We start from the raw sequence: 56,944 nt of genomic DNA on the forward strand, positions 1-56,944 counted from the left end.
CAGGCTGGCGGTCAGTCCCGGCAGCATCTGGCGGATGCTGTCGGTGGTGGCGATCACGTTGGCGCCCGGCTGGCGCTGAACGTTGATAATGATCGCCTGTTGCCGATTCGCCCAGGCGCCCAGATAGGTATTTTCCGCCGCCTGCTCCACGCTGGCGACGTCGCGCAGGCGCACCGGGGCGTCATTACGCCAGGCGACGATCAACTGGCGGTAATCCTCGACGGATTTCATCTGATCGTTGGCGGACAGGGTCACCGAGCGGGTCGGGCCGTCGAGGCTCCCCTTGGCGGAGTTGACGTTGGCGGCGGTAATGGCGCTGCGGATCGTTTCGCCGGTGAGCTGGTATGCCGCCAGCGCCGGCGCGTTCAGCTTTACCCGCACCGCCGGGCGCTGCCCGCCGGCCAGCGACACCAGGCCGACGCCCGCTACCTGCGAGATTTTCTGCGCGATGCGGTTATCCGCCAGATCCTGCACCTGGGTCATCGGCATGGCGCTGGAGGTGACCGCCAGCGTCATAATCGGCGGGTCGGCCGGGTTAACCTTGCTGTAGGTCGGCGGGTAGGGCAGGTCGGAAGGCAGCAGATTGGTCGCCGCGTTGATCGCCGCCTGTACGTCCTGTTCGGCAATATCCAGCGCCAGCTCCAGCTGAAATTGCAGCGTAATCACCGAGGCGCCGCCGGAGCTCTGGGCCGCCATCTGCTTCAGCCCGGACATCTGCCCGAACTGGCGTTCCAGCGGCGCGGTAATGGCCGAGGTGACCACTTCGGGGCTGGCGCCGGGATAGAGCGTCACCACCTGAATGGTGGGGTAGTCCACCTCCGGCAGGGCGGAAACCGGCAGGGCGCGGTAGCCGATAATACCCGCCAGCAGGATGGCGACCATCAACAGTGTGGTCGCCACCGGACGCAGGATAAAAAGCCGCGACGGTCCGCCGCCGCTGGCCGGCACGCTATCCTGCCGCATCAGGGTTTCTCTCCGCTGATTAACGGCGTTTTATCCGTGGCGTCGGAGGAGAGCACCTCGACTTTGGCGCCTTCGGTCAGACGGTCGATGCCGTCGGTCACCACCAGCACGTCGGCGCTCAGACCGGCGGTAATCACCATTTGCTGGCCGTATTGAATACCGGTGGTGACCAGACGTTTACTCACCTCGTTTTTATCATTCAGTATCCAGACAAAGCGCCCTTCATTGCCCATTTGTACCGCGGCGGCGGGGGCGAGGATGGCGTTTTGCAGCGTATCCACCTTCATGCGGATATTGACGAACTGATTGGGGAACAGGGCGTCGTCGCTGTTTTCGAAACGGGCTTTGAGCTTGAGGGTGCCGGTGGTTACGTCGATCTGGTTATCCATGCTCAGCAGGCTGCCCTGTGACAGCTTCTGCTGATTGGCGCGATCCCAGGCTTCCACGATCGGCGCCTGCGCCGATTTGCGCGCCTTGACAATGGTGGCGATCTCGCCTTCCGGCACGGTAAATACCACATCGATGGGCTGCGTCTGGGTGATAACCACCAGACCGTTGGTATCGCCGCTGGTGATGTAGTTTCCCACGTCCACCTGCTTTAACCCCACCCGCCCGCCGATGGGGGCGATGATTTTGCTGTAAGCCAGCTGTAGCTCGGCGCTGGCCACCGCGCCTTCATCCGCTGTGACGCCGCCCTCCGACTGCCGCACCAGCCCTTGTTGCGCATCCAGCTCCTGACGGGAGATCAGGTTGGTTTTCACCAACTGCTGATAGCGGGCCAGATCCTGCCTGGCGTTGGCGAGTATCGCCCGGTCTTTTGCCAACTGCCCCTGAGCCTGGGTTAGCTCTACCTGAAACGGCCGCGGATCGATCTCCGCCAGCAGATCGCCTGCGTTGACCTGCTGCCCTTCCTGAAAGTGCAGGGCCATCAGTTCGCCGTCAACCCGGCTGCGGATGGTGACGGTATTGGAGGCGGTAACGGTGCCGAGCGCGGAAAGATAGTAGGGAACCGAGGCGGAACCGGTCCGGGCGGCCTGCACCGGGGGCAGCACGTTCATGGCGGCCCGGCGGCCGGCGCCGTTTCCCTGGCGCGCCGCGGGCGCGGCACGATCGCCGCTCTGGCCGGCGGTGGTTTGCGGCTGGGTGAAATGACGCCAGAGCAGCAGAGCGGCAACAACGACGGCAACAAATATCAACAGGTGTAAGAGGCGTTTGGCATTCATGGTAATCGGTTAGTCTCTCCGTATGGCGCGGACAACGCGCGGGTCCCTGCAACAGTGCGTGGTATAAAATTATGCGTTTTATCATACTAGTTTAACCACCCCATGCCGGAGAAATAATGAAGGAAATATGGAAGATGTGTCAGGGATTGTCGGCGCGGGGCGGAAATACCACAGCCGAGAGGCGTAAATCAGGCCGCGGCCAAAGCCTCTGACGGCGGCGCGTGTCGGTTATCAGCAGTAGAAATGCCGCCTTGTCCAGGCAGGGTGGGAGCAAGGCGGCATTGGCAAGGCGTTGTTATTTATGCCGTTTGTTCCGTTCGACCGGCGTGCAGAGGTTGCGGCGCCCTTTCCCGGGATAGCGCCTCGATGCAGCGGTTGACCACGCCGTCGAGCGAGGCGGCGATATCGAAGGGCATCACGTCGCTCTCCTGCTTATCGGGGGACTCCAGGGTGGCGAACTGACTTTTCAGCAGGCTTTGCGGCATGAAGTGACCCGCGCGCTGTTGCATCCGTTCTAACACCAACGGGTAGTCGCCGTTCAGCCACAGGAAGGTCATATGGTTATTCCCCTCTCTCAGCCGGTCGCGGTAGCGTTTTTTCAACGCGGAACAGACCAGAAAGCCGGTTTCGTTTTTTTGCTGCAGGCTATAGGCCACGTCGCTCAGGCGTTCGAGCCAGGGCAGTCGATCGTCGTCGTTCAGCGGGCGGCCGGAGGCCATTTTTTCAATGTTCGCCCGCGGATGCATGTCATCCCCATCGATGAATTTGGCGTTGAGGCGGCCGGCCAGCGCCACCCGACGCTTTATCATTAATAATGATTTCCGCGCCGAATTCGGATAACCCTTTAGCCAGCAGAAAACCGATGCCTTGCGCTGAACCCGTAATAAGCACTTTCTTTTTGGAGAGTGAAAATAGATCTTTCATAAACAATTCCTGATGGCTGCCTGAATGATTTTTTACGCAATTAGAGGAAAAATTAGCCGCGCTGCAAGCAAACGTAGCGGAAAATATCACATGGTTAAAATTTAATTTTATGATATTTAAAATGATTTATTTTACAGGTTCGGTATTGCCGCTTATTGGGTTACCGGCAGCATCATGCCGGTCTGCTTCAAAATGTTGCAGAGAAAAGCGATTTTTACCTTGAGGGCGCAGTATTGCAACAATCGTCGCGATGGAAATGTCGCCTGGATTACGTTACCGGTAACATGATTTGTTAACATCATTTACGGTAGGTAAGATGGCTGGAGAAAGTTAATAGCGCGGCGGTTTTTTTATTAAATTTCCATCAACAGAGGCTTCTGTTTTTTAATTAACAGGGGAGGAGGTTCTCTTATTTTGAAAAGAGCGCAAGTCGGCGGCTTACGCCGCTACGGCCCCTCGCCACGCTCTCCCTAATAACAGGCTTTGTCAATGGTCTGAACCGGGAACGAAGGTTCCCGGTTTATTATCGGGTTACAGCACCAGCCCGGCAATGGAGGCGGAAAGGATGCTTACCAATGTGGAACCGTAAACCAGCTTCAGTCCGAAGCGGGAAACCACGTTGCCCTGATGCTCATTCAGGCCTTTGATGGCCCCGGCAATGATGCCGATAGACGAGAAGTTGGCAAAAGAAACCAGAAAGACGGAAAGGATCCCGACGCTGCGCGGCGAAAGCTCCGCGGCGATCTTTTGCAGTTCCAGCATGGCGACAAATTCGTTGGAGACCAGTTTGGTCGCCATAATGCTGCCGACCCGCAGCGCTTCATGGGAGGGGATACCCATAATCCAGGCGAACGGGTAGAAAGCGTAGCCGAGCATCTCCTGAAAACTTATGCCGAATATCGCGCTGAAGATGGCGTTGATGGCGGCAATCAGGGCGATAAAACCAATCAGCATGGCCGCCACGATAACCGCAACCTTGAAGCCCGCCAGAATATACTCGCCCAGCATCTCAAAAAAACTCTGGCCTTCATGCAGATTGCCCAGCTGCAACTCCGGTTCTGCGTCAACTTTGTACGGATTGATCAGAGACAGTACGATAAAGGTGCTGAACATGTTCAGTATCAGCGCGGCAACCACAAATTTGGCGTCCAGCATGGACATATATGCGCCGACGATCGACATGGACACGGTGGACATCGCCGTCGCCGCCATGGTGTACATGCGCTTTTCGGACATTTTGCCCAGGATATCCTTGTAGGCGATAAAGTTTTCCGACTGCCCGAGGATCAGCGAACTGACGGCGTTAAACGACTCCAGTTTGCCCATGCCGTTGACTTTGGACAGTACGGTGCCGATCAGGCGGATGATGATCGGCAATAGCCTGATGTATTGCAGAATCCCGATCAGCGCGGAAATAAACACGATGGGGCAAAGCACTTTGAAGAAGAAGGAAATCAGGTTTTTCTCGCTGTTGACCATATCGCCAAAGACGAAATCGGTTCCCTGGCCCGCAAAACCAAGTAATTTATCAAAGACGGCGGCAAACCCCGTTACCACGCCTAAGCCGATATTCGAGTAGAGGAAAAAATAGGCAAGCAGGATTTCAATAACCAGCAGTTGAATAATAAACCGAATGCGGATGCTTTTACGGTCGCGGCAGATGAGTAACGCCAGAGTTGCAACAACAACCAACGCTAATGCGAATTGCGCAATATGTGACAGGGACATGTATGCTCCAAATATGAGGCAGGCCAAATTTTCCAGGTCATTTTATGTAACGGCTGCGCCAAAAATGAGATGGAGAATGCAAAAACGCAATTCTATATTAGAACGATGGCTAAACTAAATGGCGCGCCTTGTTATCTCTGCACTTTTAACCATTCATTATTCTGATACCTTCTTACAACGGCGATATTTTCATCAGCGCGTAGCGATGGATGCATAACTATGTCCGCAGCCTGGCGGAGTAATTCCACCGAGTCGGATTCGTTCCGTACGGCGAATAGCGGTAAAATTCGCATCTAGGGACGAACATTTGATATATTCGTCCCTAGATGCGAATTTCGGGTTCTATCATTGCCTGAGGGCGATAAAAAATGGCGACAAAAATCAGTGTGATTACCGGCGATCTGGTCAATTCTCAGCGGGGGGACACCGCGGCCTATCTTGAGCGACTGGATAACCTGCTGCACGATTTGCAGCAGGCTAAGTGGTTACATAGCTTCGAAATCTTCCGGGGCGATTCTTTTCAGGCCGTCGCTAAATCAGAACAGGGTTTATTGTTGGCGGTGTATATCCGCATCGCGTTGAAAGCCTCCGGGATCGCCTACTGGGACGCCAGGGTAGCCGTTGGTCTGGGTAGCCACAAGGCTCGGGGAACAGGCTACGGCAGCGCTTTTCTCAATTCCGGCCAGGCGTTGGACACGATAGGCAAAAATTGCAGACTGGCTCTGAAAAATGACAATGATAAAACAAACGCGGTTGTCAGCGATTTACTGCCGATGTTAGATCATGTCATAGGTCGTCTATCGCCGAGCGAGGCAAAAATCGTCCAGGCGCGGATGTTTGCCGCGACCAACGTCGAGGTGGCGAAAACGCTGCAAAAGGCGACATCAACGGTATCCGCCGCGCTCAAACGGGCCGCCTATGAGGAAATCATAAGATTTATCTCCGCCATCAACAGGATAACCTAGCTATGGATTTAACCTTCGCTCCGCTGTTGACCTGGATGCTGATAGCGCATCTGGTTGTTGATTTCTCTTTGCAACCGCTCAGTTGGGTGAAGCATAAAGCCAGATACCGCGCCGGTTCGAAATTTTTGTTACTCCACGCCATTCTGCATGCGGCGGCGGCGGCCTTGGTCGTCGCCGGATTTGGTTTACTGTACGGCAGCTTGCCCTCTTTCTATGCGTTGCTCGCATTACTGGTGATAGGCATCAGCCATTATCTGATCGACCTGATGAAAGTCACCGTAATGAGCCGGTTAAACCTGGCCGGCAGTTTCCTGATAGATCAGGGTCTGCATCTGTCGGCGATCCTGCTCCTGTGGTTAGCGTTGATTCCCGATGCCCGGCCGCTGCTCTCTTTCTTGTGTCAACAACTGGCCGGCGTGCAGTTTAGTCTGATTGTTGCCGCCTATCTGGTGATTTACCTGCCGATGAGTATCCTGATCGACCAACTGCTGGCGCGTTGGTCACCCCAGATGCCCCCTTCCGCCAGGGCGAATAAAGATTCACTGTTGAGAGCGGGGAAACAAATCGGCTATTTGGAAAGAACGCTAATCCTGACCTTTGTGCTAATCGGGCAGATACCGGCGATTGGTTTTTTACTGGCGGCAAAATCCATTTTTCGTTTCGGCGATCTGCGCCAAAGCGACGATAAGATGCGTACCGAGTATGTGATGCTTGGCACGCTGTTTTCCTTCACCCTGACCATCATGCTCGGTCTGCTGGTCAGGCGGCTGCTGTAACCGGCGGGCGCAACCCTGTAAACGGACGCCGGCCCGACTCGTTGGGCCGGCGGATTAAAGAGCAAAGCGTCATTTCTTCCGGGACGGCGGGCTGACGGAGTGACGGCGAACCAGCGTCGGGCTGAACAGGGTTGTCGTCTCTTGCAGGGTTCTCCCCTGGTGCAGGGCGACGGCCAGTTCGGCCGCCTGTATCGCCATGGCTGAAACCGGGTAATGCACCGTGGTCAGGCGGGGACGGAGATAACGGGCGATCAGCACATCGTCGAACCCCACGACGGACATATCCTGAGGAACGTTGATGCCGTTATCGCTAAGCACCGACAGCGCGCCCGCCGCCATAGAGTCGTTGTAACACACTACGGCCGTTATATTGCCGCCGCGGCTCAGCAGTTCGGTCATGGCGGATTCGCCGCCCGTTTCATCCGGGGAGGCGCGGGCGATGCGCCGCTCATCCACCGGCAGGCCGTGTTCATTCAGCGCGTCGGTGTAGCCCTGTAAGCGGTCGAATGCGTCGGAAATCGGGTGATTCGAACAAAGAAAACCGATCTTTTGATGTCCTTCCTGCAGCAGATGGCGGGTAGCCAACCAGGCGCCGTGGCGGTCGTCCAGCGCCACACAGCGGGTTTCATAACCCGGCAGCGTACGGTTGATCAGCACCATATCGGGGATGTGGCTCATCAAGGACGCCAGTTCCCCATCGGCAATCATTTTGGCGTGGACCACCAGCCCGGCGCAGCGGTGGCGAATCAGCTGTTCAATCGCTTTTTTCTCTTGCTCGGCGTTATGGTAACCATTGCCGATAAGTAAAAAATTTCCTGTCGCCTGGGCGATTTGCTCCACCGATTTCACCATCGCGCCGAAGAAAGGATCGGAGACATCGGCAACCACCAGACCCAGCGTTTCGGCGCTTTGATGCGCCAGGGCTCTGGCGTTGGCGTTAGGATGATACTTCAATTCGGCCATCGCCTTATGCACGGCTTGACGCGAAGCGCTGCTGGCCTTGGGCGAATCGTTGATAACGCGTGAAACCGTGGCCACCGATACCCCTGACAAACGAGCGACGTCCTTTATTGTAGCCATGGCGGATTCCTGAAATCGGCATTACCGAGGGGCATAGGTTTTCCCGGTTAACGCAGTGGTTAGCAAAAAACTATAAGTTTATAAAACTACAGGCTTATAAAACTACAGGTTTTTTCAGATGTTAGCTTATTCATTCTTTTACCGTCGGTATCCAGAGAACGCTTATGTGATCGGCATCACTATCAAGAGTAACTTCCCGCTTTCCAAATGTCATCCTGCGGTTTAAATTTAGGGTAATCGATTACACTAAATTTGTGCTAATACATTTTATATTAATTTATTATGTTTATTATTAATGGATTGTATAAAAAATTCGCCGTGTAATGTGTTACACCCGGTGCGGGTTTTGCCATTGACTGCCAGATGCCGCCGGGAAATATCGCCACGGCGAGGGGCATCCGTCCTGTTTTGAGGAGCGATCGTTATGCCATTTGAACCAACCGAGCACCCGCATCGCCGTTTCAACCCGCTGAAAGGGGAGTGGGTTCTGGTTTCCCCGCACCGCGCCAGGCGTCCATGGCAGGGGCAGCAGGATGAACCCGAGCGCCGGGCGCTGCCGCCGCACGATCCGACCTGCTATCTGTGCGCCGGAAATAAGCGGGTTACCGGAGAGGTGAACCCGCCGTATCAGGGAACCTTTGTGTTCACCAACGACTTTTCGGCGCTGATGGAGGATACCCCGGCGCTATCGCCCGGCGAAGATCCGCTGTTTCGGATGCAGAGCGCCCGAGGCGTCAGCCGGGTAATCTGTTTCTCGCCGGATCACGGCAAAAGCCTGCCTGAGTTGCCCCTGTCGGCGCTGAAAAAGGTTATCGATACCTGGAGCGAGCAGACGGCGGAGTTGGGACAGCGCTACCCCTGGGTTCAGGTTTTTGAAAACAAAGGCGCGATGATGGGGTGCTCCAACCCGCACCCGCACGGACAGGTATGGGCCAACGATTTTTTACCCAATGAAGTCCGGCATGAGGATCGGCAACAGCGCGCTTATTTTGAGCATTACGCTACGCCTCTGCTGCTGGATTATGCGCGGCGCGAGCAGGCGGACGGCAGCCGGCTGGTGGTGGAAACCGAACATTGGCTGGCGGTGGTGCCTTACTGGGCATCCTGGCCGTTTGAAACCCTGTTGCTGCCGAAGTTTGCCGTCAGGCGGATGCCGCAGTTGAGCGATGCTCAGCGTGAGGATTTGGCCCTGGCGCTGAAAAAACTGACCAGTCGTTACGACAATCTGTTTCAGTGCTCGTTTCCCTATTCCATGGGGTGGCACGGCGCGCCCTTTAACGGCGAAGAGAATAATAGCCACTGGCAGCTGCACGCCCATTTTTATCCGCCGCTATTACGTTCCGCCAGCGTGCGCAAGTTTATGGTCGGTTACGAAATGCTGGCGGAAGCCCAACGCGACCTGACGGCGGAACAGGCCGCCGAACGCCTGCGGGCTGTCAGCGATATCCATTTTCTTGAGCAAAATTGAGGACCGGGTATGAGCCGTATTGATGCTTTGCGCCACTTCGTCGATGCAACCTTTCAACGCCTGTTCGGTTACGCGCCGCAGGCGCATATTCAGGCGCCGGGACGGGTGAACCTGATTGGCGAGCATACCGACTACAATGATGGTTTTGTCTTACCCTGCGCCATTGATTACCAGACGGTGATCGGCGCGGCCGCCCGGCAAGACCGTCTCGTGCGGGTGGTGGCGGTAAACTGCGATAGCCAGCAGGATGAATTTGATCTGACGCAGGAGATAGCGCCGCATGCCGAGTATGCCTGGGCAAACTATGTGCGCGGCACGGTAAAGTTTTTGCAGGCGCGCGGCTTGCCGATTAGCGGTATGGATATGGTGATTGCGGGCAATGTGCCGTCCGGCGCGGGACTAAGCTCGTCGGCCTCGCTTGAGGTCGCCGTCGGACAAACGTTCAAGACGCTGAACCGTCTGGATATCAGCCAACTGGACGTGGCGCTCGTCGGCCAGCAGGCGGAGAACGATTTTGTCGGCTGTAGCTGCGGCATTATGGATCAGTTTATTTCGGCGCAGGGGCGGTCGGGGCATGCGTTACTGATCGACTGCCGGTCGCTGGAAGGGCGGGCGGTTAGTATGCTGGAAGGGTTCGATATCCTGATTGTCAATTCCAACGTGCGTCGCGGACTGGTGGACAGCGAATACAATACCCGCCGTCGGCAGTGCGAGGCGGCGGCGCGCCATTTTGGCGTCAGGGCGCTGCGCGATCTGTCGCCGGAGCAGTTTGCGGCGGGCGCGGCGGGGCTGGATCCGCCGGCGGTAAAACGCGCCCGCCACGTCATTAGCGAAAACAGCCGTACGCTGCAAGCGGCCGATGCCCTGGCCAGGCAGGATGCCAAACGCCTGTTTGCCCTGATGGCCGAGTCTCATGTTTCGATGCGCGACGATTTCGAGATCACCGTTCCCCAGATTGATACGCTGGTGGATTTGATTCAGAACCACGTCGGTGAGCAGGGCGGAGCCAGAATGACCGGGGGCGGTTTCGGCGGCTGCGTGGTGTCGCTGGTACCGGCGGCGATGACCGCCGACATTTGCCGGATGCTGGAGCGCGAATACCCGGCACGCAGCGGATTGCCGGCTTCAATCTATCTCTGCCGTCCGTCCGACGGCGCCGGCCGGCTGAGCTGAGCCGCTTTTGGCGTCAGGTGACGCGGGCTGCATCACGGCAGCAAAAACAGCGTTGCCAGCCCGAGGAAAATAAAAAATCCGCCGGTATCGGTGATGGCGGTAATCATCACGCTGGAGCCAATGGCGGGGTCGCGCCCGAGCTGCACCATCACCAGGGGGATCAGTACCCCCATCAGCGCCGCCAGCAGCAGGTTCAGCAGGATCGCCAGCATCATGACGCCGCCCATTTCGGGGTTGCCGTACAGCGCGAAGGTGATAAGCCCCATCACGCCGCCCCATATCAGGCCGTTGACCAGCGCTACGCCCAGCTCTTTCAATAGCAGATAAGACTTCCTGCCGTGTTCCAACTGATGCAGCGCCAGCGCGCGGACGATCATGGTGATGGTTTGGTTGCCGGTATTTCCGCCAAGGCCGGCGACGATCGGCATCAGGGTGGCCAGCGCCACCAGATGCGACAGCGTGTTTTCGAACAGGCCGATAACGCGTGACGCCACCAGCGCGGTGCACAGGTTGATGGCCAGCCAGCCCCAGCGGTTGCGTACGGCTTTGTAGACCGGCGCGTAGACGTCTTCGGAGGGCGTTAACCCGCCGGAACGGCGCAGATGGCTGTCGCTTTCTTTATTGACCACGTCGACGATATCTTCCACCGTCAGGCGGCCCATCAGTTTGCCTTTGCTGTCCACCACGGCGGCGGAGATCAGGTTATAACGTTCAAAGGCCCCGGCGGCGTCCGTCACCCGATCTTCCGGCTGGAACAGGGTCGGCTGTTTATCCATGATGGAGGCTACCGACGTCCCCGGCGCATTAAGCAATATATCGGCCAGAGACAGCTCGCCAATCAGGGTGTTCCTGCGATCGGTGACGAACAGCTTATCGGTGGAGTCCGGGATGGTTTTCCGATAGCGCAGGTAGCGCTGTACCGCGGCAAGGGTAACATCGGCCCGTATGGTGGTGAGTTTGAAATCCATGATATGGCCGACGCAATCTTCGTCATAATCGATCGCGCCACGCAGCTGCGCGCGCTGTTTCGGCTCCAGCGAGGTCAGTATCCGGCCCAGCAGATGGCGGGGGATCATGCGCGCCAACTGGGCCTGTTCGTCAACATCCAGCACGCGGACCGCTTTCAGAATCTCTTTATTCTGCATATCGCCGACAAGATCGTCCGAAATGCTGTCGGAGGCTTCGATCAGCACCCGTCCGCGCCTGTCTATGGGGATCAGCCGCCAGAGCGCCAAACGTTCGTCATGGGGCAGCGACTCCAGCAGGTCGGCCAGGTCGGCGGCGTGCAACCCGATAATCAACTGGCATATTTCGGCCGTCTGGTCGAGCAGGGTCTTACGTTCTGTGGCGCTGTCTCCTGGTTGCCGGTTGATAATGTTATCAACCAGGTCGCCGTTTTCTAACAGTAAAAGCGATATGCGACGCCGGACGGCGGTGAGTTTTTTTACATTCGACATGGGTTTCTTATGCTCGGTATGGTTTTATTCCCGCTCGTACTGAACGGTTGGTGCAACTGACTAAACGTAGCGCAAAATCAGCGGATTAAGAATAGGACGGTTTGAGAATTAATGCCTGAATGCGTTGAATCGGGCGAATAAAAAGGCAGCAGGACGCGGATACCGCGGATCGATGGCGTGGCGGAACGCGCGGATGAAGAGGTTGAATAATTCGCTATAAAACAGTCGCGGGGCGGCGAACGCTATTCTTTCTTGTGGATTACTACGTCGGAAGCGGTGAGGGATTGTTCGACGCGCTGTTGCTGTTTGTCCTGATGATGGGCGAACGCGCTGATAGCGGAGTAAGCAAAACGGCCTAAGAGGATAATAAAGCTGATCAATAAAACGGCACGGGCAATGCGTGAACTACTTCGTCGCGGGCGCATTGATATTCGTCGTTTATGGGTAAGCGTGGACATTACCGTAAAATCTCCTGTGGAAGCGAACATTCGCTGTGATTAATTTAGGCACAAGCGCTGGCGCAGGTCAATCCATCAGGATAAAAAAATGAAAGACGGCGCCGCCTTTCACTGCGGCGGTAAAACGGCGGCGCTACGAGGGGCAACGGGCCGATAACGCCGAGGAAAAGCCAAGCCTCGGCGTTATCGGCATCCGGTTCAGGCCGGCTCTTCTTCGATATTCAGCTTCCAGCCGGCGACATCCTTCCAGTATTCCTGCTCCCGTTCCAGATCGAGCTGCACCAGAGTGTTCTGGGCGAAAAAGCCCGCGGGGAAAATCAGCGTCCAGTGGTTATCGTCGGTGAGCAGGCGCAGCGTGGCGGGCGTGGTGGTGGCCTGCCGCTGATTGTTCAGCAGGGTGGCCAGGCGCAATAGCTGAACCATGGGCAAATACTGCTTCTTTTTAAACAGGTACAGGCGCGGGAACTCTTCCAGCTTGATGGCCTTGCGATGCAGCCGCACGATCAGCGCCAGCAATAGCTGCTGTTCCTGATTGAAGCCGGGCAGGTTGGTATTTTGCAGAATATAGGCCGAATGGCGGTGCATGCCGCTGTGGTTTATGCCCAGCCCGACCTCATGCAGCATGGAAGCCCAGTTGAGGATCGCCTCAAGCTGCGGGTGGACCAGACCGGGGTTTTGCTGCGCCCATTGGGCGTACAGCGACTCGGTGGTTTCCCGCACCCGGCGCGCCTGTTCCCGATCGATATTGTAATGGCTGGCAAGGCTTTGCGCGGTGCGGATACGGATATCCTGATGGCGGAAACGGCCTTCCATTTCATACAGCACCCCTTCCCGTAGCGCGCCGTCGGACAGACGAAGCTCTTTGATCGCCAGTACGTCGAAAATGCCGCACAGAATAGCCAGCCCGGGCACCAGCACCGACTGCCGGTCTTCCGGCAGTCCCGGCAGACTCAGCGCCTTGAACGACTTAAAGCGCAGCACATGATCGCGCAGCATTTCCAGGCGTTCCGGCGTAATCAGGCCGTCTTTCTCGCCCATTTCCACCAGAATTTCATGGGCGGCCTTAATGGTGCCGGACGCCCCCAGCGCATATTGCCAGCCGTAGATACGGTATTCCCAGGCCAGCGTCTCCAGCTTCTGGGCCGCCGCCAGCCGGGCGCGCTTAAAATTGGCCGCGCTGATTTCGCCATTGGGGAAAAACTGCTGGGCAAAACTGACGCAGCCCATACGGCGGCTTTCCAACAGCATGGGCTCAAAGTCTTCGCCGATCACCAGTTCGGTGGAACCGCCGCCAATGTCGATCACCAGCTTGCGGCCCTTTTCCGGCTGGGTGTGCTCCACGCCCATGAAAATCAACCGCGCCTCTTCATGGCCGGAGATGATTTCAATCGGATAAGGAATGATTTCCGCCGCCCGGCGCAGAAATTCCTGGGCGTTGGTCGCCTGGCGCAACGCATGGGTGCCGACAATGGAGACATTCAGCGCCGAGAACCCCTGCAGCCGTTCGGCAAACAGCGCCAGGCAGCTTAAACCGCGCTCCATCGCCTCTTCGCTGAGCCGGTTTTGGCCGTCCAGTCCGTCGGCCAGATGAACGCGCTGTTTTAAACGGCTAAGCACCTGAAGCGCGCCGTTTACCACGCGGGCGATCACCATATGAAAGCTGTTGGACCCCAGATCGACGGCGGCGAACTCCTGGGGTTTTACGATATCGTCGTCTTTATTCATTAATGGCATTATTCAGGCTTATCCTCGGGTTGCTCAAGCGCCTTGATGTAATCATAAATGGCATTTTGCGCGCGTACTTTACGACGGTTGCCGCGCAATACATAGCGATTACTCAGCTCTTTATCAATCACACGGGCTTTCACCGTATCGCTGAACAGAATGTCCAGAATCTCCAGAATACGATTTTTCAAAATGGGATCGAGCACTTCGACGGCGACTTCAATACGGTAATCGATGTTACGCGTCATCCAGTCGGCGGAGGAGAGATAGACTTTCTTGTCTCCTCCATTATTAAACACATACACGCGGTCGTGTTCCAGATAGCGATCGACGATGCTGCTCGCCTGAATATTTTCGCTGATCCCCGGTAGGGCCGGGATCAGCGTGCACATACCACGAACCAGCAGATTGATTTTCACGCCGGCGGCGGAAGCCCGATACAGCCTTTCCACCAGTCCTTTATCCACCAGATTATTCACCTTAAGGGTAATGCCCGCGTCGATATTCGCCAGAGCATTGTCGATTTCCTTATCGATCAATTGATAAAGCTTGTCGCGCGAATTCTGGGGAGAAACCAGCAGATGCTCAAAGGAGACGGGGCGATAGGGGTTTTCGATAAAATTAAATACCCGGCGCACTTCATTGGTGATGCGTTCGTCGGCGGTAATCAGCGAGTAGTCGGTGTAGAGCCGGGCGGTTTTTTCGTTGAAGTTGCCGGTGCCGATATGGGCGTAACGCACGATGTTGTCCCCTTCACGGCGGGAGATCAAAAACAGTTTGGCATGAATTTTCAGCCCCGGCACCGAGAAGATCACGTGAACGCCGGCCTCGGTCAGCCGTTTGGCCCAGTGGATATTGGCCTCTTCATCGAAACGCGCCTGTAGCTCCACCACCACGGTGACTTTCTTGCCGTTGTGCGCGGCGTGGATCATCGAGGTGATGATGCGCGAATCTTTCGCCACCCGGTAAATATTGATTTTGATGGCCAGCACGCTGGGGTCGAACGAGGCCTGGCGCAGCAGCTCCAGCACATGCTCGAAGGTGTGGTACGGATAATAAAGCAGTACGTCGCGTTCGCGAATGGCGTCGAAGCCGTTGCGGAAGTGGCCGAACCACTCGTGGCGCAGGCGCGGCAGCGCTTTGTTGACCAGCGCGGCGCGGCCGACGTTGGGGAACGAAATAAAGTCTTTAAAATTGTGGTAACGGCCGCCGGGGATCACCGAGTCATAAGAGGAGATCCCCAGCTTCTCCTGTAGTATGGCGACCATCGCATCCGGCATATCGCGCTGATAAACAAAGCGTACCGGTTCCGCCGTCAGCCGCTGCTTGAGGCTGGAGGACATCAGTTCCAGCAGGCTGGACTCCATTTCGGTGACCAGATCGTACTCCGCATCACGCGTCATTTTCATCGAATAGGCGTTGAGCGCGTCGTAATCGAAAAAACCCTTGAAAATGTCGTTCAGGCAGTAGCGCAGAATGTTATCAATCAGAATCATGGTTTTGCGGCGGCGGGGCGCTTCCGCCGGCAGGTTGACGAAGCGGGGAACCTTGTCCGAGGGAATTTCCAGCAGCGCATAATTGATGCGATCGCCGCGGATGATTTCCACCGCCAGATAGGTGTAGTCATCTTTCAGGAACTGCACCAGATTGGTGTCGTGCAGGATCAATATTGGGGTAATATGCTGGCGTAAATGCTGCCTGAAATACTCCCGCAGCCAATCCTGCTGATTCGGGGAGACCTGGCGCTCATTAACCAGGAAAATCTGGTTGCGTGCCATTTCAAGCAATAACTCATTGTAAAGATTGTCAAAAATTTGATCGGTTTTCAGCACTCGCGCCTGAATCTTGCCTAAAAGGTGGCGTAAATTGCCGTCTAAACCCTGCTCTTCATTAATCAGGATGCGTCTTTTCAGATCGGCGAAACGGACTTTATAAAACTCATCGAGATTGCTGGAGTAAATGCCAAGAAAACGCATGCGCTCAATCAAGGGGTTGCTTTTATCTGCCGCTTCCTGAAGTACCCGTTCATTAAAGGATAACCAACTTAACTCTTTTTCAATATAGAGTTTGTCCTGACTCATTGTCACTCCGGTAAACTAGTATGCTGAAGGTCTATCCAATATCCATCAACATTATGGCGCGTTCATGACGTGAAAATCCAATCCGCGGACGGTGTTGCTGCTGATTTTCTTCTATCTGCTGTATGTGGTGACATGCAACATGCAGCAAGCGGCGCGCGGAAGATTATATTACCGGGCGTTTCGGTTGAGGCGCGCGCGTTATCCCCTCGTTTTTATGTGATTGATCAAGATAATGGATACTGCTCGCTAATTGTCCGTGCCGGAAGAAAAATTGATGATAAAATGCGCGCACTAATGGTACGTATAAACGGCGGGAAAAATGAGATTTAGCACCATGAATGAAGGCGAAATTATTACCGCGCTTTGCCGGAGAATAAAAGGTGCTCGAATCCAGCAGCGCTTATCTCAGGTTGATCTCGCCGAACGTGCGGGGTTAGGTATTGCAACTATTAAACGCGCCGAGATGGGCGAGTCGATCACGCTCAGCAGCCTGTTGTCCATTTTGCGTGGACTTAATCGTTTGCATCAGTTGGACGGCGTGTTATTTGATGCCGAGGTCGAATCATTTAACGACCAGGTGCGGGGCGAGAAAAAACATACCCCGCTGCGTATTCGAAAGAAAGCGTCCGCTTTCCCTGAAAAAGTCGTTTCCCGACGCCAGGATGTTAAAAAAGCGTCTGTCAGTTCGGTCGACTGGTATGTCTCCGCCGCCGAAAATAATGTTATCTGGTCATGGCCGGAGAATGAAAAGAAATAGTCGGTTTAATAAGAGCGCGCGCGCCAGTTTATTTATTTGATATATAAATGAAATCGGTTAATGGCTCGCTGCTTATTAACCGATTTCCGCATTAAAAATAAACGATTATTCTGGCAAAAGCGTTATGCGGGATTGCTTGGGGAATTAACCGATCGTATTCGGCCATTAACGGGTTTACTCACAGATTACGACTTTAATGGCTAATCCGCCTCGTGATGTTTCGCGATATTTGGCGTTCATATCTTTACCGGTTTCAAACATGGTTTCGATGACCTTATCCAGCGACACCCGCGGTTCGCTGGCGCGGCGCAGTGCCATGCGTGCGGCGTTAATCGCCTTAACGGAGGCGATGGCGTTACGTTCAATGCAGGGAACCTGAACCTGACCGGCAACCGGATCGCAGGTCAGCCCCAGATTGTGTTCCATACCAATTTCCGCCGCGATACAAACCTGCACCGGATTGGCGCCGAGTAATTCGGCCAGGCCCGCCGCCGCCATGGAACAGGCTACGCCGACTTCCCCCTGGCAGCCGACTTCGGCGCCGGAAATGGAGGCATTCATTTTATACAGCAGGCCAATAGCCCCGGAGGCTAAAAAGTAGCGTAAATAGGATTCGGGGGTAACAGGCTGAATGTAGTGATTATAATAGGCCAGTACGGCAGGAATAATACCGCAGGCGCCGTTGGTCGGCGCGGTGACCACCCGTCCGCCCGCCGCGTTTTCTTCTGCGACGGCCATCGCAAACATATTGACCCAGTCCATCGCATCCATGGGGTCGCTGGAGAAGCGATCGTTAATCAATAACAGACGGTGCAGCGCGGATGCGCGGCGCGGCACTCTCAGCGGTCCGGGCAATACCCCTTCGGTATTCATACCGCGATGAATGCCGTTTTGCATGACTTGCCAGACTTCGGCGAAATAGCATTCGATGGCCTCGCGACCATGCATGGCGATTTCATTTTTCATGACGATCGCCGACAGGGAAAGGCAATTGTCCCGGCAATGCTGTAATAGTTTTTGGGCGGAAAAAAACGGATAAGGGGCATTTTCCTCCGCCACGGCGGTTTTACCGAAATTCTCCTGATCGACAATAAAGCCGCCGCCAATGGAATAATAGGTTTTACCGTAAACCTGTTCCTGATGATGGTAGGCGCGGATCGTCATGCCGTTTTCATGCAGCGGCAGGTTTTCCGCTTGAAAACGGATGGCGGTTTCCAGCGGGAAACCGACTTCGTATTGACCGTTCAGCAGCGGTAACCGGTGAGTTTCTTTTATCTTCTGGATAAACAGCGGAATACCGTCAATGTCAACGCTATCCGGCAGGTTGCCGGCCAGCCCCATAATAATGGCGATATCCGTATGGTGACCTTTTCCCGTCAGCGACAGGGAACCATATACCTCAACAACGATCCGTGTTACCGATGAAATAAGCGCTTTTTCGACCAAATCATCGGTGAACATTTTGCCAGCCTTCATCGGACCCACGGTGTGCGAACTGGAAGGGCCGATACCGATTTTAAAAATTTCAAATACGCTGACCATAACGATTTCCTTTAAAAAACGCCGGTAGTCGAAATAACCTACCGGCGTGGAAAGAGGCGAATCAGGAGTGGGAATAATCGTACCGCTGGCGATTAACCAAACAGGCTGTAAACGATGGCGGAGATAGCGATCAGCCCCATAACGGTGACGAACAGGTTGCTGATATGGCCGCTGTATTTTTTCATCGCCGGGACTTTCTGAATGGCGTACATCGGCATAAGGAACAGCAGGCAGGCGATAATCGGGCCGCCCAGCGTTTCGATCATCCCCAGAATGCTGGGGTTCAGCGTGGCGACTAGCCAGGTCGTCGCCAGCATAAACAACGCGGTGATACGGTTCAGTTTGCCGCTGGAGATGGTTTTCCCCTTACTGCGCAGCGACTTCACAATCATGCCGTTGAAACCTTCGCCGGCTCCCAGATAGTGGCCGAGGAACGATTTGGAGATGGCGATGGTGGCGATAACCGGCGCCAGGTAGCCCATCAGCGGGTTATTAAAGTGGTTGGCCAGATAGGACAGAATGGAGATGTTCTGTTCTTTGGCTTCCATCAGTTCGGCCGGAGACAGGCTCAACACGCAGCTGAACACGAAGAACATCACGGTGATTACCATCATGATATGGCTGTAAGACAGAATGCGGGCGCATTTCCTCTCGGCTTGATCGCCATACTCTTTACGCTTGGCGACCGCAAAGGAGGAGATGATCGGTGAATGGTTGAATGAGAAAACCATTACCGGGATCGCCAGCCATAACGTCGCCAGCAAACCGTTGCCGGTTACGTTATTCGCCAGGGAAACATTCTCGAAAACAGAGGTATTCCAGTGCGGTATTAAATACAGAGCCAGCAACATTAAAACGGCGACAAAAGGATAAACCAGAATACTCATTGCCTTAACAATCATGGTTTCGCCAAAGCGGACAATAAACATTAATCCCAGGATCAATATTAATGACAGCAGCGCTCTTGGAGGAGAAGGCAAATGCACCTGGTGAGTTATAAAACTGTCAACCGTATTGGTAATCGCCACGCTGTAAACCAGCAGAATGGGATAAATGGCGAAAAAATACAGCAAGGTGATTAATTTTCCAGCGCCGACGCCGAAATGTTCTTCAACAACTTCTGTAATATCTTCACCACCTTTTTTACCGGATAATACAAATCGACACAAAGCGCGGTGGGAATAATAGGTCATCGGAAAAGCGATAATAGCCATAATAATTAACGGGATCAGGCCGCCGATACCGGCATTTATCGGCAGAAATAACACGCCGGCGCCAATGGCCGTACCGTACAGGCCAAGCATCCAGACCGTATCGCTTTTACGCCAGCCTGAAGCCTGTTCTAATATCTGGCCGCTATCTTGAATTGTGCTCATACATTTTCTCCTAAGTGAACACAGTGTAAAAATACCGTACCGGCAAGTTGCCGTTACAAGGATAATTGTTAATAAGACATATAAAATCCATGTCGATGGGTAATTCTTTTTGTGGCTGCATTCTATATTTGACGAGGCGGTAAATAATATTGAGGTGATCACATAAATGAATTTAAGTGATTTATTTTAATAAATATTAAAGGGAATTAAAATATCAATAGTGATACTTTATTTTTTGTTTTTTTTAACGGTTCTTTCTTGATGCGCTAATTTATTTATAATAGATAAAAAATAAGCAAAAATAAAAATTGTTAAAAGCATGGGTAGTGGAAATAATAAACGTAATTTCAGCGATATCACGTTTTCTCTTTTAGCGAACAGCCAGGCATCGCGCGGCGTATGCCTGGCGGGGAATCAGAGCGGCAGTTTTTCCTGCGCCCAGCGCAAAGCGCTGTGGTATTCATCCGTCAGCATGGCGGACAGTGATTGCAGGCTTTGCCGCAGTTGAGCGGTATCCTGGGCGGGCAAATTCAGATGACCGACTTTCCGCCCCGGGCGCACCTCTTTTTCATACCAGTGCAAATGAACCAGCGGCAGCGATAGCCAGTCGGTATTGACGTCGGTGCCAATCAGATTGACCATCACCGAGGCATCGCTAACCACCGGCGCCGGCATCGGCAGATCCAGAATCGCCCGCAGGTGCAGTTCAAACTGGCTGATAGAGGCGCCGTTTTGCGTCCAGTGGCCGCTGTTGTGTACGCGCGGCGCGAGTTCATTAATCAGCAGACGATCGCCGACAATAAAACATTCCATCGCCATCACGCCAACGTAACCCAGTTCGTCCATGATGGCGGAGAGCATCCGTTCCGCCTGTTGCTGCAACTGCGGCGCCGGCCGGGGCAGGGCGACGCTGGCGCGCAGAATGCCGTCCTGATGCAGATTATGCGTCAGCGGATAAAAAACGCACTCCCCGCGCGCGTTGCGCGCGCCGACCAGCGACACCTCACCGGAAAAATTGATGCCCCGTTCAACGATGCATGCGCCATAGCAGTCCGCCGGTAACCCGTGCTGCTCGCCGGTCCGCAGGCGCCACTGCCCGCGGCCGTCGTAACCGCCGACGCGGCGTTTGACGATGGCGAGCTCGCCAAGCCGGTTAAAAACCTGCGGCCACTCTTCCTTGGCGGCAAGCAGTTGCCAGGGGGCGGTGGCCAGATTCAGCTCGTCCAGCAGCTGTTTTTGCGTCAGCCTGTCGGCCAGACGTGGGAAAATATCACGGTTGACGAAGGCGGTATGCGCCGCCAGCTCACGCGTAAGCGCCGTTTCAGGCCAGCGCTCGATTTCAGCGGTAATGACGCTGTTGTGGAAAGGCACCGATTCCGGCTCCGCATCCAGCCCAACCGGGTAAACCGCGATCCCCAGCGGCTCGCCGGCCTGGCGCAGCATTCTTCCCAACTGACCATCGCCTAATACGCAGACCGGTTTCATGCTTCCTCCCGCGGATCGGGGTGGGATAACACTTCATCGGTCTGGCTCTGCCGCCAGTCAGCCAGGCGCGTGGCGATTGCGCCGTCATGTAACGCCAGAATCTGCGCCGCCAGCAGCGCGGCATTGGCCGCTCCCGCTTTGCCGATGGCCAGGGTGCCGACCGGCACGCCGCGCGGCATCTGTACGATGGAGTAAAGGCTGTCGATACCGCTCAGCGCGGCGCTCTGCACCGGCACGCCCAATACCGGCACCAGCGTTTTAGCCGCCAGCATGCCCGGCAGGTGGGCCGCGCCGCCCGCGCCGGCGATAATCACCTCAAAACCGTTGCGTGCGGCCTGCTCGGCGAAGCTGAACAGCTTATCCGGCGTTCGATGGGCGGAGACAATTTCCACATGAAAAGGAATAGCCAGCGTAGTGAGAATTTCCGAGGCAAATTGCATGGTGGCCCAGTCACTCTTTGAACCCATGACGATGGCGATTTTAGCCGGGGCAACGTTGGATGACATGCCTGTAAAGCTCCTGTGATGTTACATGGTGGTGGTGCGGCATCCGCCAGATAGTGGGTGCGCTGGCGTTGAGGGCGTAGAGCATATCACGACTGCAAAGTGAGGAAAACGGTTGCGTACCCCCGAAAAACAGCGGCGGCGGCAAGTCGCGGGGGTAAAAAGGGATCAGAAAGGGAAAAAAATCAGTTCGATATCATGCTCCGTCACTTTAATCATCGATCCTTCGTTATGCCAGGCGCCCAGCACCGCGCGCTGCGCGCTGAAATGACCGGCGACGATCTGATGAACGGCCGGACGATGGGTGTGGCCGTGGATCATGGCGTTGACCTGATAGTGTTGCAGCCGGGCGATAACCTGTTGCGGATTGACATCCATAATCTGCTGCGATTTATGCCGGTTGGCATGCTGACTGGCCGAGCGCATTTTTTCCGCGATGCGCAGGCGCAGGCGTAAAGGCAACAGCAGGAAAAGACGCTGGATCAGCGGATTATGCACCCGGCGGCGAAATTTCTGATAGGCGCGGTCGTCGGTGCACAGCGTGTCGCCGTGCAAAATAAGTATCCGCCGGCCGTACAGATCCAGCACATTTTCCGCCGGCAGTAGCGTTAAGCCGCTGCGCCTGGCGAAGCGCCTGCCGAGCAGAAAGTCCCGGTTGCCGTGCACGAAATAACAGGGAACGCCTTGTTGATGTAATGTCCTCAAGGCGTCGGCGACCGTCGCGTGCAGCGGCTGCGGATCGTCATCGCCGATCCAGGCGTCAAACAGATCGCCCAGAATATAAAGCGCATCCGCATTTACCGCTTCATGGCGTAAAAAACGCAGAAAACCGGCGGTGATCGCCGGTTGATAAATGTTTAAATGCAGATCGGCAATAAATAGTGTCGCCATGCTGCGGCAGTTACTCGCTGACGGTAACGCCGGTGATCACCACGTCTTCCTTGGGAACGTCCTGGTGCATACCGCTGTGGCCGGTTGCCACGCCTTTGATTTTATCCACCACGTCCAAACCTTCAGCCACTTCGGCGAATACGCAGTAGCCCCAGCCGTCCGCACGCTCTGAACGGAAGTTCAGAAAGTCGTTGTCGACCACGTTGATAAAGAACTGCGCGGTGGCGGAGTGCGGATCGTTGGTGCGCGCCATCGCCAGCGTGCCGCGGGTGTTTTTCAAGCCGTTGTTGGCTTCGTTTTTAATCGCGGCCTGGGTTTCCTTCTGTTGCATGCCGGGAGCGAAACCGCCGCCCTGGATCATAAACCCATTGATAACACGGTGAAAAATGGTGTTGTCGTAAAAACCGCTGCGGCAGTAATTCAGAAAGTTTTCCACGGTAACCGGCGCTTTGTCGGCGAAAGTATTAATGACGATATCGCCGTGGTTGGTATGAAACGTGATCATAGTAATGAGCCCTACATAGCCTTGGTAATGAACAACGACGCTCACAACATGCGGTGAACAATCAAGAGCGCTCTTATAACATAACTGGCTTGCCGAGTCAGTACAGGCTGGCGCATAACCTGGGGGGAGCGCGGTCATTCAGCGCCGAATATTGCGATTGTACAAATAAACTGATTAAACATAATATATTTAGTTAGTTTATTTGAATGAGGTTTTTATTGCGCCAGATCGCTGTTTTTCATAATTTGCTTGTTGTTTTGTTGTCGCCCGGATTAGTCTGAGAGCGACTCTTATTACCTTTAATTAACATTAATAACACTAATATAGACAGGTGAATTATGCTGAACAGTATTAGTCGAGTATTGGATAAACCTGATTTCGGGAAGTTATTATTGCGTGTGTCGTTCAGTACCCTGATGCTGTTTCACGGCTGGCACAAGGTCCATAGCGGTATTGGCGGCGTGCGAAGAATGCTGGTGGAAGCGGGTATTCCAACATTCGTCGGTTATGGCGTCTATGTTGGCGAAGTCATTATCCCGATTCTGTTGATTCTGGGCATCTTCACCCGTCCCGCCGCGTTGATTTTTTCCTTCACCATGCTTGCCGCCGCGTTGCTGGCAAATCCGAACGATCTATTCGTACTGACTAAAACCGGCGCGTGGATCGCGGAACCGGCGGCGGTATTCTTCTTTGCCGGACTGGCTATCGCTTTCCTCGGCAGCGGCAGATATTCGGTGATGTCCAATCCGCGCTGGCGCTGATGGCATTTGCGCCAGCGCCACGGTAGTCTGGTCTCCGGCTCGGATAATTCCGGGCTTTTTTGCGGCGCGCCATCCCTGGCCGCCGCCCTTACGGGCCGTCGCCGGGGGCGACGTCAAAAAACTCTTCCGGCGTTTTTTTGGCGCCATCCTTAGCGGTTATCCGTTTATTCCTCTGCGTCAGTCTTGCAATAGCGCAGGGTTCAGGTTTCAATACGCCGTCAGGGTTGTAAAGCCCTTGGCAAAATGATGTTACTCACGCTTACAGCGAACGATGATCCACCTATCCTGCGAATACCATGGAATGCCTGATGCTAAAGATTTTTAATACGCTGAGTCGCCAAAAAGAGGAATTCAAACCTATCCACGCAGGTCAAGTCGGGATGTATGTATGCGGGATCACCGTTTATGACCTGTGTCATATTGGCCACGGGCGTACTTTCGTGGCGTTTGATGTGGTGGCGCGGTATTTACGGTATTTGGGATATTCGCTGAAATACGTGCGCAACGTTACCGACATTGACGATAAAATTATCAAACGGGCGGCGGAAAATGGTGAAACCTGCGATCAACTCACCACCCGGATGATCGCTGAAATGCATGCCGACTTTGATGCATTGAATATTTTACGTCCGGATGAAGAGCCGCGCGCCACCCATCATATCGCCGAAATCATCGAACTGGTTAAAGCGCTGATTGCCCGACGCCACGCCTATGTGGCAAGCAACGGCGACGTGATGTTTTCCGTCGCCACCGCCCGCGGCTACGGCGCGCTCTCCCGTCAGGATCTGGATCAGCTACAGGCCGGCGCGCGGGTAGAGATTACGGAAGTTAAACATAACCCGATGGACTTCGTGTTGTGGAAAAAGTCCAAACCCGGCGAGCCGCACTGGTCTTCGCCGTGGGGAGAAGGGCGCCCCGGCTGGCATATCGAATGTTCGGCGATGAACTGCAAACAGCTGGGCAAACATTTTGATATCCACGGCGGCGGTTCGGATCTGATGTTCCCGCATCATGAAAACGAAATCGCCCAATCCACCAGCGCGCACGACGGCCCGTATGTGAACTATTGGATGCATTCCGGCATGGTGATGGTCGATCGGGAGAAAATGTCGAAATCGCTCAACAACTTCTTTACCGTGCGCGACGTGCTGGCCTATTACGATCCTGAGACCGTGCGTTATTTCCTGATGTCGGGCCACTACCGCAGCCAACTGAACTACAGCGAAGAAAACCTGAAACAGGCGCGTTCCGCGCTGGAGCGGCTGTACACCGCGCTGCGCGGTACGGACAGCAGCGTGGAGGCGCAGGGCGGAGAGATCTTTGAAGCCCGTTTCCGTGAGGCGATGGACGATGATTTCAATACCCCGGAAGCCTATTCCGTGTTGTTCGATATGGCGCGGGATATTAACCGCCTGAAGACGGAAGACCCGCACGAGGCCAATCAGCTGGCGTCGGCGCTGCGTAAGCTGGCGAAAGTGCTCGGCCTGCTGGAGCAGGACCCGGAAGTATTCCTGCAAAGCGGCGCGCAGACCGATGACGCCGAAGTCAGGGAGATCGAAGGGCTGATTAAGCAGCGTAAGGACGCCCGTCAGGCCAAAGACTGGGCGCTGGCGGACCAGGCGCGCGACCGGCTGAATGAGATGGGCATTATTCTGGAAGACGGGCCGCAGGGAACCATCTGGCGCCGTAAGTAATTCGTTGCCGCTTTAGCAAAATAGTATCCCCCGGCTATGCCGGGGGATACTTACTTATGCGGGGATCCTAGGCGCTGACTTCCACCGTGGCGCCGTCAAACCGCACTTGCTGACCGGCAACGATTTTGCAGCGCTTGCGCGTCTCCGTTTGCCCGTCGACGGTGACCTCTCCCGCGGCAATCGCCACTTTGGCCGCGGCGCCGCTTTCACTCCAGCCCAGCAGTTTCAGTAAATCGCACAGTTCAACGTGCGGGTGATCGTCGAGATGAAAAATTTCCATAATTTCCTGATTTATATGCGTTAAGTATGTATTACCGCGCGGCGTTATCGTGATACTCCTCGCAGGCCTGCAAGGTGTTCTGAATCAAGGTCGCGACCGTCATCGGCCCGACGCCCCCCGGCACAGGGCTGATATATGACGCTTTTTCCCGGGCGCCGTCGTAGTCGACGTCGCCGACCACCCTGCCGCTTTCCAGACGGTTGATGCCGACGTCCAGCACTATGGCGCCGGGTTTGATCCATTCGCCGGGAATAAAACCGGGTTTACCCACGGCGACCACCAGCAGATCGGCGTTTTCAATATGGTGGCGCAGGTTCTTGGTGAAACGGTGAGTCACCGTGGTGGTGCAGCCGGCCAGCAGCAGTTCCAGACTCATCGGACGGCCGACGATATTGGAGGCGCCGACGACGACGGCATTCAGGCCGAAGGTGTCGATATTGTAGCGCTCCAGCAGCGTGATAATCCCACGCGGCGTACAGGCCCGCAGCAGCGGCGCGCGCTGGCAAAGACGCCCGACGTTATACGGATGGAAACCGTCAACATCCTTATCGGGCGCGATGCGCTCGATAACCTTGGTATTATCAATGCCTTCCGGCAGAGGAAGCTGAACCAGAATACCGTCAATGGTGTTATCCGCGTTAAGCTGGTCGATTAATGCCAGCAATGCGGATTCCGTCGTCGTGGACGGTAAGTCATAAGAACGTGAGATAAAGCCGACTTCTTCGCAGACCTTGCGTTTGCTGGCGACATAAATCTGTGACGCCGGGTGCTCTCCAACCAGGATAACCGCCAGACCTGGCGCTCGTTTACCCGCGGCCAGACGCTGTTTTACCTGCGCAGCGACTTCGTCTTTAACCTGCTGCGCAATCGTTTTACCATCAATAATCTTTGCTGCCATCTGAGATGAGATCCATCAATTTTAAATGCGGGGGAAGTGGCGCTATTTTGTCAGAAGCCGCGCGCGCTGTCAGGCATTGTGTAAAGATAATCATAACAATGGCGGCAACCCTGGGCCGCCGCCATGGCGCCATCTACCTTGTCAGCACCAGTTTTTGACTCTGTTGATGCCAGCGCCAGCCGCGTTGACCGCCGTCAATCCGTACGCCTCCAAGCCAGCGTTCAGCCGGATAACAGTTCATCCAGTCCAGACGATTGTCCAGCAATGCCCGCCCAACCTCGGTAAGACTCAGGACGCCCGAGGCCGCATCCAGCGACAGCGCGGGTTCCGGCGCCAGCCTCAGTCCGTCGATAATGTCGTCCAGCATGATATCTCCCAGCCAGGGCAAGGGATCGTGGTGCTCCGTCAGGGTGTGAAAAAGCTGCTTTGGAGTGTGGGGACGTTCCGCCAGACAGCGCAGCGCCAGTTGTTCGGTCAGGCCCAGTCCATTCTTTACGCTGGGAAACTCCTGGCAATGGCGCAGCAGCGCCTGCGGCATAAAGGGAAGGTCGGCGGCAACCGCTGTCGCCAGCGACAGCAACGTCGAGGGATTATCCGAACGCAACCCTTCCCATACCTGACGCCCCAGACGGCATTGCCGCGGGGTAACGGGCTGACGTGCCTGCCACAGTAGCAGCAAAGCTTCGGTCGGCAACTGGCCAAGGCCGAGAAAACGGCGGCTGCCGGGATAGCGATCGACGGTGACCATTTCCAGCAACGGAGCTGGGTGAGCGTCGAAATGCGCCAGGCAGCGCGCCAGAATCAGCTGATCGTAGCTGTCATGTTCAAACCATAGTACGACGCGCCGATAATTTTCGCCGGCGGATAACAGCGTGCGTTCCTCCTGTTCACGCTGTTGCTGAAGCTGTTGCCGGCTGATGCCGATACGCGAGGTATAGTGGCTGGCAATAAACGCTACCCGTTGCGGCAGCCAGTCGTCGCCGGTAAGCACCGGCCCCTGACAAAAAGGATCGCTATAGGCCAGATAGTCGCCCCGGAATCCGGCCTGCCGCAGCGGCTGCTGAATGTCTGAGCCACAGCGGATATGTAAGGTGGAAAGCGCGTGATCCGGCGCACTGCTCTGGGCGTCGATCACCGTTCTGGCGTGCGCCATCGCTTCTACATGCGCTTTCAATCTGGGCCAGCTTGGCAACCCTAATTCCTGGGCGATGATCCACTGCGCGTCGCTCAGACGGCCGAACTGTTCCGCCAATTGCGCTGGCGTCAAACTGGGGCGGTATCGGAGAAAGCGGGCAATTGCCTCGGGATGAGATTGCCTGATGGCATCGCGCAGCGCTTTGGCGCGTTTACGCTGTTGCTCAAGATTAATGCGAAAGGGTGAGGATAATACGGAAGATTGGGATGACGTCACGGTTGCGCCCCTTTTCCAAGGTCCGAGTCCGCCAGTCAGACAGAAAAGGGAAAGCCGTATGGCATACCGATTCATCGATCATGGGCGTAGCCCTTTCCGCGGACAAGGTGGCGCTGATCGCACCTGCGGCAGGTTAGCAAAGCATAACATAATTTTCAATGGCCATGTGTTGCGCCAGGGGCGGTAATCGTTTTCCGTTGCAGTTGGTAAAATCGCGCCTGTCCGCTATTCCGGCCAATATTTATATCGCTAGTTTATATTAATCATGCTAATTATTTTTATCTTGTCTTATTGGCGGATCAGTCGATCGGAATGGTGGGTTTATGTCCAAATATATTGCGGAATATTAACTTATTTATTGTTATATATAAATATACATAAACCCATCTGCTCTGTCCGCTAGCGTCTAGTACCCTTTTTATTCATCCTATCATTTTTAAAATTACGACTATACTTCAAATGATTTAATGTTTTTACGATGTTTTACAATATGCCAGCAGCTTAAAACTGGCGGCTTAACAGGAGCTTGAGTATGAGCGTTACGAATGAACTGCATGTGGCAAAAAAAATATCATGGGGGAGCATTATTGGCGGCGTCATCACCGTGTTAGCCGTCTCGTTATTACTCTCTACGCTTGGCACTAGCCTGGGTTTTTCGATTGTTGATCCGCTGTCCGACGATCCGGTTGACGGCGTCGGGAGTACGGTATTGGTTTGGTCCGCCGTCTCCATCATCATCAGTCTGGCGGGGGGAGCATTTATTGCCGGTCGACTGGCGGCGACGGATGGTTTGATTCACGGTTTCCTTGTCTGGGCGACGGCGCTTATCGTTGCCGCTATTCTAGGCAGCGCACTGCTGGGCGGCGCGGTGAAAGCCACCGGCAGCGCGTTGGGGTCGGTGGGCTCGTTAACCGGTAACGTTATCTCCGGCGCCGGTTCCGCCGTAGGCGGCGGTTTGCAGGGGATTGCCGATATCGGCGGACAGGCGTTTGATAATCTGAATCTGGACACCGAACTGCAACCTGAAGAGGTGACCGACGAAGTGGCCGCGGCCTTACGCAAAAGCAATATCGCCTCATTGCAGCCGGACTTTATGCAAACGCAGTTGCAGGGCGCCAAAAAGGAAATCGGCGAAGCGGTAAAAGCGCTGGCCATCAACCCGAATAACAGCGATGCCATTATTCAGACGCTGACCGACAAGTTGAAAAAACGCGGCGAAGCGTTAACGCAAGACGTCGATCGCGACAGCTTGACCAGGGCGCTGTCTGAAAACACCTCATTGTCGCAGGAAGAAGTGGATCAAACCGTTGATAACCTGATTGCCGCCAAGCAGAAAACTGCGCAGTTGGTCGAGCAGCGCCTGAATGACGTTGAAGCCGGTATCGAGCAGGCAAAACAGCGATATGCCGAACTGAAACAGGCTGCTCGTGAAGAGGCCGCCGCCGCCGCTTCCGCCGTGGCTCATGCCGCGTTGTGGTCTTTCTTTGCCTTGCTGATTGGCGCGATCGTCAGTGCGCTGGCGGGACTGTGGGGCGTTAAAACCTGCAACAGACACTTTGGGCGTTAACCTTGTCGGTCGGCTAAAAAAGCCGGCGGGGCGTCGCAACGCCATCAGTTAAGCATGTGAGATATCCTCACCACGGGGCAGATTTGGCAAATGAAGCCACGCCCCGTGTTTCCCCCTCACAGGACTTGAATACGCCATAGCGCGATTCGGTATTTTATAAACAAACTAATCTACTATTACACCCGCCAGCCTGGATATTGACGAACATGGCTTTCACGCCGTCGGTTGCTGCGCGTCTGGCTTTGTTGATTTTTTATCGTATTTTCAATGATCCTCTCATTTACGCAGTGCATTTTTTAAGCAATTGTGATGAGGGGTTTGTATTATTATGAATAAATACTACGCAAACCACGTAGCTAAAGGAGGAGAAGGGGCAAGCACGATGTTTACTTCAGGAGACCGATAAATGAACCGGAGGTAAAGAAAATGGACATAGAAACCCGGATGATTGAGTTGATTGTTCAGTCTGGAGAAGCACGTTCCTGCGCGATGGAGGCTTTACGCTCTTCCCGCAAAAGGGAGTGGGAGCAGGTGGATCAGCTATTGAAGATGGCTGCAACGGCCGTTCGTAAAGCGCAGTCTATCCAGACGGAATTTATTAGCGGCAATGGGAATAAGGAAAAAATCAGTCTCGACCTGATCATCGTCCATGCTCAGGATCACCTGATGAACGCGATATTGTGCCGTGAACTGACTGAAGAAATTATTGCGCTTAGAAAAGAGTTATACGCCCCATAGATCCATAGATTAGCAAGGCGGCATGCGAGCGAATCCCCAGACGCTTGCTACTTAGAACCTTCCCTGGAGCAAGCCATCGACAAACGGCGTGCCAGCGCAGTTATGCGTTCTGCCTGTCGGCGAAACACTCCCCTCTGATTTTCACCCATAAATTTAAAGTATGGTCACCTCGTCACAAAATAAATCGCTGCAAAATCGCTGTTGAAACAACCTTTGAACCATTTATGCGGCGATTGATGGAACATCGAAGCTAAAAGCAGCAATGGCGTAGTGATTTTGTTGAGATCGCCGCATTTACCCGTCTTTATCCACCATATTGACAGCGTATTCTTCTCATGGTCTGTTTGAACCAATTAAGAATTGGGATGAACCAATGAATAAAACCATAGAAATAAAAACGGCAGAAAACGCCAATTACGCACTGGAACGATTACGGGATCTTTTGAGTGAAAGCGTCATTGAACCAAACGGCAAACTGCCTACGGAACGGGCGCTTTCGCAGCGTTGGGGCGTCGGTCGGCGGGAAGTCCGGCGCGCGCTGGAAGTGGTTGAGGCCGAGGGACTTATCTGGCGTAAACAGGGCGCCGGAACCTTTCTCGGACCAAAACCCGACAACTGGAGCAGCCACGCCGCCAATCTCGTCGAGGGAACCAATTTTATGGAGATTATGGAGGTCAGGCTGCGCATCGAGCCGCAGTTGGCGCAACTGGCGGCGCTGCGCGCCAAGCCGAAAGATATCGAACGCATGCGGGCGCTGAGCGAAAAAATTCACCAACGCACCGACGCCGACTGGCGCGAACTCTGGGACGGCGCGTTGCACCGCCTGATTGCGCAAAGCGCCGGCAACCAGCTTTTTCTGTCGCTGTTCGACGTGGTTAACCGCGTGCGGCAAGATCCGGCCTGGCAGGCGATACGCGAGCGGGCGCGCCGGCAAAGCTCCTCGATGGCTGAATCGCGCGTCCATCACAACGAAATCATAGAGGCCATCGCCGCACGTGACCCGCAAAGGGCCGGCGAGGCGATGCGCCGACATCTGCTCAGTCTGCAGGAACGGCTGATCCGTCAGACGTCGCTGGGCTACTTCACGCCGGCGACGGCGGGAGAGGTGGCCGACTGAGATTTTAGGCCGGCCGGCGATTCGGCCGGCGACAACCGACCAGAGGAATGACGACATGAACCGACTTACCAGACAGACCGGGCTTTTGCTGGCCGGGACGTTGATGGCCGCTACGGCGTTTGCAGCGGAATTGCGCATTGGTTTACAGGATGATGCCGACGTGCTGGATCCCGCGCAGTCCCGAACATTCGTGGGTCGTATCGTTTACACCAGTCTGTGCGACAAGCTGGTGGATGTGGACAATACCCTGTCGATCATTCCTCAGTTGGCGACCCAATGGGAGTGGGGCGATAACGGCGCCACGCTGACCATGGATCTGCGTCAGGGCGTGGTGTTCCACGACGGCACGCCGTTCAACGCCGAGGCGGCCGTCTATAATATCGACCGTTATATGACGATGCCGGAATCGCGCCGCAAGAGCGAGCTGGCCTCCGTCGCCAAAGTGGAGGCCACCGGCGCATACCAGATCAAGTTTACGCTGAAAAGCCCGGACGCCAGCCTGCTGGCCCAGCTATCCGACCGCGCCGGCATGATGATCTCCCCCGCCGCCGGCAAGAAGCTGGGGGCCAATTTCGGCTCTAACCCGGTGTGCTCCGGCGCCTTTAAATTTGTTCAGCGCGTTCAGCAGGATCGCATCGTGCTGGAAAAATTCGCCGACTACTGGAATGCCGACAATATCTTTATCGATAAGGTCACTTTCCTGCCGATCCCGGATACCACGGTTCGTCTGGCCAACCTGCAATCCGGCGAGCTCGACCTGATAGAACGCATCTCGGCGTCCGATGTCGATGCCGTCAAAAAAGACCCGAACCTGGTCTATGGCAAAATCGTCGGGCCGGGCTACATGGCCATGTACGTCAATATCGGCAATGGCGCGCGGGCCGATAACCCGTTCGGCAAGGATAAGCGCCTGCGCCAGGCCTTCTCGCTCTCCATCGACCGTGAGGCGATCAACCAGGTGGTATTTGAAGGCACCGCGCTGGCCGGCAACCAGCCGTGGCCGTCGACCAGCCCGTGGTACAACAAAGCGATACCGGTTCCGGCGCGCGACGTCGCGAAAGCCAGGGCGCTGCTGAAAGAGGCCGGTTTTGAGAAGTACGACATCGAGCTTCAGCACGCCAACAACACCACGCAGACCCAGATGATGCAGGTGATTCAGTCAATGGCGGCCGAAGCCGGCTTTAACGTCCGCCTGAAAGCGACCGAATTCGCTACCCTGCTCGCCGAGCAAACGGCGGGAAATTATGTGCTGTCGCGCTCCGACTGGTCCGGGCGTCCCGATCCGGACGGCAATATTCATCAGTTTGTGACCTGTAAAGGCGGCATCAACGACACCAAATATTGCAACCCGCAGGTCGACGCGCTGCTTAACGACGCCCGCGCCTCGACGGACAACGCGGTGCGCAAAGCCAAATACGATGCCGCGACCAAAATTCTGGATGACGATCTGCCGCTGATCTACCTCGGCCATCAGGCTTATCTCTATGCCTACGCCAAAAAAAATCGCCGGCTTCGAGCCGTCGGCCGACGGCATGATCCGCCTGACCGGGGTCAAGAAAGGCGACTAGCGCCGTTTCGTCCACACGCCGGGAGCGCCCGACGCGTCTCCCGGGGTATCCGGTTAAGCCTTGCCTGAATGAGGAGTCGCTGGCATGCACATCTACATCGGTAAACGGCTGCTGGTAGCGATACCGACGCTGTTAATTATCTCTATTTTCGTTTTTTCACTGCAAAAGCTGCTGCCGGGCGATCCGATACTGGCGATGGCGGGAGAAGAGCGCGATCCGGCCGTTATTGAACTCTTGCGCGACAAGTACCGGATGAACGATCCCGTGGTTTATCAATATTTCTACTGGCTTGGCGACGTGGTTCAGGGGGATTTCGGCGTATCGCTGCGTACCAATCAGCCGGTGCTGGAGCTGATTGGCGAAAAACTGCCGGTCACCCTCCAGCTGGCGCTGATGTCGATGTTTTTCGCGCTGATTATCGGCGTGCCGATCGGCATTCTGGCGGCGGTAAAACAAAACACGGCGATTGATTACCTCGCCAACATCGTTGCGCTCTCCGGCCTCTCCATTCCCAACTTTTGGCTCGGCATCATGCTGATCCTGCTGATTTCCGTCCATCTGGGCTGGCTGCCGGCATCGGGCTATGAGTCGATATTCGTTGATCCGGCGCGTTCGCTGAAAACCACCGTCATGCCCGCTTTCGTGCTCGGCACGGCGCTGGCGGCGACGCTGATGCGCCATACCCGCTCGGCAATGCTTTCGGTGATGAAGTCGGACTATATCCGCACGGCGCGCGCCAAAGGACTTTCCAACCGCGAGGTGGTGCTCAGCCACTCTTTGCGCAATGCGCTGTCGCCGATCGTCACGCTGACCGCGCTGCTGTTTGGCGAGCTGCTGGCCGGCGCGGTGCTGACCGAACAGATCTTCACCATTCCCGGTTTCGGCAAGCTGATTGTCGATGCGGTGTTCAACCGCGACTACGCGGTGGTGCAGGGCGTGGTGCTTTGCACCGCCGTGGGCTTTATTTTCATGAATCTGCTGGCCGATGTCATCGCCGTGCTGCTTAACCCGCGGATGAGGAGCGCGCTATGAGCCTTTCCGAAACACAGCTGGCCGCGCCGCAGGCCGTAGCGGGCAATCGCGCCTGGAAAAAAATGAAGCGCAATCGCAGTTCGATCGCCGGGCTGATTATCATCGTCTTTTTCACCCTGCTGGCCGTTCTGGCGCCCGTGTTGCCGCTGGCCGATCCCTTTGCCACCAGTTGGAGCGCCATCCGCCAGGCGCCCTCCGCGGCGCACTGGCTCGGCACCGACGATATCGGCCGCGACGTGCTTTCCCGCATGGTGTGGGGCGCGCAGGCGTCGCTGATGGCCGGCGTTATCTCCGTTGCCATCGCCGTGCTGACCGGGGTGCCGTTCGGCCTGATTTCCGGCTATTTCGGTGGCTGGGTCGATCAGGTGATTTCGCGCATTACCGAGGCGTTTCTCGCCATGCCTTTTCTGATTATGGCGATAGCGCTGGCGGCGTTTCTCGGTCCGAGTCTCACCAACGCGATGATCGCCATCGGCCTCTCCGCCATGCCGATTTTCGTGCGGTTGACGCGTTCGCAGGTGCTGGCGGTGAAAAACGAGGACTATATCGAAGGCGCCCGTTCCATCGGTCTCGGTCACGGCGATATTCTGCTGCGCTATATCCTGCCGAACATTCTGCCGCCAATCATCGTCCAGTCGACGCTGACGGTGGCCACCGCCATCATCGCGGAAGCCAGTCTCTCCTTTCTCGGTCTGGGCCAACAGGCGCCGGCGCCCAGCTGGGGCTCCATGCTTAACGTCGCCAAGAACTTTCTGACGCAGGCGCCGTGGATGGCCTGGTGGCCGGGCGCGGCGATTTTCCTGGTGGTTATCGGTTTCAATCTGCTGGGCGATGGTCTGCGCGATGCGCTCGATCCGCGCGAAAATTAACATAAGGATATCATGATGAACGCTTTCACCACCCGCCCTGAAATTCTCGGCACATTCGGCGTCGTAACCTCCACCCACTGGATGGCCTCGGCCGTCGGCATGAGCATACTGGAAAAAGGCGGCAACGCGTTTGACGCCGCCGTGGCGACCGGTTTTGCCTTGCAGGTGTTCGAACCCCACCTGAATGGCCCCGGCGGCGATATGCCCGCCATTATCTATTCGCGCAAGAAAGATAAGGTGGAAGTCATCTGCGCGCAGGGCGCCGCGCCGGCCGGCGCGACCATCGAGCACTATCGCGCCGAAGGGCTGGATTTGATCCCCGGCGACGGCCTGCTCGCCACCGTGATCCCCGGCGCGTTTGACGGCTGGATGCTGATGCTGCGCGATTACGGCACCATGAGCGTGCGCGAAGTATTGGAACCGGCGATCCACTATCTGGAGAACGGCCATCCGCTGCTGCCGCGCGTCGCCGCGACCATCAACGATCTGGGCGAATTTTTCCGCCGGGAGTGGCCGACCTCCTATGAAACCTGGCTGCCGGGCGGCGTCGCGCCCGCGGCGCTGTCAAACTTCAAAAATCCGGCGCTGGCCGCTACCTGGAAACGTATTATCCGCGCAGCCGAAGCCAGACCCGGCCGCGAGGCGGGCATTGACGCCGCGCGGGATGCCTTTTACCGCGGCTTTGTCGCCGAGGCGATCGGCGAGTACCTGAAAACGGCGGAGGTGATGGACGCCAGCGGCACGCGCCACAAAGCCGTGCTGACCGCCGAGGATCTGGCGAACTGGCGCGCCACCGTCGAGGAGCCGGTCACCTATGACTATCACGGCTGGACTATCGCCAAGACCGGGCCGTGGGGGCAAGGACCGGTGCTGCTGCAAGCATTGGCGCTGCTCAAGGGCTTCGATATCGGCGCGATGGATCCGGGCGGGGTGGATTTCGTCCACACCGTGGTGGAGGCGATGAAACTGGCCTACGCCGATCGCGAAGTCTATTACGGCGATCCCGCCTTTTCGCCGGTGCCGCTCGCCACATTGCTTTCGGAGGATTATAACCGGGAACGCCGCCGACTGATTGGCGCGCAGGCGTCGCTGGAATTGCGCCCCGGCCGCTTACCCGGTTTTGAAGCGCAGCACGATCTCACCATGACGATGCTGGACGCCATGAGCGGCAGCGGCGCGGTCTACGAGCCGACCATGTCGCACCTCAGCGAAAAACGCGGCGACACGGTTCATATTGACGTTATCGACCGCGAGGGCAATATGGTTTCGGTCACGCCGTCCGGCGGCTGGCTGCAATCCTCCCCGATCATTCCGGGGCTTGGCTTCTGCCTCAACTCCCGCGCCCAGATGTTCTGGCTGAAACCCGGCCTGCCGACTTCGCTGGCGCCCGGAAAACGTCCGCGCACCACGTTGACGCCGTCGCTGGCGCTGTATCAGGGCAAGCCGACGCTGTCATTCGGCACGCCCGGCGGCGATCAGCAGGACCAGTGGCAGCTGTCGTTCTTTCTGCGCTACGCGCATTTCGGCATCAACCTGCAACAGGCCATCGATCTGCCGCTGTTCCATACCGCGCATTTTCCCGGTTCATTCTATCCGCGTACCCGCCAGCCGGGCAATGTGATGATCGAAAGCAGTATTGGCGAAGCCACGCTGGCGGCGCTGAAGGCGCGCGGCCATGACATTTCCACCGCCGCCCCCTGGACCATCGGGCGTTTGACCGCCGCGCGCCGCGATGCCGACGGCCTGCTGCACGCGGCCGCCACGCCGCGCCTGATGCAGGCATACGCGATTGGCCGCTGATGGATTAGCCGACACAGGACGCCTATCGGACCAGCGGGTTTCCGCCGGTTCGATGCGCCGCCGACAGACGCCTGATAGTGAGGAAAAAGATGACCAGCAATGAGATAAAGCCAGCGCCGGAAACCGTGCTTGCGGTTCGCAATCTCACCGCCGCTTTCCGGGTGGACGGAGAATGGAAATCGGTTGTGCGCGATATTTCCTTCGAGGTAAAGGCCGGCGAGACGGTGGCCGTGGTCGGCGAAAGCGGGTCCGGCAAAAGCGTCACCTCGCTTGCCATTATGCGCCTGCTCGATCCTCGCTCAAGCCGCATTGCAGGCCAGATTATCCTCAACGGCAGAGATATCCTCTCCTTGTCGGAAAAGGAGATGCGCGCCGTGCGCGGCAACGAGGCGTCGATGATCTTTCAGGAGCCGATGACGTCGCTAAACCCGGTTTTCACCATCGGCAGGCAGATTTCAGAGGTACTGCGGCGCCATAAAGGCATGGGCAAAAGCGAAGCGCGGGCGGAAACCATCCGGCTGCTGGAAAAGGTGCGAATCCCCAACGCGCAGAGCCGTTTCGACGAGTACCCCCATCAGTTCTCCGGCGGCATGCGCCAGCGCGTTATGATCGCCATGGCGCTGGCCTCACGGCCCAAACTGCTGATTGCCGATGAGCCGACCACCGCGCTGGATGTGACGATTCAGGGCCAGATACTGGATCTTATCAAACAGTTGCAGCAAGAGGAGGGCATGGCCGTGCTGTTTATCACTCATGATATGGGCGTGGTGGCGGAAATCGCCGACCGCACCATCGTGATGTTTCGCGGCGATCGGGTGGAGAGCGGCGCAACCGGCGATATCTTTCATCATGGGAAACACCCTTACACCCGGGCGTTGCTGGCCGCGGTTCCCAAACTGGGTTCCATGACGGGGCGGGCATGGCCGCTGCGCTTCCCGCATATCGATATGGCAAGCGGAGCCATCACCGCCGCCAGAGATGTGCCGGATACGGTGGCCGGCGGCCAGACGCCGGTGCTATCGGTAAAGAACCTGGTAACGCGCTTTGATGTTCGCGCCGGTCTGCTGGGCCGCACCAGCGGCGCGGTACACGCGGTGGAGAACATCTCGTTCGATCTGTTTCAGGGAGAAACGCTGTCGCTGGTGGGCGAGTCTGGCTGCGGAAAATCCACCACAGGGCGTTCAATCACCCGGCTAATCGAACCGCGCAGCGGTGAAGTCACGCTTGATGGTTACGACGTGCTGAATCTCGATATGATCGGCCTGCGCGCCATGCGCCGCAGTGTGCAGATGATTTTCCAGGATCCGTTCTCCAGCCTCAATCCCCGCATGACGATAGGCGCCGCCGTCGCCGAACCGATAATCAAGCACCGGCTGGCGGCCCACGGCGAGGCGCGGCGACGGGCCGCCGACCTGCTGGAACGGGTGGGATTATCGCCGGCGATGATGGACCGTTATCCCCACGAGTTTTCCGGCGGCCAGCGCCAGCGCGTGGCGATTGCCCGCGCGCTGGCGCTCAAACCGAAGGTTATCATCGCCGATGAGAGCGTTTCCGCGCTCGATGTGTCGATTAAAGCGCAGATATGCAACCTGCTGCTCGATCTGCAAGAGCAGTTCAAGATTGCGTTTCTGTTCATTTCCCATGATATGGCGGTGGTGGAGCGCGTCAGTCACCGGGTGGCGGTGATGTGCCTGGGGGAAATCGTCGAGATCGGCCCGCGCGCGGCGATTTTCGCCAACCCGCGCCATCCCTATACCCAAAAGCTGATTGCCGCCGTACCGGTTCCGGATCCCTCGCGGCGCGGTTTTCGCCGCAACGCCGCCATCGATGAATTGCGCAGTCCCGTACGGTCGCTCGGTTATATTCATCCGCAACGGACTTATACCGAGGTCGGCCCCGGACACCTGGTGATGGAGAATTTCGCCTCTGGATGAAAACGAATTTTGCTCCATGTGTCTGGTATGCAGTCAGCGCTAATGGCGTTGATAACGGCATCTGATTGCGCTCAGGATTTGCCGATAAAAATGTGATACAGATCACTAAAAAGGGCGCTTGAAATTTTTTCCGCCGTCACCATGTTGTCTGGTAGACAAGCGATGCTTGCCTTATAGGTTGAACTTTTGAATGTCTGGTAACGTATATTCAGGAGGTTAATTATGGCGCTAAGAACCTTGTCGTTATTCCCTGACGTCTCCAATACGCTTTTTTCCGATCGCTTTAACCGCATTGACCGGCTATTCAGTCAGCTAACCGGGGATGCGCCTTTATCAACAACGCCGTCATATGATATCCGCCGTCTGGATGACAGCCGCTATGGCATCACGCTGAGCGTTCCCGGCTGGAAAGAAGACGAGCTGGATATAAAAACGGCGGGCGGACAGCTGATCGTTTCGGGTAAACGCGAAGAGGAAAATAATGCTGAAGAGGAAAACTGGCTGCATCGGGGGATTAGGCGTACGGATTTCAGCATCAGCTATTCCTTGCCTGAGCATGTGAAAGTGCAAGGGGCGGCTCTGGAAAACGGTCTGCTGACCATTGAGCTCTACCAGGAAATTCCGGAAAGCGAAAAACCGCAAAAGATCGCCATAGACAATCGCAGCAAGGCCATTGAACATCAGGCTTAATGGCCCGCTGACATCACATCGCGACAGGGCGCCTTTGCCGCGTCCTGTCGTTTTTTTTCAGTGGCTGAAAATCTTGCCGTCTAATCCGCCGTCATCCATTCATCGGCATCGTTAAACATCTCTTCGACCAGACGGTTCAGGATGGCTTTATCCGATTTGCTGGCGTCGGTATTAATCCCGTTCGCCTGCATGGCTTTCGCCGTGACCGCCGCGTCGGGGAATACGCGCCGCACGCGCTTTTCCAGCTCGCTCTCAATCAGGGCGTGGGCATTATTCAGCCCGGCAACATTGCGTTTATCGTATACAAGTTCAACAAACATGAAATACCTCATTATCAACTGTTTGGATATACAGTAATGGGGCGAGGCGGTTTTGAAAAGAGGATCGAGACAAAATAATCGCGACGCTATTTCCTGGCGCATTTTTTATCGTACCAATTGCATTACCGGCAGGCTTATTTATACTGTATAAAAAAACAGTATAGGTGTGTCATGTTATTGATAAGTGCGATTGAGAATCCTGACGAACTGAGTTTGCCATTGTTTAATGACCTCATCCCCGCGGGTTTTCCAAGCCCGGCGCAGGATTATGTCGAACAGCGTATTGACTTAAACAAGGTATGCGTGCGCCATCCCAGCGCGACATATTTTCTGCGTGTGAGCGGGGAGTCGATGGTCGAGGGACATATCAGCGATGGCGACCTGCTGGTCGTTGACAGCTCGCTTGAGGCCAGACATGGGGATATCGTGATTGCGGCGGTGGACGGCGAATTCACCGTGAAGCGGTTACAAACCGCGCCGCGCCTAGCGCTGATGCCGATGAACCCCGCCTATCGGCCCATTTATATCCACTCGGCTGATAGCCTGGATATCTTTGGGGTGGTCACCTACGTCATACATGCGACACGTTAATGTACGCGCTGGTTGATGTGAATGCGTTTTATGCGAGTTGCGAGACGATCTTCCGCCCCGACTTGCGCGGCCGGCCGGTCGTTGTGCTCAGCAACAACGATGGCTGCGTGATCGCCCGATCGGCGGAGGCCAAAAAACTGGGCATCAAAATGGCGATGCCTTTTTTCCATATCCGCGACCTGGTCAAGCGTTATGGCGTCGCTGTTTTTTCTTCAAATTATGCGCTCTATGCGGATATGTCCTGCCGCGTGATGACCATCCTGGAAGAGATGGCCCCCGCGGTTGAGGTGTACAGTATTGATGAGGCATTTTTAGATTTAACGGGGGTCGGCAACTGTGTGGATTTGACGCAGTTCGGCCACCACGTACGGGAGCGTGTTTTGCGGGAGGCTCATTTGATCGTCGGGATTGGGATCGCGCCGACGAAAACCCTGGCGAAACTGGCGAATTTCGCCGCCAAACAGTGGAGTAAAACGGATGGGGTGGTCGACCTCTCAAACGTCGATCGCCAGCGGAAACTTTTAAGCCTGATCCCCGTCGAGGAAGTCTGGGGCGTGGGGCGCCGTCTGTCGCGTAAACTGAGAAGCTCGGGCATAGACAGCGCATTGCAACTCTCCCAGTGCAGTTCGTCATATATTCGCAAATCTTTCAATGTGGTATTGGAACGCACCGTTCGCGAACTGCGCGGGGAGTCCTGCCTGGACGTTGAGGCGCTGGCGGCGCAAAAACAGCAGATCATCAGTTCCCGCTCATTCAGCTCGCGGGTCACTCACTATGATGATATGAGGCAGGCGGTTTGTTTATATGCCGAGAGAGCGGCTGAGAAACTACGGCGGGAGCGACAATATTGCAAACAGGTTTCCGTATTTATCCGAACCAGCCCGCATGCCGGGAACGAGACGTTCTATAGCAACCAGTCAATGGGCGTATTATCGATACCTTCCAACGACACGCGCGATATTGTCCGAGTGGCCGTTGAATCTTTGCAGCGAATATGGCAACCGAATTGCCGCTATATAAAAGCGGGAGTGATGCTCAACGATTTCTACAGCCGTGGAATCGCGCAGCTCAACCTGTTTGATAGCCATCAACCTCATCCGCACAGTGAAGCATTAATGTCGGCGATTGATAAAATAAACCATAGCGGTAACGGAAAGATCTGGTTCGCCGGGCAGGGCGTTTGCCAGTCGTGGGCAATGAAAAGAGAAATGCTCTCCCCGGCATACACCACCCGGCTATCTGATATCCCTACGGTAAAAATGTGATTATGTAAAGGGTGTGTGACGCCTGATCACTTCCTGTCGAGTCCAACTCAAAACCTGGAATTTTTGCTGATATTTCATGCCAATAGCTTCCATATTCGGTAGTATGAACACACCCTTTGTCGCATCGCCGTGCAGGGTAAAATGTAGTCATGGAAGCAACGGGTGTGGCCGTACGAGATATGGTACGTATATATTTTGAAATAGGAGTGTTTCAATTGAGAAGATTTGTGGGGTTGGCTGGGGTTTTATTATTAATGGGGTGTTCTACCCTCACGATGGTAAATGATTATAATAAGGATTTGACGGATTATACTGGCGACAAAAAAATAGGTGTTGCATTTAATATTCAAGACAACCAGGCCAGGGTTTATCCAGAGACCAAAAGCTGCATTGATTTATACTCAAAAAATAACGGTTTTGTTCCTGTCGGTTTTATTGATAATAATGCCTGGTCTGACGGGAAAAAGATTGGTATCCCCGAAGTGGATGGAATGAGTAAAAGAAGACAAGAATTCTGGGTTAATGCCAGTGATAACCTGGCGGTAAGGGTTCTTTATACCGGAAAAACCGGTGCAACGAATATCTTTTCGCCTAAAGTAGCCGTAGCGGAAAGCATCATCGTTTTTAAACCTGAAGCCGGTGCATTCTATTACGTAACTGTTGATTTTGAGCATCAGGATCCTAAAACGGGTAAGTATTTAAGGATTTATAAGATTGTTGATAATGGCGACGGGAAAAAAGACCTTAAACATGTCGAGATGCTGAATATCCATAATTGCCCGGGCCAACAACCCTGGTATACAAAGATGGGTGCCGTTATTTAACATTAATTGCTTACCATTGTAACCAATAGCTTTTATGTATCCCGGTATTTTTACCGGGATGCTGAAAATGGATAGTTTTTTATATTCCGCATTGATACTGTCTCTCAGCAAGTTACGAACGCCTTCGACTCATCTATTTACCCAGTTTCCTACTCGTAGTCCCGGTACTCGCTCAAACTCACGGCGGACATTATTGGTTACCAGTATCAGTGCGGATGAGCGGATATCAAAACCATTTTCCAGCACTTCCTGACGGGCGGCAAAACCTTCAATCACCGTCTGGTTGATCCCGGCTACTCATGAAGTCAGACGTTACGCTTACTCTTTCAAACCAGCTTGTAGTGTCTTACGCTATAGCGTCGTCTCACTGTTATCAGATACGGAAGCCGATAATTATAGGGGCTTTAATCAGTGGCAGTCTGTCCTGGAAGCGCGTTTAAAGACTCATAATCAATTTCAGGATCATTCTCTTCAAGTAACTGAGTTAATGACAGAAGGCTATTAAATTCATTCAGAAGTATTTCTGCATCAGATTTAAGCGGATTATCAGCCGAATCAAGTGCGGCGTTGATGGCTTTTTTAACGTTCTCAATCATTTCGTTTACACCACCGTTTTTGCCGATGGTCAGTAATAAGGCTCCAAGGAGTAACGACTGCGCCTCTACTCGGGCTGCAAGAAGCTTGGCTTCCGCATCCATTTTAGAAATCTTGGTGACCATACTAATAATTACGTTTCTCATAATACCCCCTTTTTTTTGCCAGCTTAACCTGTTAGTAAAATCAGGGCGAGATTTCTTTGATGAAAACACAATTTACATCCCTAATCCTGAGTGCAGGTCACGCCGGCCTCTGATAGACCCCTCCAAACTCAAGCCACACAGTCCTGGTACAGCCTCAAAAATTACAGGTATAATCCCACAAATTATTCAACTGGTTTAGAAACGAAGATGACAAAACTCACTTTACAAGAGCAGTTGCTAAAAGCTGGATTAGTGACCAGCAAAAAAATGGCCAAAGTACAAAGAACGGCTAAAAAATCACGAGTTCAGGCTCGTGAGGCAAGAGCGGCTGTGGAAGAAAACAAAAAAGCACAACTTGAGCGTGATAAACAGCTAAGCGAACAGCAAAAACAAGCTGCTTTATCTAAGGAGTGTAAAGCTCAGGTGAAGCAGCTCATTGAAATGAACAGAATCGACATTTCAAAAGGCGATATAGGTTTTAACTTCACAGATAATAAGTTAATTAAAAAAATAGTTGTGGATAAGCTTACTCAAGCTCAGCTGATTAGTGGTCGTCTCGCCATTGCTCGTTTGGTTGTTGATAACAGTGGAGAGAGTGAATACGCTATTATCCCCGCGAGCGTAGCCGATAAAATTGCGCAGCGAGATGCGAACAGTATTGTATTAAATAGTGCGCTTAGTCAGGAAGAGCAAGATGAAGAAGATCCGTATGCCGATTTTAAAGTGCCCGATGATTTGATGTGGTAATTAACGTTTTGCATGGATGGCGTTGAAGCCATGTACTATTCATCGGTAAGCGCCATATGCTGCCTTCCGTTGCTGGTATAAGTGTTCATTGAACGGGCTTGTACCATCAGATGGACCAACAAAGATTGCTTGATGTACATTGATGTTGATAGAGTTCAGTGGAGTGAAAATTGCCGAATCAAGGCTAATTGACTGAATTTCAGGCATAAAAAAGACGTAGGCTGACGTCTGTTTACTTCGAAATGGTACGCCCTACAGGATTCGAACCTGTGACCTACGGCTTAGAAGGCCGTTGCTCTATCCAACTGAGCTAAGGGCGCATTGCGAGAGGAGTATTACAATGCGTTGCAGTAATAGTGGGCTGGATTATACCCACCCGCCCCGGTGAGTCAACGGATTGGCGTTTGATTTCCGCCATACGGCGAATCCCTGTACAACCCCGGGGGGATATCTTCCTCTCTAACGCTGTTTTTGTACCGCGGCGAGCTTTATCATGCCAGGTGATGAAAGTATGGCTATTTCATCCTTATCTGCTGTGCCTGTTCGGTAATTCTTTGTATGTTTATACGTAGGCATGTTCGGCGGAACCTGCTGTTGCTACACTGCATCATTGATGAACGATAATTTAACCTGTCTGACGCGTGCGGTTGTTTTAAAATCCGTCACTTCTGTCGAATCTGGGAACCTTGCGATTTATGCGTACTTTGTTATCTGCGTTATTGCGTATTTTTCTGTTGGCAATGTTGATATCGCCCGTCGGGTATGTGGCGGCGGCAGATCCGGCTCCTCGGCCATCACCAGATGAAACTCCGGTGAGAATAAATGTTGATGCCGAACTGGTGAAGCTGCAAAAGCAACTGGACGACATTAAGCAGCAGGTTTCTGGCGCCAACAGCGATAGTAAATTCGGTGCCTTGAACGATACCACGCAGCTACTGGTCGGCAGCGCCGACGATCTGTCCGCTACCGTCGCGCCGCTTCGCGAGCAGTTACAGGCGCAGTTGGATGTGTTGGGGCCTGCGCCTGAGCCGGGTTCTTCCATCAACGAAACCAATGAAGTCACCCGCAAGCGCAACAGTCTGAACGCGCAAAAGGCGAAGGTGGATGCGCAGATTGAGCAAATTCAGGCGTTTCGCGCCAGTGCGGCGAATCTTTCGGCACAGATTGTTACGCTGCGGCGTAATGCGTTGAAAACCCAGCTGGCATTGAATTCCGGCAGTATTTTGGGCGCGCGTTTCTGGTCCCCTCTGATAACGCCTCAGGCGGAAGATCAGAGTAAGCTGAGCGCTTTTCAGCAGCAGATAAGCGATGCGTTTATGGTTTCCTGGGAGCCAGATTGGCGTTATGGTTCCGCTTTTTATCTGTTGGTCGCGGCGGTGCTGGTTAGCGCGGGGCGCCGCTATATGGAGAAATACCTGACCTGGGCCGGGATTAATCTATTGCCGGAAGGGCGGTTGAGACGCAGTTTTCTGGCAACGGCCAGCGTTATCTCCACGGTGCTGACCATCGGCATCGCCGCAAATTTACTCGACTTCACCTTTACCCGTCATGGCGAGGCGTCTGAACGTGTTGCGGCATTTCTGGATGTGCTGACGCAATTGTCCGTCTTTTGTTCGATGATTGCGGGACTGGGGCGCGCATTTCTCTCGAATCATCGGCCTTCCTGGCGGTTGCCGGCGATCTCCAACCCGGTAGCCAAAGCCATGAAGCCTTTCCCGGTGGTCGCGGCTGTGTTTATTCTGGTGTTTGGCGTTATTGACCAGGTTACGGCCACCGTAGGGACATCGGTGTCGGCCACCATTATGGTGAATGGTTTATCCGCACTATTTCTGGCCCTTACCGTCGGCACCATCGCGCTGAAAAGCGATCAGGTCCGTCGCCAGATGGTGCATTCCGGCACACAACCGGAAGCGCGTTCTACGCTGGCCGGGTTGATTCACCTGGCTGTACTGGTGACTTCACTGTCTGTGCTTATTTCGCTGGTGATTGGTTATATTTCGCTGGCCAGGTTCCTGATGTATGAACTGGTGTGGATCGGCATGGTTTTTTCATGCCTCTATCTGTTCTCGACATTTATTACCGATATCTGCGAAAGCGTCTTTTCTCCCAACAATACCAGCGGGAGACGCATTAAAAACTCCCTCAATCTTGACGACCGGCATTTGGCGCAGGCAACGGCGCTGCTTTCCGCCAGCGGAAAGGTTTTTTTGATTATGATGGCCGCGGTCGCGTTACTGAACGGTACTTTCGGTACCACCACGCCGCTGTCTCTGGTGCAAAAGGCCGTCGAGCTATGGGGCGGCAAGGGGCTGGAGACGTTAAGCATTGTGCCCGCCCATTTGGTGAATGCGGTGCTTTTCCTGGTTATCGGGGTCTATGTCTTGCGCTCGTCAAAGCGCTGGCTGGAGGATGAATTTCTTCCCAAAACCATGATGGATCGCGGCATCCGGGCGTCTCTGGTGACGTTATTCAGCAATATCGGTTATATCCTCATTATTCTGCTGACGCTGGCGACGCTGGGTATTCAGTGGAATAAGCTGGCATGGATCGTCAGCGCGCTGTCGGTGGGTATCGGGTTCGGCCTGCAGGAGATCGTAAAAAACTTTATTTCCGGTTTGATTCTGCTGACCGAACGGCCGGTCAAGGTCGGCGATCTGGTGAATATCAGCGGCGTGGAAGGGGATATCCGGCGGATTAACGTCAGGGCGACGGAGATTCAGTTGGGCGACCGTTCGACGGTGATTGTTCCCAATTCCCAGTTTATTTCGCAGAACGTGCGCAACATTACCATGGGAAACGCCCTGGGCGTGGCGACCATGGCGCTGACGTTTCCATTGGATATCGATCCCGAGGAAGTCAGAGCCATTCTGCTGGACGCTTACACGGAACATGAATCGATTCTGGAGTCGCCCGCGCCATCGGTCTCATTCAGTCAGCTTACTCCGACCGGTATGGTGCTGAGCGTGACCGGGTATGTCAGCAGCCCGCGTCTGGTCGCCGGGGCGAAAAGCGATCTATTGTTTGAGATTATCAAACGACTGCGGTCAGCCAGCATTCCTTTGGCCGTGCCCCAACGAATGGTATTGGAAAACTCGGCGGTTGACATGTCGGATGGCAACGCCATGGGAGAGAAGCCCGTCTGATGCGGAGCGTATAACTTAAAAAGGGATTGCTGCACGGATGCAGAAATCCCTGTTGGTTATGTATGAGATTGTCAGCCATCTGGCTACGGATTACTCAACCTGTCGCTTCACCATCTCAATATAGATTTCCCGCAGGCGGCGGGTTACCGGGCCGGGTTTGCCGTCGCCAATGGTTTTGCCGTCAAGCCTGACCACCGGTAAAACGAAGGTCGTCGCCGAACTGATAAAAATTTCACTGGCGTGATAGGCCTCTTCCGGGGTGAAAAGCCGTTCTTCCAGTTTGATTTGAGCATCTGCAGCCAGTTTCAACAGCGACTGACGAGTAATACCGTGCAGAATGTCGTTACTTAACGGGCGTGTCACCACGGTTTTATCGTGCAGGACGATATAGCAGTTGCAAGAGCTGCCTTCGGTAATAAATCCGTTTTCCACCAAAAAGGCATCATCGGCATGCTGTGTATGGGCGTACTCTTTCGCCAGACAGGCGGCCAACAGGCCGACCGTTTTAATATCCCGGCGATGCCAGCGGATGTCAGGGCAGGTTACGGCATGCAGACCGGTATCCGCTTTCGGGTTTTCCAGAACGGTGCGCGCCTGAGTGAACAGCACCAGCGTCGGTTTTACGTCAGATGGCGGAAAATGGAAGTCGCGATCGCCGGCGTTGCCTCGACTTAACTGTAAATAGATCGCGCCTTCTTTTATGTCGTTTTTTTCGATCAGGGCGTAATGGATATCTTTCAGTTCGGCGGAGCTAACGGGCAGAGTAAGCGACAGCTCACGGCAGGAGCGTTGCAGACGAGCCAGATGACCGTCAAACTCGGCCAGTTTACCATTTACCACCGCGGTCACTTCATACACGGCATCGGCAAAAAGGAAACCGCGGTCGAATACCGACACTTTGGCCTCGCTTTCCTGCACATATTGCCCATCAACATAAACAAGACGTTGCATTACAACACTCCTTAATAGTCGTTCATGCAGCATAACGTATTTTAGCCCCACAGTGCCGCTTCTGACGGGGGTATTTTACTGCCGTCATAACCTAGGCCGTTGGTCCTGTCGCGCTGTAATAGCAAAGGACCGTCCAGATCGACCACCTGCGCACCCTGGGCCACTATAACTGCCGGCGCCATCGACAGCGAGGTGCTCACCATACAGCCGACCATGATCTGCAACCCTTGCTCCAGCGCGCCTGCGCGCAGGCGCAGCGCTTCGGTCAGGCCGCCGGTTTTGTCCAGCTTGATATTGATCATCTCATAGCACCCGGCGATCGCTTCCAGCGAGCGGCTGTCATGACAGGACTCATCGGCGCATATCGGGATCGGGTGCGGCAGTTCGGCCAGTATGCCGTCTTTCCCGGCGGGCAGCGGCTGTTCGATCATTGCAACGCCCAGGGCAGCCAGTTCCGGCACCAGTTTCAGGTAGAGCTCGGCATCCCAACCTTCATTGGCGTCGACGATCAGGCGCGCGGACGGCGCGCCGTTGCGCACCGCGGCCACTCTGGCCAAATCGTCTTTATCGGCCAGTTTCAGCTTGAGCAGCGGGCGGTTGGCGTTTTGCCGCGCGGCCTGTTGCATCTTCTCCGGCGTATCCAGCGACAGAGTGTATGCCGTTTCCAGTATGCCCGGCGCCGGCAGATTCAGGCGCTGCCAGATGCGCTGATTATGCTGTTTGCATTCCAGATCCCAGAAGGCGCAGTCGAGCGCATTACGCGCCGCGCCTGCCGGAAGTCTGGTTTGCAGCTGCTCGCGATCCAGACCGTGGCGAATATCGTCATGCAGCGCGGCGATCTGCGCCATCACGCTTTCAATGGATTCACCGTAGCGCGCATAAGGAACGCATTCTCCGTAGCCGTTGATGTCGCCGCAGCGCAGCGCAACCACCACCACCTCGGCCTGACTTTTACTGCCGCGCGAAATGGTAAAAGTTGTCTCTAGCGGCCAGCTTTCATGAAACAGTTCGAGTTCGATCATAGACTGGCCAATTGGTCGACGATGCGTCCTACGCCCTGGCGGAATGGATCCACCACAGGCAAGCCGAATTTTTTCTCCAGGTCGGCCATCAGCCGTAATGCGTCCGCTTCGCTGAGCGCCGCCGTATTGACGGATATGCCGACAAAATGTGCTTTAGGATTGGTGAGATGGGCGGCCGATAAATTCAAGGCCATACAATCGGCGAGATCGGGAATAGGGTAGTCGACGCCGCGCATGGTTTTACGGGTAGGTTCGTGACACAGCACCAGCGCATCCGGCTGCGCGCCATGAATAATCCCGATGGTTACGCCGGCAAAAGAGGGGTGAAACAGCGAACCCTGGCCTTCGATAACGTCCCAGTGATCTTCATCATTCGCCGGAGCGATGGTTTCAACGGCGCCGGCGATAAAGTCGGATACCACGGCATCGATACTGACGCCGGAACCGCTAATCAGAATTCCGGTTTGGCCGGTTGCCCGGAAAGTGGCTTTACCGCCGCGTGATAAAATTTCTTTTTCGATTGCCAGCGCGGTGTACATTTTGCCGCAGGAGCAGTCGGTGCCGACGGGCAGCAGGCGTTTACCGGCGCGTTTGCGTCCGCTGGCTACCGGGAAGGTTTGCGACGGGTGACGCACATCGAACAGGGAACGACCCAGTTTGGCGGCAAGTTCGCGCAGTTCCGCTACGTCGGCCAGGCGGTTATGCAGACCGGCGGCCAGGTCCATGCCGCTTTCCAGCGCCTGGCGCAACACGGCGATCCACTGTTCTGAAATAATTCCGCCGCGGTTGGCGACGCCGATGACCAACGTTTGCGCGCCTGCCGCACGGGCGGCGGCGATATCCATATCGGGCAGATCGCAGTCGGCGTGACAGCCATCCATACGATATTGGCCGACGCAATATTCCGGGTGCCATTGCTTAATCCCGATAGCAACCTTTGCTGCCAGCTGATCGTGAGCATCACCAAGGAATAATAAATAAGGTTTTCTGATATCCATTATTCATCCTCGTAAGTCCCAGAACGTAATTTATTAATAAAACGTTCGCGGAAAAGTTTTATTGGGCGGAAACAGGGTATTGCTGATTGATAATAACTGTGGGTGTATAATTGTCAATAACAACCATTATTAAGTGATAATGGCTGATTTTTTGCTTTTTTTATGAAATTAAATACAGATTTTTGCTTTTTTTGTGATATTAAATTTTGTCTTGAGGTTTTATTTTCCACTATTGTGGTTTTTTATAAAAAAAATGAAATCACCTCTCCGAGGGTATTATTTTATCTTATTGATTTTAATAATTTTTTATTTTTAGTATCATGTAATTTCAACGCACTGTTTTGGTGAGTTGACTTATAATGGGGCCCAAAAATAATGCATTACCATTTTTGGTTTTTTATTCGTTAATCAGAAATGGTTTTTGTATTATCAATATCAACAATGCTAATATTTTTACGGTTTGCCAGAAGAATAATTAATATGTCTGTCAGAAGGCTGTTTCTTAGCACAATATTTTTATTCCGGCATAAGAGAAAGTTTCGTCGGCAAGAACACCGCCATTTTCCCAGGTGGCGGCCAACGGATTAACGTCGGCCGGTATAGCCGTTACGCGGTTGGATCGCCCGGCGTCAACGAGCGCTGAACGGGGCGGGGCAGCTTCTGGCTGATATCGCAAAATGTGGCGGAGTTATCCGTATCTCCGCGCCGGAAAAAATTTATCGGGCGCCGCTCGACAGATTATCCGATCTGGGATAGCTTAATTACGGGCTCGCAAGTCGGGTCCCAGCGTCGCTCGGACGGTCCGGGCGCTCACGTTATTTCGAGGATATTATGGCTGATTTCCATTCTCCGCGCCGTTTTACGCGCATCGATCGTCTTCCCCCTTATGTGTTCAATATTACTTCCGAGTTGAAAATGGCTGCCCGCCGGCGCGGCGAAGACATTATCGATTTCAGCATGGGCAACCCCGACGGCCCGACGCCGCCGCATATCGTGGAAAAGCTATGCACGGTCGCTCAACGCGAGGATACCCACGGCTACTCAACGTCCAGAGGGATCCCGCGTCTGCGCCGGGCGATTTCGCGCTGGTATGCCGATCGCTATCAGGTGGTTATCGACCCCGAAAGCGAAGCCATCGTCACCATAGGTTCCAAAGAGGGGCTGGCGCATCTGATGCTGGCGACGCTGGATCACGGCGATACCGTGCTGGTGCCGAATCCAAGCTACCCGATTCATATCTATGGCGCGGTAATCGCCGGGGCGCAGGTTCGCTCGGTGCCGCTGGTCGAGGGCGTGGATTTTTTCAACGAGCTGGAACGGGCGATCCGCGAAAGTATCCCTACACCGAAGATGATGATCCTGGGTTTTCCGTCCAACCCGACGGCGCAGTGCGTCGAGCTGGATTTCTTCGAGCGGGTCGTCGCGCTGGCGAAACAGTACGGCGTGCTGGTGGTTCACGATCTGGCCTACGCCGATATCGTCTATGACGGCTGGAAAGCGCCGTCGATTATGCAGGTGCCCGGCGCCAAGGATATTGCGGTCGAGTTTTTCACCCTGTCGAAAAGCTACAATATGGCCGGCTGGCGCATCGGTTTTATGGTGGGAAATCCGGAACTGGTCAACGCGCTGGCGCGCATCAAGAGCTATCACGATTACGGCACCTTTACCCCGCTTCAGGTGGCGGCGATTGCGGCGCTGGAAGGCGAGCAGCGGTGCGTGCTGGATATCGCCGAGCAGTACCGCCAGCGGCGCAATGTGCTGGTGCGCGGCTTGCATGAAGCGGGCTGGATGGTGGACGAACCCAAAGCCTCGATGTATGTCTGGGCGAAGATTCCGCAGGCTTACGCGCATTTAGGTTCGCTGGAGTTCGCCAAGCGTCTGCTGTCCGATGCGAAGGTATGCGTATCGCCGGGGATCGGGTTCGGTGACTATGGCGATACGCATGTGCGTTTCGCGCTGATTGAAAATCAGGATCGTATCCGCCAGGCCGTGCGCGGCATCAAGGCGATGTTCCGCGCCGATGGCATATTGCCGCCGTCAAAATCCTCCGCAGGCAAGATTTCCGCCGCCTGAGTCGTCGCCCCGGTCTGTTTAACACCGGGGCGTAATTATCCCCATCGCGTTTTTTCTGTCCCGACCAACGCTTCTTTTCACGCTGATTGCGTAGCGCCGCGCACTTCCCATATTACACCGTCCAAATCGGTTGGCGTCCGCTAGCGGCTATGCCAGCATGCCGTTTACGTTATGTCTTGATTGGTTGCCGGAGCCGGACATGGAGTGGCTGACTGCGTTCGCGCAAGGATGGTATGGAGGGTGGCTGTGCCTATTGACATTCAGCGGGCTGGTGGTCGGCAGCTTCCTGAATGTGGTTATTTACCGTCTGCCAATCATGCTGGAACGTCGCTGGCAACGTGAGGCGCGGGTATATCTGGGGATGCCTGAGCCCGAGGAGGAGTCAGGTTTCAACCTGTTTTGGCCGCCTTCGCGCTGCCCGCACTGCCGGCGGCGGATTGCGCTGAAAGACAACATCCCGCTGTTCAGCTGGCTGTGGCTGCGTGGGCGATCGCGCTGTTGCCGGCGGCCGGTTTGCGGGCAATATCCGCTGGTGGAGTTGCTCGCCGCGCTGGGTTTCCTGACGGCGGGCATGCAATACCTGCCGGGAGAGGCGCTATGGGGGCGGTTGGTGCTGTGTTCCTTTCTGCTGGCGCTGGCGGCGATTGATGGCAAAACGCAGCTGCTGCCGGACAGCCTGACGTTGCCGCTCTTGTGGCTGGGACTGTTGTTTAATTTCTCCGCAACCTTTGTTTCGCTGGATGAGGCGGTCGTGGGGGCGGTTGCGGGCTACCTGTCTCTGTGGCTGCTGTATTGGGGAGTGAAGCTTCTCAGCGGCAAAGAGACGCTGGGCTACGGCGATTTTAAACTGCTGGCCGCGCTGGGCGGCTGGCTGGGATGGCGGGCGCTGCCCAATCTGCTGCTGATCGCCGCGCTGAGCGGGTTGATGATTACGCTGTTGTGGCGCGGGCTACGGCGGGAAAAGGCCGACCGGCCGCTGGCGTTTGGGCCCTGGCTGGCGCTGGGGGCGTTGGCTCACTTGTAGGTATAATGAAATTTAGCCCGGCGGTTTAAAACAGCGCAGAAATGTCGGACGGGAGAATAATGGCGGCCATAAAAATAGGCTGACGGCGTAACCCCGTCAGCCTGCTTAATTGTTTCTTTGGTTAGCTTCCTGCCCTGCGGATTAGTGTCTGTCGGGCAAATGGTCGATGGTTATTCCACCATCAGCATAAACGTACTCGCCCAGACAACCAGACAAAATGAGATACCCATAAAAAAATATTTCACCGATATATTCTCCAGCAGAAACCACGCCAGCAATGATCCCGATTGTGCGTTTTATTATGGAAGGAAAATGTTTACACCGGTTGCCGGTTCGCAGCAGGGAAACAGCTTCCCATTGTCATCACCGGAGCACGCTCCGATCATAACGGGATCGGCGCTAAATCTACGCCGAGTAGGGGGCATAATTCAAGAGGTCTCAGGCACTATATTTACCGAAATAGCATTAAAAAGCGTTGGGGTTTTATTCCCGGCATTTGGCGGTCTGCGGGCGATTTCGCCATCGCTTCGCAGGTAAATCGGGCAATGGCGGTTATCTCTGTTATTATTGCGGCAAAATCACGCGCCGTACGCTGTACTGGCGTCGCCTTTCGTCATGTTGCCTTTGGTAATAATAGAGTAATCACTGTGAGCACAACCTCTTTTTCCTCCCTCGCGCTGCCCGCCGGGCAGTTATCCAACCTTAATGAGCTGGGCTATAGCGCCATGACGCCGGTGCAGGCGGCGGCGTTGCCGGCCATCCTGAGCGGCGCCGATGTGCGCGCCAGGGCGAAAACCGGCAGCGGCAAAACGGCCGCCTTCGGCATCGGTTTGCTCAATCACATCGTGGTCGGGGAGTTTACTACCCAGGCGCTGGTGCTGTGTCCGACGCGGGAACTGGCGGATCAGGTGAGTAAGGAGCTGCGCCGTCTGGCGCGTTTTGCGCAGAATATCAAGATACTGACCCTGTGCGGCGGGCAGCCGATGGGACATCAGATCGACTCGCTGGTGCATGCTCCGCATATCGTGGTGGGAACGCCGGGACGTATTCAGGATCACCTACGCCGGCGTTCGCTATCGCTGGAGGCCCTGAAAGTGCTGGTGCTGGATGAGGCCGATCGGATGCTGGATATGGGGTTTACCGAAGCCATTGATGACGTGATTGGCTATGCGCCGTCCGACCGTCAGACGCTGCTGTTTTCCGCCACCTATCCGCCGGAGATTGAGCAAATCAGCGCGCGCGTGCAGCGCCGGCCGGTGAATTTTGAAGTCGCCGACGACGGGGATAAGCCCGCCATCGAACAGCGTTTTTATGAAACCGACAAAGAACGGCGCGTGCCGCTGCTGATTGCTCTGCTGAGCCACTACCAGCCCGCTTCCTGCGTGGTGTTCTGTAACACCAAGCGCGACTGTCAGAGCGTGTTCGACGCGCTGGATGCGCGCGGCATAAGCGTGCTGGCGCTGCACGGCGATCTGGAACAGCGCGATCGCGATCAGGTACTGGTGCGTTTTGCCAATCGCAGCTGCCGTGTGCTGGTGGCCACCGACGTCGCCGCCCGCGGTCTGGATATCAAGGATCTGCAACTGGTGGTGAATTTCGAGCTGGCTTTCGACCCCGAAGTGCACGTGCACCGCATAGGCAGAACCGGTCGCGCGGGGATGGAAGGGCTGGCCGTCAGCCTGTGTACTCCGCAGGAAATGAGCCGCGCCCATCTGATAGAGGATTATCTGGGGATACGCATTAACTGGACGCCGGCGGCGGAGATCGGTCGCGGCGCAGCGACCCCGCTGGAGCCGGAAATGGCGACGCTGTGCATCGACGGCGGTCGAAAAGCCAAAATCCGTCCGGGGGATATTCTCGGCGCTCTGACCGGAGAGGCAGGACTAACGGCGGCGGAGGTCGGTAAAATCGATATGTTCCCGCTCCACGCCTATGTCGCTATCCGCAATGCCAGCGCCAAACGGGCGCTGCAACGGTTGCAGCAGGGGAAAATCAAAGGAAAAAGCTGCAAGGTGCGGCTGCTGAAGTAAGCCGCGCAATCACCTGCGTCCGATATTGCCCTGTCATCTACGCAAAGCAGGGCAATTCCCATCTTGCCGACGGTTACTGCGCGGCGAATTCCGCGCTGGGTTGCAGGGTAAAGCCTTCCCCGGTGTTGCCGCTGATGCGTAAGAAGCGGGTTTCTCCGGCTTTCAGGAACGGCGTCTGACTGCCTGAGGTATCGCGCCAGACGCAGGCGTTATTATAATAGCCATCCTGCCCCAGACTGACCCTATGCTGCCCGACGGGTATCCTGAACTCGGCTTTCTCCGCCGAGGCGATGGAGCCGGCGAATTCATTATCGATCATCACGCCGATGCGGCAGGTGCCCGCCAGCCAGCCTTTATCCCGCACGACCACCAGCGTCGCATAAGGCGTGGTCGGGGTGTTCTGATACAGCATCAGGCGGCTGGGGGGAACGGACCGAACATCATTTAGCCTGGGCTGTGACGTACTGCAACTCACGGCCGCCAGCGATAACAGCAGGGGAAATAGATAGCGCATTAAGGGTAACCTGATGAAAAAGTGAAAAATCGAGTATAGCAGCAACGGCCGCCGATCAGCATGGCCGGTACGCTCGGTTAAGTCTTAATTTGCCTGCGTCGCCCGCGGTATTTTCCCTGGCTATAGCCATCTTTGACGGTGGGAACGATAAAACCATGCAGCTTGGCGATGCTGTCGGATGACACGCGAGCGACGGTATCGAGCGTGTAGCGGCCGTTCTGGGTTTTAAGCTGTCGCAGAGTCTTTTGCGTGGGGCTGTTGCGGATGTTGCACAATGCCATGCGCCAGTGGCTGTCTCCCTTTTTCCCCGTACGCGGCGAGTAGGATTTTGCGGCAATTGCGTCTATGCTGAGTGCTGAAATACGGGACTGTCCCTACTGTCTACTTAATGAACTGGAATAAGGAACAACACTTTGGCTGGAGCAAGTTTACTTACGCTGCTGGATGATATTGCCACGTTGCTTGATGATATTGCGGTGATGGGAAAAATGGCGGTTAAAAAAACCGCCGGGGTATTGGGGGACGACCTCTCCCTGAATGCCCAGCAGGTGAGCGGCGTTAAGGCGAACCGCGAATTACCGGTGGTGTGGCGGGTGGCGAAAGGCTCTTTTCTTAACAAGCTGTTTCTGGTGCCGGTGGCGTTGCTGATCAGCGCGTTTATCCCCTGGGCCATTACTCCTTTGCTGATGATCGGCGGCGCCTTCCTCTGCTATGAGGGAGTGGAGAAGGTGATGCACAGTCTGCATCGGGATAAAGCGGAAAAAACGCCGGAAGCCCGGCAGCAGCGATTACTGGCGGCGGCGCAGTCCGCCGACACCGCGGGCTACGAAGACGACAAGGTGAAAGGGGCGATACGTACCGATTTTATCCTTTCGGCCGAGATTGTGGCGATTACGCTGGGCATTGTGTCGGAATCGCCGCTGCTCAATCAGGTTCTCGTCCTGTCCGGTATCGCCATGCTAGTGACCGTCGGCGTATACGGCATTGTGGCCGGTATCGTCAAGCTGGACGACCTGGGCCTGTGGCTGGAACAGCGGGCGTCCTTCGTGGCGCAAAAGGTGGGAGGCGCGCTGCTGGTGGCGGCGCCCTGGCTGATGAAGATCCTTTCCGTCGTCGGGACGCTGGCGATGTTTTTGGTCGGCGGCGGCATTGTGGTTCACGGTTGGCCGCTGCTTCATCACGCCGTTACCGATTTAGGAGAGAAATTCGGCGGCTTTGGCGCGGTGCTGACGAACAACCTGGCCAACCTGATTATCGGTTTTA

At 55.1% G+C, this 56,944-nt stretch carries 52 protein-coding genes, 1 tRNA gene and 1 pseudogene (2 of these 54 cut by a window edge); 26 read left to right on the top strand and 28 right to left on the bottom strand.

What is annotated here, in order from left to right:
- The 5 genes and pseudogenes from EH206_RS06315 to EH206_RS06335 all read right to left on the bottom strand — a co-directional run.
- A protein-coding gene (locus EH206_RS06315) for an MdtB/MuxB family multidrug efflux RND transporter permease subunit (RefSeq protein WP_009111958.1) crosses the window boundary here: on the bottom strand, positions 1 to 963 show its 5' portion. The gene continues 2,163 nt to the left of window position 1, outside the view; only the first 963 of its 3,126 coding nucleotides appear in the window; its start codon is at positions 961 to 963; its stop codon lies beyond the left edge, outside the window.
- Positions 963 to 2,186: an MdtA/MuxA family multidrug efflux RND transporter periplasmic adaptor subunit gene (locus EH206_RS06320; protein WP_009111959.1), complete on the bottom strand. Its 1,224-nt coding sequence runs from the start codon at positions 2,184 to 2,186 to the stop codon at positions 963 to 965. The genes EH206_RS06315 and EH206_RS06320 overlap by 1 nt, the downstream gene beginning before the upstream one ends.
- Before the next feature lie 299 nt (positions 2,187 to 2,485).
- Positions 2,486 to 2,995 carry a gluconokinase gene (locus EH206_RS06325; RefSeq protein WP_009111960.1) on the bottom strand — a complete coding sequence of 170 codons (510 nt, stop codon included), beginning with the start codon at positions 2,993 to 2,995 and terminating at the stop codon, positions 2,486 to 2,488.
- Positions 2,991 to 3,110: pseudogene (locus tag EH206_RS06330) on the bottom strand (gluconate 5-dehydrogenase); the annotation flags it as partial. The pseudogene EH206_RS06330 and the gene EH206_RS06325, both read right to left, overlap by 5 nt.
- Before the next feature lie 531 nt (positions 3,111 to 3,641).
- On the bottom strand, positions 3,642 to 4,832 hold the full coding sequence (locus EH206_RS06335) for a NupC/NupG family nucleoside CNT transporter (RefSeq protein ID WP_040343717.1): 1,191 nt from the start codon (positions 4,830 to 4,832) through the stop codon (positions 3,642 to 3,644).
- Positions 4,833 to 5,206: 374 nt separating this feature from the next.
- On the opposite strand from EH206_RS06335, the gene EH206_RS06340 reads away from it, so the two are divergent.
- Together EH206_RS06340 and EH206_RS06345 are read left to right on the top strand one after the other, a co-directional pair.
- Positions 5,207 to 5,803, top strand: coding sequence for a hypothetical protein (locus EH206_RS06340; protein ID WP_009111962.1), 597 nt, complete (start codon positions 5,207 to 5,209; stop codon positions 5,801 to 5,803).
- A 2-nt stretch (positions 5,804 to 5,805) separates the two neighbouring features.
- On the top strand, positions 5,806 to 6,579 hold the full coding sequence (locus EH206_RS06345) for a DUF3307 domain-containing protein (protein WP_009111963.1): 774 nt from the start codon (positions 5,806 to 5,808) through the stop codon (positions 6,577 to 6,579).
- Positions 6,580 to 6,648: 69 nt separating this feature from the next.
- Here EH206_RS06345 and galR read toward each other — a convergent pair whose 3' ends face one another.
- Positions 6,649 to 7,659 carry an HTH-type transcriptional regulator GalR gene (gene galR, locus EH206_RS06350; RefSeq protein WP_009111964.1) on the bottom strand — a complete coding sequence of 337 codons (1,011 nt, stop codon included), beginning with the start codon at positions 7,657 to 7,659 and terminating at the stop codon, positions 6,649 to 6,651.
- Between the two features lie 424 nt (positions 7,660 to 8,083).
- On the opposite strand from galR, the gene galT reads away from it, so the two are divergent.
- Both galT and galK read left to right on the top strand, forming a co-directional pair.
- Entirely contained in the window at positions 8,084 to 9,127 is a 1,044-nt protein-coding gene (gene galT / locus EH206_RS06355; RefSeq protein WP_009111965.1) for a galactose-1-phosphate uridylyltransferase, read from the top strand.
- 9 nt (positions 9,128 to 9,136) lie between these two features.
- Entirely contained in the window at positions 9,137 to 10,300 is a 1,164-nt protein-coding gene (gene galK / locus EH206_RS06360; RefSeq protein ID WP_009111966.1) for a galactokinase, read from the top strand.
- 32 nt (positions 10,301 to 10,332) lie between these two features.
- Here galK and mgtE read toward each other — a convergent pair whose 3' ends face one another.
- From mgtE to ppk1, 4 genes are all read right to left on the bottom strand, one after another.
- The gene (gene mgtE / locus EH206_RS06365) at positions 10,333 to 11,757 is read right to left on the bottom strand and encodes a magnesium transporter (protein ID WP_009111967.1); all 1,425 of its coding nucleotides are present in this window, start codon (positions 11,755 to 11,757) and stop codon (positions 10,333 to 10,335) included.
- A 242-nt stretch (positions 11,758 to 11,999) separates the two neighbouring features.
- The gene (locus EH206_RS06370; protein ID WP_009111968.1) at positions 12,000 to 12,215 is read right to left on the bottom strand and encodes a YfgG family protein; all 216 of its coding nucleotides are present in this window, start codon (positions 12,213 to 12,215) and stop codon (positions 12,000 to 12,002) included.
- A gap of 198 nt (positions 12,216 to 12,413) precedes the next feature.
- Positions 12,414 to 13,949, bottom strand: a complete 1,536-nt coding sequence (gene ppx, locus EH206_RS06375) for an exopolyphosphatase (RefSeq protein ID WP_009111969.1) — start codon at positions 13,947 to 13,949, stop codon at positions 12,414 to 12,416.
- Positions 13,949 to 16,021 carry a polyphosphate kinase 1 gene (gene ppk1 / locus EH206_RS06380; RefSeq protein WP_009111970.1) on the bottom strand — a complete coding sequence of 691 codons (2,073 nt, stop codon included), beginning with the start codon at positions 16,019 to 16,021 and terminating at the stop codon, positions 13,949 to 13,951. The genes ppx and ppk1 overlap by 1 nt, the downstream gene beginning before the upstream one ends.
- A 69-nt stretch (positions 16,022 to 16,090) precedes the next feature.
- Here ppk1 and EH206_RS06385 point away from each other — a divergent pair, with 69 nt between their 5' ends.
- Positions 16,091 to 16,351, top strand: coding sequence for a hypothetical protein (locus EH206_RS06385; RefSeq protein WP_136163920.1), 261 nt, complete (start codon positions 16,091 to 16,093; stop codon positions 16,349 to 16,351).
- The gene (locus tag EH206_RS06390) at positions 16,341 to 16,778 is read left to right on the top strand and encodes a helix-turn-helix domain-containing protein (protein ID WP_040342989.1); all 438 of its coding nucleotides are present in this window, start codon (positions 16,341 to 16,343) and stop codon (positions 16,776 to 16,778) included. The genes EH206_RS06385 and EH206_RS06390 overlap by 11 nt, the downstream gene beginning before the upstream one ends.
- Positions 16,779 to 16,952: 174 nt before the next feature.
- Here EH206_RS06390 and EH206_RS06395 read toward each other — a convergent pair whose 3' ends face one another.
- From EH206_RS06395 to ppiB, 6 genes are all read right to left on the bottom strand, one after another.
- Entirely contained in the window at positions 16,953 to 18,320 is a 1,368-nt protein-coding gene (locus EH206_RS06395) for an L-serine ammonia-lyase (RefSeq protein ID WP_009111972.1), read from the bottom strand.
- 92 nt (positions 18,321 to 18,412) lie between these two features.
- Positions 18,413 to 19,696 (bottom strand): HAAAP family serine/threonine permease, encoded by a 1,284-nt coding sequence (locus tag EH206_RS06400; protein WP_009111973.1) that lies wholly within the window; start codon positions 19,694 to 19,696, stop codon positions 18,413 to 18,415.
- A 414-nt stretch (positions 19,697 to 20,110) separates the two neighbouring features.
- Complete coding sequence (gene purK, locus EH206_RS06405; protein WP_009111974.1) at positions 20,111 to 21,181, bottom strand: 5-(carboxyamino)imidazole ribonucleotide synthase; 1,071 nt, start codon at positions 21,179 to 21,181, stop codon at positions 20,111 to 20,113.
- Positions 21,178 to 21,687: a 5-(carboxyamino)imidazole ribonucleotide mutase gene (gene purE / locus EH206_RS06410; RefSeq protein ID WP_009111975.1), complete on the bottom strand. Its 510-nt coding sequence runs from the start codon at positions 21,685 to 21,687 to the stop codon at positions 21,178 to 21,180. The genes purK and purE overlap by 4 nt, the downstream gene beginning before the upstream one ends.
- Before the next feature lie 165 nt (positions 21,688 to 21,852).
- Positions 21,853 to 22,575, bottom strand: a complete 723-nt coding sequence (gene lpxH, locus EH206_RS06415) for a UDP-2,3-diacylglucosamine diphosphatase (protein ID WP_009111976.1) — start codon at positions 22,573 to 22,575, stop codon at positions 21,853 to 21,855.
- A gap of 10 nt (positions 22,576 to 22,585) precedes the next feature.
- On the bottom strand, positions 22,586 to 23,080 hold the full coding sequence (gene ppiB / locus EH206_RS06420; protein WP_009111977.1) for a peptidylprolyl isomerase B: 495 nt from the start codon (positions 23,078 to 23,080) through the stop codon (positions 22,586 to 22,588).
- Positions 23,081 to 23,418: 338 nt separating this feature from the next.
- On the opposite strand from ppiB, the gene EH206_RS06425 reads away from it, so the two are divergent.
- Positions 23,419 to 23,841: a DoxX family protein gene (locus EH206_RS06425; protein ID WP_009111978.1), complete on the top strand. Its 423-nt coding sequence runs from the start codon at positions 23,419 to 23,421 to the stop codon at positions 23,839 to 23,841.
- A 308-nt stretch (positions 23,842 to 24,149) separates the two neighbouring features.
- Complete coding sequence (cysS, locus tag EH206_RS06430; RefSeq protein WP_009111979.1) at positions 24,150 to 25,535, top strand: cysteine--tRNA ligase; 1,386 nt, start codon at positions 24,150 to 24,152, stop codon at positions 25,533 to 25,535.
- A gap of 67 nt (positions 25,536 to 25,602) precedes the next feature.
- Here the strand turns inward: cysS and ybcJ are convergent, their stop codons facing one another.
- The 3 genes from ybcJ to EH206_RS06445 all read right to left on the bottom strand — a co-directional run bounded on the left by ybcJ (position 25,603) and on the right by EH206_RS06445 (position 28,124).
- A complete protein-coding gene (gene ybcJ, locus EH206_RS06435; protein ID WP_009111980.1) occupies positions 25,603 to 25,815 on the bottom strand; it encodes a ribosome-associated protein YbcJ in 213 nt (70 codons plus the stop codon).
- Between the two features lie 31 nt (positions 25,816 to 25,846).
- A complete protein-coding gene (gene folD / locus EH206_RS06440) occupies positions 25,847 to 26,713 on the bottom strand; it encodes a bifunctional methylenetetrahydrofolate dehydrogenase/methenyltetrahydrofolate cyclohydrolase FolD (RefSeq protein ID WP_009111981.1) in 867 nt (288 codons plus the stop codon).
- Between the two features lie 133 nt (positions 26,714 to 26,846).
- On the bottom strand, positions 26,847 to 28,124 hold the full coding sequence (locus EH206_RS06445; RefSeq protein WP_009111982.1) for a DUF1835 domain-containing protein: 1,278 nt from the start codon (positions 28,122 to 28,124) through the stop codon (positions 26,847 to 26,849).
- Between the two features lie 532 nt (positions 28,125 to 28,656).
- On the opposite strand from EH206_RS06445, the gene EH206_RS06450 reads away from it, so the two are divergent.
- The 9 genes from EH206_RS06450 to EH206_RS06490 all read left to right on the top strand — a co-directional run bounded on the left by EH206_RS06450 (position 28,657) and on the right by EH206_RS06490 (position 39,439).
- The gene (locus tag EH206_RS06450; RefSeq protein ID WP_009111983.1) at positions 28,657 to 29,691 is read left to right on the top strand and encodes a hypothetical protein; all 1,035 of its coding nucleotides are present in this window, start codon (positions 28,657 to 28,659) and stop codon (positions 29,689 to 29,691) included.
- A 426-nt stretch (positions 29,692 to 30,117) separates the two neighbouring features.
- Positions 30,118 to 30,429, top strand: a complete 312-nt coding sequence (locus tag EH206_RS06455; protein WP_009111984.1) for a PTS lactose/cellobiose transporter subunit IIA — start codon at positions 30,118 to 30,120, stop codon at positions 30,427 to 30,429.
- Positions 30,430 to 30,802: 373 nt separating this feature from the next.
- Complete coding sequence (locus EH206_RS06460) at positions 30,803 to 31,546, top strand: FadR/GntR family transcriptional regulator (RefSeq protein ID WP_009111985.1); 744 nt, start codon at positions 30,803 to 30,805, stop codon at positions 31,544 to 31,546.
- Between the two features lie 55 nt (positions 31,547 to 31,601).
- Positions 31,602 to 33,182, top strand: coding sequence for an ABC transporter substrate-binding protein (locus EH206_RS06465; RefSeq protein ID WP_009111986.1), 1,581 nt, complete (start codon positions 31,602 to 31,604; stop codon positions 33,180 to 33,182).
- A gap of 16 nt (positions 33,183 to 33,198) precedes the next feature.
- On the top strand, positions 33,199 to 34,146 hold the full coding sequence (locus EH206_RS06470; protein ID WP_009111987.1) for an ABC transporter permease: 948 nt from the start codon (positions 33,199 to 33,201) through the stop codon (positions 34,144 to 34,146).
- Complete coding sequence (locus EH206_RS06475; RefSeq protein WP_009111988.1) at positions 34,143 to 35,015, top strand: ABC transporter permease; 873 nt, start codon at positions 34,143 to 34,145, stop codon at positions 35,013 to 35,015. Before EH206_RS06470 ends, EH206_RS06475 begins: the two co-directional genes overlap by 4 nt.
- 12 nt (positions 35,016 to 35,027) lie before the next feature.
- Positions 35,028 to 36,815 (top strand): gamma-glutamyltransferase family protein, encoded by a 1,788-nt coding sequence (locus tag EH206_RS06480; RefSeq protein ID WP_198008325.1) that lies wholly within the window; start codon positions 35,028 to 35,030, stop codon positions 36,813 to 36,815.
- 89 nt (positions 36,816 to 36,904) lie between these two features.
- The gene (locus EH206_RS06485; RefSeq protein ID WP_009111990.1) at positions 36,905 to 38,749 is read left to right on the top strand and encodes an ABC transporter ATP-binding protein; all 1,845 of its coding nucleotides are present in this window, start codon (positions 36,905 to 36,907) and stop codon (positions 38,747 to 38,749) included.
- A gap of 222 nt (positions 38,750 to 38,971) precedes the next feature.
- Entirely contained in the window at positions 38,972 to 39,439 is a 468-nt protein-coding gene (locus EH206_RS06490; protein WP_009111991.1) for an Hsp20 family protein, read from the top strand.
- Between the two features lie 80 nt (positions 39,440 to 39,519).
- Here the strand turns inward: EH206_RS06490 and EH206_RS06495 are convergent, their stop codons facing one another.
- Entirely contained in the window at positions 39,520 to 39,759 is a 240-nt protein-coding gene (locus EH206_RS06495; RefSeq protein ID WP_009111992.1) for a DinI-like family protein, read from the bottom strand.
- 171 nt (positions 39,760 to 39,930) lie between these two features.
- Here EH206_RS06495 and umuD point away from each other — a divergent pair, with 171 nt between their 5' ends.
- From umuD to EH206_RS06510, 3 genes are all read left to right on the top strand, one after another.
- Positions 39,931 to 40,350 (top strand): translesion error-prone DNA polymerase V autoproteolytic subunit, encoded by a 420-nt coding sequence (gene umuD, locus EH206_RS06500; protein ID WP_009111993.1) that lies wholly within the window; start codon positions 39,931 to 39,933, stop codon positions 40,348 to 40,350.
- Positions 40,350 to 41,615, top strand: a complete 1,266-nt coding sequence (gene umuC, locus EH206_RS06505; RefSeq protein WP_009111994.1) for a translesion error-prone DNA polymerase V subunit UmuC — start codon at positions 40,350 to 40,352, stop codon at positions 41,613 to 41,615. The genes umuD and umuC overlap by 1 nt, the downstream gene beginning before the upstream one ends.
- A gap of 149 nt (positions 41,616 to 41,764) precedes the next feature.
- On the top strand, positions 41,765 to 42,439 hold the full coding sequence (locus EH206_RS06510) for a hypothetical protein (RefSeq protein ID WP_232216574.1): 675 nt from the start codon (positions 41,765 to 41,767) through the stop codon (positions 42,437 to 42,439).
- Positions 42,440 to 42,843: 404 nt separating this feature from the next.
- Here the strand turns inward: EH206_RS06510 and iraP are convergent, their stop codons facing one another.
- Positions 42,844 to 43,179, bottom strand: coding sequence for an anti-adapter protein IraP (iraP, locus tag EH206_RS06520; protein WP_009111996.1), 336 nt, complete (start codon positions 43,177 to 43,179; stop codon positions 42,844 to 42,846).
- Between the two features lie 207 nt (positions 43,180 to 43,386).
- Here iraP and EH206_RS06525 point away from each other — a divergent pair, with 207 nt between their 5' ends.
- The gene (locus EH206_RS06525; protein ID WP_009111997.1) at positions 43,387 to 43,926 is read left to right on the top strand and encodes a DUF2058 domain-containing protein; all 540 of its coding nucleotides are present in this window, start codon (positions 43,387 to 43,389) and stop codon (positions 43,924 to 43,926) included.
- A 243-nt stretch (positions 43,927 to 44,169) separates the two neighbouring features.
- Here EH206_RS06525 and EH206_RS06530 read toward each other — a convergent pair.
- Positions 44,170 to 44,246, bottom strand: a tRNA-Arg gene (locus EH206_RS06530).
- 375 nt (positions 44,247 to 44,621) lie between these two features.
- Between EH206_RS06530 and EH206_RS06535 the strand changes: the two genes are divergently transcribed.
- Complete coding sequence (locus tag EH206_RS06535; RefSeq protein ID WP_009111998.1) at positions 44,622 to 47,069, top strand: DUF3772 domain-containing protein; 2,448 nt, start codon at positions 44,622 to 44,624, stop codon at positions 47,067 to 47,069.
- A gap of 90 nt (positions 47,070 to 47,159) precedes the next feature.
- Here the strand turns inward: EH206_RS06535 and EH206_RS06540 are convergent, their stop codons facing one another.
- Genes EH206_RS06540 through dgcN form a run of 3 tightly spaced genes read right to left on the bottom strand, consistent with a single transcriptional unit; the run spans position 47,160 to position 50,040 of the window.
- Positions 47,160 to 48,020: a D-amino-acid transaminase gene (locus EH206_RS06540; protein WP_009111999.1), complete on the bottom strand. Its 861-nt coding sequence runs from the start codon at positions 48,018 to 48,020 to the stop codon at positions 47,160 to 47,162.
- A 41-nt stretch (positions 48,021 to 48,061) separates the two neighbouring features.
- Positions 48,062 to 49,042 (bottom strand): N-acetyl-D-Glu racemase DgcA, encoded by a 981-nt coding sequence (gene dgcA, locus EH206_RS06545; RefSeq protein WP_009112000.1) that lies wholly within the window; start codon positions 49,040 to 49,042, stop codon positions 48,062 to 48,064.
- On the bottom strand, positions 49,039 to 50,040 hold the full coding sequence (gene dgcN / locus EH206_RS06550) for an N-acetyltransferase DgcN (protein WP_009112001.1): 1,002 nt from the start codon (positions 50,038 to 50,040) through the stop codon (positions 49,039 to 49,041). The genes dgcA and dgcN overlap by 4 nt, the downstream gene beginning before the upstream one ends.
- 831 nt (positions 50,041 to 50,871) lie before the next feature.
- Here dgcN and alaC point away from each other — a divergent pair.
- Complete coding sequence (gene alaC, locus EH206_RS06555) at positions 50,872 to 52,113, top strand: alanine transaminase (protein WP_009112002.1); 1,242 nt, start codon at positions 50,872 to 50,874, stop codon at positions 52,111 to 52,113.
- 199 nt (positions 52,114 to 52,312) lie between these two features.
- Positions 52,313 to 53,137 carry a prepilin peptidase gene (locus EH206_RS06560; RefSeq protein ID WP_009112003.1) on the top strand — a complete coding sequence of 275 codons (825 nt, stop codon included), beginning with the start codon at positions 52,313 to 52,315 and terminating at the stop codon, positions 53,135 to 53,137.
- A gap of 170 nt (positions 53,138 to 53,307) precedes the next feature.
- Here the strand turns inward: EH206_RS06560 and ypdK are convergent, their stop codons facing one another.
- Positions 53,308 to 53,367 carry a membrane protein YpdK gene (gene ypdK / locus EH206_RS23610; protein ID WP_369750665.1) on the bottom strand — a complete coding sequence of 20 codons (60 nt, stop codon included), beginning with the start codon at positions 53,365 to 53,367 and terminating at the stop codon, positions 53,308 to 53,310.
- A 417-nt stretch (positions 53,368 to 53,784) separates the two neighbouring features.
- Between ypdK and dbpA the strand changes: the two genes are divergently transcribed.
- Complete coding sequence (dbpA, locus tag EH206_RS06570; protein WP_009112004.1) at positions 53,785 to 55,167, top strand: ATP-dependent RNA helicase DbpA; 1,383 nt, start codon at positions 53,785 to 53,787, stop codon at positions 55,165 to 55,167.
- Positions 55,168 to 55,240: 73 nt separating this feature from the next.
- Here the strand turns inward: dbpA and EH206_RS06575 are convergent, their stop codons facing one another.
- Both EH206_RS06575 and EH206_RS06580 read right to left on the bottom strand, forming a co-directional pair.
- The gene (locus tag EH206_RS06575; protein WP_136163921.1) at positions 55,241 to 55,681 is read right to left on the bottom strand and encodes a hypothetical protein; all 441 of its coding nucleotides are present in this window, start codon (positions 55,679 to 55,681) and stop codon (positions 55,241 to 55,243) included.
- Between the two features lie 77 nt (positions 55,682 to 55,758).
- Positions 55,759 to 55,962, bottom strand: a complete 204-nt coding sequence (locus tag EH206_RS06580; RefSeq protein WP_040342993.1) for a hypothetical protein — start codon at positions 55,960 to 55,962, stop codon at positions 55,759 to 55,761.
- Between the two features lie 132 nt (positions 55,963 to 56,094).
- Here EH206_RS06580 and EH206_RS06585 point away from each other — a divergent pair, with 132 nt between their 5' ends.
- A protein-coding gene (locus EH206_RS06585) for a DUF808 family protein (RefSeq protein WP_009112006.1) crosses the window boundary here: on the top strand, positions 56,095 to 56,944 show its 5' portion. 62 nt of this gene lie beyond the right edge of the window; 850 of the gene's 912 nt are visible here — the first part of the coding sequence; its start codon is at positions 56,095 to 56,097; the stop codon falls past the right edge of the window.

Origin of the sequence: Brenneria nigrifluens DSM 30175 = ATCC 13028, from assembly GCF_005484965.1 — a bacterium.
GTDB lineage: Bacteria > Pseudomonadota > Gammaproteobacteria > Enterobacterales > Enterobacteriaceae > Brenneria > Brenneria nigrifluens.

Excerpts from the sequence above, each read along its gene's own strand:
- EH206_RS06320 (WP_009111959.1), bottom strand. The coding sequence starts at position 2,186 with ATGAATGCCAAACGCCTCTTACACCTGTTGATATTTGTTGCCGTCGTT.
- EH206_RS06325 (WP_009111960.1), bottom strand. The coding sequence starts at position 2,995 with ATGATAAAGCGTCGGGTGGCGCTGGCCGGCCGCCTCAACGCCAAATTC.
- EH206_RS06340 (WP_009111962.1), top strand. The coding sequence starts at position 5,207 with ATGGCGACAAAAATCAGTGTGATTACCGGCGATCTGGTCAATTCTCAG.
- EH206_RS06345 (WP_009111963.1), top strand. The coding sequence starts at position 5,806 with ATGGATTTAACCTTCGCTCCGCTGTTGACCTGGATGCTGATAGCGCAT.
- galR (WP_009111964.1), bottom strand. The coding sequence starts at position 7,659 with ATGGCTACAATAAAGGACGTCGCTCGTTTGTCAGGGGTATCGGTGGCC.
- galT (WP_009111965.1), top strand. The coding sequence starts at position 8,084 with ATGCCATTTGAACCAACCGAGCACCCGCATCGCCGTTTCAACCCGCTG.
- galK (WP_009111966.1), top strand. The coding sequence starts at position 9,137 with ATGAGCCGTATTGATGCTTTGCGCCACTTCGTCGATGCAACCTTTCAA.
- mgtE (WP_009111967.1), bottom strand. The coding sequence starts at position 11,757 with ATGTCGAATGTAAAAAAACTCACCGCCGTCCGGCGTCGCATATCGCTT.
- EH206_RS06370 (WP_009111968.1), bottom strand. The coding sequence starts at position 12,215 with ATGTCCACGCTTACCCATAAACGACGAATATCAATGCGCCCGCGACGA.
- ppx (WP_009111969.1), bottom strand. The coding sequence starts at position 13,949 with ATGCCATTAATGAATAAAGACGACGATATCGTAAAACCCCAGGAGTTC.
- ppk1 (WP_009111970.1), bottom strand. The coding sequence starts at position 16,021 with ATGAGTCAGGACAAACTCTATATTGAAAAAGAGTTAAGTTGGTTATCC.
- EH206_RS06390 (WP_040342989.1), top strand. The coding sequence starts at position 16,341 with ATGAGATTTAGCACCATGAATGAAGGCGAAATTATTACCGCGCTTTGC.
- EH206_RS06395 (WP_009111972.1), bottom strand. The coding sequence starts at position 18,320 with ATGGTCAGCGTATTTGAAATTTTTAAAATCGGTATCGGCCCTTCCAGT.
- EH206_RS06400 (WP_009111973.1), bottom strand. The coding sequence starts at position 19,696 with ATGAGCACAATTCAAGATAGCGGCCAGATATTAGAACAGGCTTCAGGC.
- purK (WP_009111974.1), bottom strand. The coding sequence starts at position 21,181 with ATGAAACCGGTCTGCGTATTAGGCGATGGTCAGTTGGGAAGAATGCTG.
- purE (WP_009111975.1), bottom strand. The coding sequence starts at position 21,687 with ATGTCATCCAACGTTGCCCCGGCTAAAATCGCCATCGTCATGGGTTCA.
- lpxH (WP_009111976.1), bottom strand. The coding sequence starts at position 22,575 with ATGGCGACACTATTTATTGCCGATCTGCATTTAAACATTTATCAACCG.
- ppiB (WP_009111977.1), bottom strand. The coding sequence starts at position 23,080 with ATGATCACGTTTCATACCAACCACGGCGATATCGTCATTAATACTTTC.
- EH206_RS06425 (WP_009111978.1), top strand. The coding sequence starts at position 23,419 with ATGCTGAACAGTATTAGTCGAGTATTGGATAAACCTGATTTCGGGAAG.
- cysS (WP_009111979.1), top strand. The coding sequence starts at position 24,150 with ATGCTAAAGATTTTTAATACGCTGAGTCGCCAAAAAGAGGAATTCAAA.
- ybcJ (WP_009111980.1), bottom strand. The coding sequence starts at position 25,815 with ATGGAAATTTTTCATCTCGACGATCACCCGCACGTTGAACTGTGCGAT.
- folD (WP_009111981.1), bottom strand. The coding sequence starts at position 26,713 with ATGGCAGCAAAGATTATTGATGGTAAAACGATTGCGCAGCAGGTTAAA.
- EH206_RS06450 (WP_009111983.1), top strand. The coding sequence starts at position 28,657 with ATGAGCGTTACGAATGAACTGCATGTGGCAAAAAAAATATCATGGGGG.
- EH206_RS06455 (WP_009111984.1), top strand. The coding sequence starts at position 30,118 with ATGGACATAGAAACCCGGATGATTGAGTTGATTGTTCAGTCTGGAGAA.
- EH206_RS06460 (WP_009111985.1), top strand. The coding sequence starts at position 30,803 with ATGAATAAAACCATAGAAATAAAAACGGCAGAAAACGCCAATTACGCA.
- EH206_RS06465 (WP_009111986.1), top strand. The coding sequence starts at position 31,602 with ATGAACCGACTTACCAGACAGACCGGGCTTTTGCTGGCCGGGACGTTG.
- EH206_RS06470 (WP_009111987.1), top strand. The coding sequence starts at position 33,199 with ATGCACATCTACATCGGTAAACGGCTGCTGGTAGCGATACCGACGCTG.
- EH206_RS06475 (WP_009111988.1), top strand. The coding sequence starts at position 34,143 with ATGAGCCTTTCCGAAACACAGCTGGCCGCGCCGCAGGCCGTAGCGGGC.
- EH206_RS06480 (WP_198008325.1), top strand. The coding sequence starts at position 35,028 with ATGATGAACGCTTTCACCACCCGCCCTGAAATTCTCGGCACATTCGGC.
- EH206_RS06485 (WP_009111990.1), top strand. The coding sequence starts at position 36,905 with ATGACCAGCAATGAGATAAAGCCAGCGCCGGAAACCGTGCTTGCGGTT.
- EH206_RS06490 (WP_009111991.1), top strand. The coding sequence starts at position 38,972 with ATGGCGCTAAGAACCTTGTCGTTATTCCCTGACGTCTCCAATACGCTT.
- EH206_RS06495 (WP_009111992.1), bottom strand. The coding sequence starts at position 39,759 with ATGTTTGTTGAACTTGTATACGATAAACGCAATGTTGCCGGGCTGAAT.
- umuD (WP_009111993.1), top strand. The coding sequence starts at position 39,931 with ATGTTATTGATAAGTGCGATTGAGAATCCTGACGAACTGAGTTTGCCA.
- umuC (WP_009111994.1), top strand. The coding sequence starts at position 40,350 with ATGTACGCGCTGGTTGATGTGAATGCGTTTTATGCGAGTTGCGAGACG.
- EH206_RS06510 (WP_232216574.1), top strand. The coding sequence starts at position 41,765 with ATGGAAGCAACGGGTGTGGCCGTACGAGATATGGTACGTATATATTTT.
- iraP (WP_009111996.1), bottom strand. The coding sequence starts at position 43,179 with ATGAGAAACGTAATTATTAGTATGGTCACCAAGATTTCTAAAATGGAT.
- EH206_RS06525 (WP_009111997.1), top strand. The coding sequence starts at position 43,387 with ATGACAAAACTCACTTTACAAGAGCAGTTGCTAAAAGCTGGATTAGTG.
- EH206_RS06535 (WP_009111998.1), top strand. The coding sequence starts at position 44,622 with ATGCGTACTTTGTTATCTGCGTTATTGCGTATTTTTCTGTTGGCAATG.
- EH206_RS06540 (WP_009111999.1), bottom strand. The coding sequence starts at position 48,020 with ATGCAACGTCTTGTTTATGTTGATGGGCAATATGTGCAGGAAAGCGAG.
- dgcA (WP_009112000.1), bottom strand. The coding sequence starts at position 49,042 with ATGATCGAACTCGAACTGTTTCATGAAAGCTGGCCGCTAGAGACAACT.
- dgcN (WP_009112001.1), bottom strand. The coding sequence starts at position 50,040 with ATGGATATCAGAAAACCTTATTTATTATTCCTTGGTGATGCTCACGAT.
- alaC (WP_009112002.1), top strand. The coding sequence starts at position 50,872 with ATGGCTGATTTCCATTCTCCGCGCCGTTTTACGCGCATCGATCGTCTT.
- EH206_RS06560 (WP_009112003.1), top strand. The coding sequence starts at position 52,313 with ATGGAGTGGCTGACTGCGTTCGCGCAAGGATGGTATGGAGGGTGGCTG.
- EH206_RS06575 (WP_136163921.1), bottom strand. The coding sequence starts at position 55,681 with ATGCGCTATCTATTTCCCCTGCTGTTATCGCTGGCGGCCGTGAGTTGC.
- EH206_RS06580 (WP_040342993.1), bottom strand. The coding sequence starts at position 55,962 with ATGGCATTGTGCAACATCCGCAACAGCCCCACGCAAAAGACTCTGCGA.